The organism is Ureibacillus suwonensis (assembly GCF_042655065.1).
Taxonomy (GTDB): domain Bacteria; phylum Bacillota; class Bacilli; order Bacillales_A; family Planococcaceae; genus Ureibacillus; species Ureibacillus suwonensis.
In genome coordinates this window covers 1-48800 of the sequence record NZ_JBHSNQ010000080.1, presented here as the reverse complement: position 1 = coordinate 48800, position 48800 = coordinate 1, and the positions used below count along the sequence as shown (strand labels likewise).

At 41.8% G+C, this 48800-nt stretch carries 46 protein-coding genes, 1 rRNA gene and 1 riboswitch; of the genes, 30 read left to right on the top strand and 17 right to left on the bottom strand.

Annotated elements, in window-relative coordinates; all coding sequences use genetic code 11:
- Positions 1-236: 236 nt before the first annotated feature.
- A complete protein-coding gene (locus ACFPOH_RS09790; protein ID WP_342471247.1) occupies positions 237-458 on the bottom strand; it encodes a DUF1128 domain-containing protein in 222 nt (73 codons plus the stop codon).
- Between the two features lie 161 nt (positions 459-619).
- Between ACFPOH_RS09790 and ACFPOH_RS09785 the strand changes: the two genes are divergently transcribed.
- On the top strand, positions 620-952 hold the full coding sequence (locus tag ACFPOH_RS09785) for a YtxH domain-containing protein (RefSeq protein WP_342580406.1): 333 nt from the start codon (positions 620-622) through the stop codon (positions 950-952).
- 20 nt (positions 953-972) lie between these two features.
- Positions 973-1905, top strand: coding sequence for a YihY/virulence factor BrkB family protein (locus ACFPOH_RS09780; RefSeq protein WP_342468523.1), 933 nt, complete (start codon positions 973-975; stop codon positions 1903-1905).
- A 62-nt stretch (positions 1906-1967) separates the two neighbouring features.
- Here the strand turns inward: ACFPOH_RS09780 and ACFPOH_RS09775 are convergent, their stop codons facing one another.
- Complete coding sequence (locus ACFPOH_RS09775; protein WP_342580405.1) at positions 1968-3872, bottom strand: heavy metal translocating P-type ATPase; 1905 nt, start codon at positions 3870-3872, stop codon at positions 1968-1970.
- A 236-nt stretch (positions 3873-4108) separates the two neighbouring features.
- Between ACFPOH_RS09775 and ACFPOH_RS09770 the strand changes: the two genes are divergently transcribed.
- Positions 4109-5482 carry an L-cystine transporter gene (locus tag ACFPOH_RS09770; RefSeq protein WP_390309520.1) on the top strand — a complete coding sequence of 458 codons (1374 nt, stop codon included), beginning with the start codon at positions 4109-4111 and terminating at the stop codon, positions 5480-5482.
- 142 nt (positions 5483-5624) lie between these two features.
- Here ACFPOH_RS09770 and ACFPOH_RS09765 read toward each other — a convergent pair whose 3' ends face one another.
- The 5 genes from ACFPOH_RS09765 to ACFPOH_RS09745 form a co-directional block, all read right to left on the bottom strand.
- Positions 5625-7175, bottom strand: a complete 1551-nt coding sequence (locus tag ACFPOH_RS09765; protein ID WP_342468526.1) for a fumarate hydratase — start codon at positions 7173-7175, stop codon at positions 5625-5627.
- Between the two features lie 181 nt (positions 7176-7356).
- Complete coding sequence (locus ACFPOH_RS09760) at positions 7357-7803, bottom strand: pyridoxal-phosphate dependent enzyme (RefSeq protein ID WP_342468527.1); 447 nt, start codon at positions 7801-7803, stop codon at positions 7357-7359.
- Between the two features lie 279 nt (positions 7804-8082).
- Positions 8083-8271 carry an SE1561 family protein gene (locus tag ACFPOH_RS09755; protein WP_141601829.1) on the bottom strand — a complete coding sequence of 63 codons (189 nt, stop codon included), beginning with the start codon at positions 8269-8271 and terminating at the stop codon, positions 8083-8085.
- Between the two features lie 408 nt (positions 8272-8679).
- Positions 8680-9819 carry a carboxynorspermidine decarboxylase gene (nspC, locus tag ACFPOH_RS09750; RefSeq protein ID WP_342580404.1) on the bottom strand — a complete coding sequence of 380 codons (1140 nt, stop codon included), beginning with the start codon at positions 9817-9819 and terminating at the stop codon, positions 8680-8682.
- The gene (locus ACFPOH_RS09745; protein WP_342468529.1) at positions 9819-11045 is read right to left on the bottom strand and encodes a saccharopine dehydrogenase family protein; all 1227 of its coding nucleotides are present in this window, start codon (positions 11043-11045) and stop codon (positions 9819-9821) included. The genes nspC and ACFPOH_RS09745 overlap by 1 nt, the downstream gene beginning before the upstream one ends.
- Before the next feature lie 333 nt (positions 11046-11378).
- Between ACFPOH_RS09745 and ACFPOH_RS09740 the strand changes: the two genes are divergently transcribed.
- The 4 genes from ACFPOH_RS09740 to ACFPOH_RS09725 all read left to right on the top strand — a co-directional run bounded on the left by ACFPOH_RS09740 (position 11379) and on the right by ACFPOH_RS09725 (position 15850).
- A complete protein-coding gene (locus tag ACFPOH_RS09740) occupies positions 11379-11759 on the top strand; it encodes a GntR family transcriptional regulator (RefSeq protein ID WP_342580403.1) in 381 nt (126 codons plus the stop codon).
- A gap of 13 nt (positions 11760-11772) precedes the next feature.
- A complete protein-coding gene (locus ACFPOH_RS09735) occupies positions 11773-12876 on the top strand; it encodes a DUF1648 domain-containing protein (protein WP_342580402.1) in 1104 nt (367 codons plus the stop codon).
- A 158-nt stretch (positions 12877-13034) separates the two neighbouring features.
- Entirely contained in the window at positions 13035-14747 is a 1713-nt protein-coding gene (locus ACFPOH_RS09730) for a glycosyltransferase (RefSeq protein ID WP_390309519.1), read from the top strand.
- Positions 14744-15850, top strand: coding sequence for a glycosyltransferase (locus ACFPOH_RS09725; protein ID WP_390309518.1), 1107 nt, complete (start codon positions 14744-14746; stop codon positions 15848-15850). The genes ACFPOH_RS09730 and ACFPOH_RS09725 overlap by 4 nt, the downstream gene beginning before the upstream one ends.
- Before the next feature lie 82 nt (positions 15851-15932).
- Here the strand turns inward: ACFPOH_RS09725 and ACFPOH_RS09720 are convergent, their stop codons facing one another.
- A complete protein-coding gene (locus tag ACFPOH_RS09720; protein ID WP_390309517.1) occupies positions 15933-17210 on the bottom strand; it encodes a nucleotide sugar dehydrogenase in 1278 nt (425 codons plus the stop codon).
- Between the two features lie 190 nt (positions 17211-17400).
- On the opposite strand from ACFPOH_RS09720, the gene ACFPOH_RS09715 reads away from it, so the two are divergent.
- The 3 genes from ACFPOH_RS09715 to ACFPOH_RS09705 all read left to right on the top strand — a co-directional run bounded on the left by ACFPOH_RS09715 (position 17401) and on the right by ACFPOH_RS09705 (position 20506).
- Entirely contained in the window at positions 17401-18372 is a 972-nt protein-coding gene (locus tag ACFPOH_RS09715) for a glycosyltransferase family protein (RefSeq protein WP_390309515.1), read from the top strand.
- A 74-nt stretch (positions 18373-18446) separates the two neighbouring features.
- Positions 18447-19553, top strand: a complete 1107-nt coding sequence (locus tag ACFPOH_RS09710) for a DegT/DnrJ/EryC1/StrS family aminotransferase (protein WP_342468536.1) — start codon at positions 18447-18449, stop codon at positions 19551-19553.
- A complete protein-coding gene (locus tag ACFPOH_RS09705; RefSeq protein ID WP_390309514.1) occupies positions 19550-20506 on the top strand; it encodes a Gfo/Idh/MocA family oxidoreductase in 957 nt (318 codons plus the stop codon). Before ACFPOH_RS09710 ends, ACFPOH_RS09705 begins: the two co-directional genes overlap by 4 nt.
- 64 nt (positions 20507-20570) lie before the next feature.
- On the opposite strand, the gene ACFPOH_RS09700 is transcribed toward ACFPOH_RS09705, so the two are convergent.
- The 3 genes from ACFPOH_RS09700 to rlmD all read right to left on the bottom strand — a co-directional run bounded on the left by ACFPOH_RS09700 (position 20571) and on the right by rlmD (position 24003).
- Positions 20571-21257, bottom strand: a complete 687-nt coding sequence (locus tag ACFPOH_RS09700; protein ID WP_342468538.1) for a DapH/DapD/GlmU-related protein — start codon at positions 21255-21257, stop codon at positions 20571-20573.
- A 75-nt stretch (positions 21258-21332) separates the two neighbouring features.
- A complete protein-coding gene (locus tag ACFPOH_RS09695) occupies positions 21333-22436 on the bottom strand; it encodes a tetratricopeptide repeat-containing glycosyltransferase family 2 protein (RefSeq protein ID WP_342468539.1) in 1104 nt (367 codons plus the stop codon).
- A 181-nt stretch (positions 22437-22617) separates the two neighbouring features.
- Positions 22618-24003, bottom strand: a complete 1386-nt coding sequence (gene rlmD, locus ACFPOH_RS09690; RefSeq protein WP_390309513.1) for a 23S rRNA (uracil(1939)-C(5))-methyltransferase RlmD — start codon at positions 24001-24003, stop codon at positions 22618-22620.
- Positions 24004-24148: 145 nt separating this feature from the next.
- Positions 24149-24283, top strand: a riboswitch (FMN riboswitch).
- Positions 24284-24510: 227 nt separating this feature from the next.
- On the opposite strand from rlmD, the gene ribE reads away from it, so the two are divergent.
- Genes ribE through ribH form a run of 3 tightly spaced genes read left to right on the top strand, consistent with a single transcriptional unit; the run spans position 24511 to position 26866 of the window.
- On the top strand, positions 24511-25155 hold the full coding sequence (ribE, locus tag ACFPOH_RS09685) for a riboflavin synthase (protein WP_342468541.1): 645 nt from the start codon (positions 24511-24513) through the stop codon (positions 25153-25155).
- Between the two features lie 14 nt (positions 25156-25169).
- Complete coding sequence (locus ACFPOH_RS09680; RefSeq protein ID WP_342468542.1) at positions 25170-26357, top strand: bifunctional 3,4-dihydroxy-2-butanone-4-phosphate synthase/GTP cyclohydrolase II; 1188 nt, start codon at positions 25170-25172, stop codon at positions 26355-26357.
- A gap of 41 nt (positions 26358-26398) precedes the next feature.
- Entirely contained in the window at positions 26399-26866 is a 468-nt protein-coding gene (gene ribH / locus ACFPOH_RS09675) for a 6,7-dimethyl-8-ribityllumazine synthase (RefSeq protein WP_342468543.1), read from the top strand.
- A 582-nt stretch (positions 26867-27448) separates the two neighbouring features.
- Here ribH and ACFPOH_RS09670 read toward each other — a convergent pair.
- Complete coding sequence (locus ACFPOH_RS09670) at positions 27449-28219, bottom strand: polysaccharide deacetylase family protein (RefSeq protein WP_342471248.1); 771 nt, start codon at positions 28217-28219, stop codon at positions 27449-27451.
- Positions 28220-28379: 160 nt separating this feature from the next.
- On the opposite strand from ACFPOH_RS09670, the gene recX reads away from it, so the two are divergent.
- The 3 genes from recX to ACFPOH_RS09655 are packed head-to-tail and all read left to right on the top strand — an operon-like array spanning position 28380 to position 29768.
- Positions 28380-29180, top strand: a complete 801-nt coding sequence (recX, locus tag ACFPOH_RS09665) for a recombination regulator RecX (protein WP_390309512.1) — start codon at positions 28380-28382, stop codon at positions 29178-29180.
- On the top strand, positions 29177-29503 hold the full coding sequence (locus ACFPOH_RS09660) for a YfhH family protein (protein WP_342468545.1): 327 nt from the start codon (positions 29177-29179) through the stop codon (positions 29501-29503). The genes recX and ACFPOH_RS09660 overlap by 4 nt, the downstream gene beginning before the upstream one ends.
- Before the next feature lies 1 nt (position 29504).
- The gene (locus ACFPOH_RS09655; protein WP_342468546.1) at positions 29505-29768 is read left to right on the top strand and encodes a YfhJ family protein; all 264 of its coding nucleotides are present in this window, start codon (positions 29505-29507) and stop codon (positions 29766-29768) included.
- 80 nt (positions 29769-29848) lie between these two features.
- On the opposite strand, the gene ACFPOH_RS09650 is transcribed toward ACFPOH_RS09655, so the two are convergent.
- Positions 29849-30835 (bottom strand): metal-dependent hydrolase, encoded by a 987-nt coding sequence (locus tag ACFPOH_RS09650; protein ID WP_342580394.1) that lies wholly within the window; start codon positions 30833-30835, stop codon positions 29849-29851.
- Positions 30836-30959: 124 nt separating this feature from the next.
- Here ACFPOH_RS09650 and mutY point away from each other — a divergent pair, with 124 nt between their 5' ends.
- From mutY to ACFPOH_RS09605, 9 genes are all read left to right on the top strand, one after another.
- A complete protein-coding gene (gene mutY, locus ACFPOH_RS09645) occupies positions 30960-32039 on the top strand; it encodes an A/G-specific adenine glycosylase (RefSeq protein ID WP_342468548.1) in 1080 nt (359 codons plus the stop codon).
- 46 nt (positions 32040-32085) lie between these two features.
- Complete coding sequence (locus ACFPOH_RS09640; protein ID WP_342468549.1) at positions 32086-32220, top strand: hypothetical protein; 135 nt, start codon at positions 32086-32088, stop codon at positions 32218-32220.
- A 228-nt stretch (positions 32221-32448) separates the two neighbouring features.
- The gene (ntdP, locus tag ACFPOH_RS09635; protein WP_342468550.1) at positions 32449-32997 is read left to right on the top strand and encodes a nucleoside tri-diphosphate phosphatase; all 549 of its coding nucleotides are present in this window, start codon (positions 32449-32451) and stop codon (positions 32995-32997) included.
- Between the two features lie 127 nt (positions 32998-33124).
- On the top strand, positions 33125-34870 hold the full coding sequence (locus tag ACFPOH_RS09630; RefSeq protein ID WP_390309511.1) for an ABC transporter ATP-binding protein: 1746 nt from the start codon (positions 33125-33127) through the stop codon (positions 34868-34870).
- 441 nt (positions 34871-35311) lie between these two features.
- Positions 35312-36328 (top strand): ABC transporter ATP-binding protein, encoded by a 1017-nt coding sequence (locus tag ACFPOH_RS09625; RefSeq protein WP_342468552.1) that lies wholly within the window; start codon positions 35312-35314, stop codon positions 36326-36328.
- Positions 36303-37280, top strand: coding sequence for an ABC transporter ATP-binding protein (locus ACFPOH_RS09620; protein WP_390309510.1), 978 nt, complete (start codon positions 36303-36305; stop codon positions 37278-37280). The genes ACFPOH_RS09625 and ACFPOH_RS09620 overlap by 26 nt, the downstream gene beginning before the upstream one ends.
- 33 nt (positions 37281-37313) lie before the next feature.
- A complete protein-coding gene (locus ACFPOH_RS09615) occupies positions 37314-38903 on the top strand; it encodes an ABC transporter substrate-binding protein (RefSeq protein ID WP_342468554.1) in 1590 nt (529 codons plus the stop codon).
- Positions 38904-38975: 72 nt separating this feature from the next.
- Positions 38976-39980, top strand: coding sequence for an ABC transporter permease (locus ACFPOH_RS09610; RefSeq protein ID WP_342580390.1), 1005 nt, complete (start codon positions 38976-38978; stop codon positions 39978-39980).
- Between the two features lie 14 nt (positions 39981-39994).
- Positions 39995-40891, top strand: coding sequence for an ABC transporter permease (locus ACFPOH_RS09605; protein WP_342468556.1), 897 nt, complete (start codon positions 39995-39997; stop codon positions 40889-40891).
- A gap of 11 nt (positions 40892-40902) precedes the next feature.
- Here the strand turns inward: ACFPOH_RS09605 and cysK are convergent, their stop codons facing one another.
- From cysK to ACFPOH_RS09590, 3 genes are all read right to left on the bottom strand, one after another.
- On the bottom strand, positions 40903-41823 hold the full coding sequence (cysK, locus tag ACFPOH_RS09600; RefSeq protein WP_342468557.1) for a cysteine synthase A: 921 nt from the start codon (positions 41821-41823) through the stop codon (positions 40903-40905).
- 186 nt (positions 41824-42009) lie between these two features.
- A complete protein-coding gene (locus ACFPOH_RS09595) occupies positions 42010-43101 on the bottom strand; it encodes an FUSC family protein (RefSeq protein ID WP_342468558.1) in 1092 nt (363 codons plus the stop codon).
- A gap of 216 nt (positions 43102-43317) precedes the next feature.
- Entirely contained in the window at positions 43318-44607 is a 1290-nt protein-coding gene (locus tag ACFPOH_RS09590) for a glutamate-1-semialdehyde 2,1-aminomutase (RefSeq protein WP_342580389.1), read from the bottom strand.
- Positions 44608-44723: 116 nt separating this feature from the next.
- Here ACFPOH_RS09590 and bcp point away from each other — a divergent pair, with 116 nt between their 5' ends.
- The 3 genes from bcp to perR all read left to right on the top strand — a co-directional run bounded on the left by bcp (position 44724) and on the right by perR (position 46795).
- Entirely contained in the window at positions 44724-45200 is a 477-nt protein-coding gene (gene bcp / locus ACFPOH_RS09585) for a thioredoxin-dependent thiol peroxidase (protein WP_342468560.1), read from the top strand.
- Between the two features lie 5 nt (positions 45201-45205).
- Entirely contained in the window at positions 45206-46150 is a 945-nt protein-coding gene (locus tag ACFPOH_RS09580) for a D-2-hydroxyacid dehydrogenase (protein WP_390309509.1), read from the top strand.
- A gap of 192 nt (positions 46151-46342) precedes the next feature.
- A complete protein-coding gene (gene perR / locus ACFPOH_RS09575; RefSeq protein ID WP_390309508.1) occupies positions 46343-46795 on the top strand; it encodes a peroxide-responsive transcriptional repressor PerR in 453 nt (150 codons plus the stop codon).
- Between the two features lie 199 nt (positions 46796-46994).
- Here the strand turns inward: perR and ACFPOH_RS09570 are convergent, their stop codons facing one another.
- Positions 46995-47348, bottom strand: a complete 354-nt coding sequence (locus tag ACFPOH_RS09570; RefSeq protein ID WP_342468563.1) for a YgzB family protein — start codon at positions 47346-47348, stop codon at positions 46995-46997.
- 132 nt (positions 47349-47480) lie between these two features.
- On the opposite strand from ACFPOH_RS09570, the gene ACFPOH_RS09565 reads away from it, so the two are divergent.
- Complete coding sequence (locus tag ACFPOH_RS09565) at positions 47481-48356, top strand: nucleotidyltransferase-like protein (RefSeq protein ID WP_342468564.1); 876 nt, start codon at positions 47481-47483, stop codon at positions 48354-48356.
- 323 nt (positions 48357-48679) lie between these two features.
- Positions 48680-48800: ribosomal RNA gene (locus ACFPOH_RS09560) — 16S ribosomal RNA — on the top strand; the annotation flags it as partial.

The following is a 48800-nucleotide window of genomic DNA, read 5'->3' as shown; positions in this document are numbered from 1 at the left end:
ATTGGGCTCGAGCCGGGCCCGCGGAAAGCGTCCCCGGAACGGAAATCAATTTTCTTCAATTATCAAAAAAACACCATTTTTCTCCCGTGAGAAAATGGTGTTTTTTATCTTTTGTCCCAGCCTCTTTCATAATCCCTGTTTTTATGTGAAATTAAAAAAATCATTTGCGATATCATTGAATAATGATTTATAAAATGGGAAAAAGTATGCGGTAGTTATCCAATTGCATGAAAAATCTATTTGCGAAGTGAACCCAATTCGGAAACGATGGCCTGCATTTCGCTCGGGCTGAAGGTATCACGTTTCATAACCATTTCATATAAATCATATAAGTCTTCATAGTTGGCTTCTGTGAAGTCTTCTGAACGCAAAGCTTCAGAATTGACCATCTTCAACTTTTCTTTGATTTTTTCTACGATATACGCCACATTCTCTTTGGAAGGCGTTGTCAAATTCATTCTACTTAATCCACCTTTCATTAAGCTTTGTATCATCATTTCATGTCATTCTATTGTTGTCAAGTTTTTATCATGTATTCGCCCTTACTTTCAAAAGGTTAAAAGTTCTTATAGAATATGATTAGAAAATCTTTACAAGATTCGACAGGAGGAGAAGGGTCATGAGCGGAAATAAATTGTGCAAAGGTATCGTGATTGGAGCTTTGGTGGGAGCAGCAGTGAGCATGTTTGATGACGAAACGAGAGAACAGACGATCGCAAAGGTGAAAAAAGCCAAAAATACCGTCGTTTACTATGCGAAAAATCGTGATGAACTCCAGCGGCTTGTTCGGGAAAAAATTGATACAATGCAAAAGCTGTATGAAGATACGAAAGACAATGTGAATTTTATTATGGAAAAACTGGATGAAGTCAAAGAAATTCCAGGGGCTGTCCAAGAGATTGTCGAAGATACGAAGGAAGCTTTTTCTTCCAAAGAAGAAAGTCAAAGTTAAAGAGTGACGGATGAAGGGAAGTGAGCTGGCGCTTGAATAAACCGAAAATTTTGCAATCCAAGTGGGTCTTGTGGTTTCAATCCTTCATTAATCCAGTGGAATCGGAAATAAAAATAACCACATTCAAAGGATTTGTCCAAGAACTGATTGTTCGGATGAAGAAAGTGGACGTTTCCGGAAAAGGCGCGCAACTGGCTTACTTCTTTTTATTGTCCTTTTTCCCGCTTCTATTGGTGGTTGTATCTTTATTGCCGTTTTTTAACATTAATCAGGAACATGTCTTCCGTTTCCTCCAAACCATTGTGCCGACGGAAGTGTTTTTGCTGACCCAAGGTACGGTTGTGGAAGTCTTGACCACTTATGACGGCGGCGGGGCTCTATCCCTCGGGATTGTTGGTACGATTTGGGCTGCTTCAAGGGGAATGAATGCCATATTAAAAACAATAAACGAAGCTTATGAAACGGAACCGAAGATGGGCATCATCAATCGGGGCTGGTCATTGGTTTTTACGGTGTCCCTTATTTTAATCTTGCTGCTTGCTTTGGCTGTCCCGATTTTTGGCCAGAAATTCGTTTATCAATTGTTCGAATTTTTGGGGGTTGGGGCATCGTTCTATGTTTTCTGGAATTATGTTCAATGGACTTTGCCACCGCTTCTTATTTTTGGTGTATTGTTTTTTTTGTATTGGGTGATTCCATATACGGAACCTAAAGTGCCTCTATTTACCGTGTTGCCTGGAACGTTTTTTGCTTCGGTTTCCTGGGTTGTGTTGATTTACGGGTTTTCTTTCTATATAAAAAATTTCGGGAATTTCACATCTACATATGGAAGCATCGCAAGTGTCATTATTTTAATGCTATGGTTGTACTTTACCGGCATGATATTAATTTTTGGCGGATTGTTGAACGCAACCATGTATAAAAGATATTTGGCTAAGAAAATGAAAAAGTAGGTTTATAAAGGTAAAATAAAAAAACGGTTTAAGCGCGTTTGATGGCTTAAACCGTTTTCTCTTTATTTGATGGTTTTGAGCATTCTTAAACCGTTCAGGATGACCAGGATGGTGCTGCCTTCGTGGCCTACCACACCAAGAGGCAAATCGACTATTTGCAAAAAGTTTGAAATGATCAGTAAAGCGATGACGGATGTAGAGAAGATGACATTTTGTTTGACGATCCGCTGCATTTTTCTTCCGAGTTTAACGGCATATGCAATTTTTGATAAATTGTTTTTCATCAAAACGATATCCGCCGTTTCCAATGCGACATCCGTGCCGCCGCCCATGGCAATGCCGACCGTTGATTTTGCAAGGGCTGGGGCATCATTGATTCCGTCGCCGACCATTCCGACATATTGGTATTGTGCCAAGGCATTGCCGATAAATTCTGTTTTTGTCACCGGCGAACATTTTGCGATATATTGATTGACACCGGCTTCCCTTGCAATCACTTTCGCCGTTTTTTCATGGTCCCCCGTCAGCATGGCGATATGAATGCCAAGCTCTTTCAATGTTTGGACCGCTTCCTTCGCCTCATTACGTATCGTATCTTTCAAGGCAACCAAAGCGGCGATTCCTTGTTCATCCTTCATAAAGACTACGGTTTTTCCTTCATCTGAAAGGTGGGCCGCCTTGCAATCCGCAAATTGTTTCGCCTCTTCAACGCCAACAAAATCAGCGTTGCCGATGATATATGATTTCCCATTGATGACCGCTTTTAACCCGCATCCAGGAACGTCTTTAATATCAATGCCGGAAAGGATTTCGATTTGCTGTTCTTTGGCATGTTGAACGATGGATTGGGCAAGCGGATGGTTGGATTGAGCTTCGATGGATGCCATGATTTTCAGTGTTTCTTTTTCATCCAAACCATTTCGGACAATCACATCTGTAACGACTGGAGCGCCTTCTGTCAATGTTCCGGTTTTATCAACGGCAAGTAATCGGAGCACGCTCATATTTTCGAGATGGACTCCGCCTTTGAACAAAATGCCGTGCCGTGCCCCGTTTGAAATGGCCGATAATGTGGCAGGCATGATCGATGCAACAAGGGCACAAGGCGAGGCGACGACGAGCAGAACGATGGCTCTGTAAATGGTTGTGTTCCAATCCCAGCCAAGCAAAAAGTGCGGGAGAAACATCATGAGTCCTACAGCGATGAGCACCCCTTTGACATAGCGGCCTTCAAACTTTTCAATGAATTGCTGGGAAGGGGATTTTTCGCTTTGGGCTGATTGTACAAGCTCAATGATTTTTTGGAACAGTGTTTCGGAATTCGGTTTTGTCATGTGAATGGTGATGGTTCCATTTAAATTGATTGTTCCGGCAAAAACCTCGTCCCCGACATTTTTTGAAACAGGAATCGCTTCTCCGGTTATGGCGGATTCGTCAATGGATGAAGAACCTTTCAAAATTTTTCCGTCCACAGGAATCCGTTCCCCCGGTTTGACGAGAAGATGATCCCCCACCTGCAAAGAAGAAACCGGAACTTTCATTGGTTCAAAATCTCCCCGAACAAGCCATGCTTCTTCCGGCTGCAAATTCATTAAAGCGGAAATTTCACGATGGCTCCGGTTCATTGCATAAGTTTCAAGGGCACCGCTCAAGGAAAAAATGAAGATCAGTATGGCACCCTCTGTCCAGTAGCCGATCATCATTGAACCGATGGCTGCCAAAATCATCAATATCTCCACATTCAAAGTTTTGTTTTCTATTGTGTCAATGATTCCTTCCTTCGCTTTTGCGTAACCGCCAATAACAAAAGCGGTTATATATGAAAATACTGACGCTGTTGATAAACCTTCTTTTTCTAATTTCCATGCTACTAATATGATGATTCCGCTTATAATAGCTGCGATTAGTTCCTGATGTTGTTTCAAATTCTCAATTAGTGAGAACTTTTCTCGATTATTGTTATCCATACAATCCTCCTTGTGATAATGACTATCAGTTTCAAAACTTTATTTTTAAAGGGAATGAGAATCGATATCATTTATTTAAAATTAATTTTAATTTACAATTATTCTAATCTAATTCGGTTTTTTTGTAAAGAAGTAAACACCAAAAAGTATAGAAAATTTAAAATATATTAATCTTACTTGACTTATAGGAATAAAGATGTATTATAAAGTTTGTTCAGAAAAAAGGAGGTTATATGATGGGAATAATCATAAATATGGCGATTTTAATAGGCTTGTTGGCCTTTTTATATTTTCTAAAGAAAAAACATGTGAAATTTTCGAACAGGGTGTTCATAGCGCTCGCCATTGGGATCGTATTTGGCGTTGTTTTGCAATGGATTTATGGATATGGTTCCGAAACGATCGCAAAAACGATGCCATGGTTTAATATCATCGGAAATGGTTATGTAAAATTATTGCAAATGGTTGCCATGCCTTTAGTATTTATTTCCATTTTGGCGGCATTTACGAAAGTGACAATCGGAAAAAATTTAGGGAAAATTGCAAGCATTATTTTGGCGGTACTGATTGGTACAACGGCCATTGCCGCATCCTTTGGCATTTTGTCAACGGCCATTTTTGACTTGGATGCATCACAAATCGTGCAAGGGGAATCTGAAGCGGCACGCGGGGAGGAAATTGTGCAAAAAGCTGAAACGGTTAAAACTTTGCCGGAGCATATTTTGGAAATGTTCCCTGCTAATCCATTCCTTGATATGACAGGTGCCCGTTCCACTTCAACAATTGCGGTTGTCATTTTTGCGGCCTTTTTAGGGTTTGCCTATTTACAACTTCGACGAAAAGATGAGGAAACAGCAAACACAGTGAAAAAAGGCGTCGATGCCATCTATGGCCTCACAATGGGAGTTGTGCGCATCGTGTTGCAACTGACTCCATACGGGGTATTGGCGATTATGGCACGTACGGTTGCTACAAGCGACTTCGGGGCGATTGCTGATTTGGGCAAATTTGTCATTGCTTCTTATGCGGCGTTGATATCCATGTTTATTGTCCATTTAATTATTGTTTCATTGACAGGTCTAAATCCGGTTTTATATGTAAAAAAAGTGGCGGAAACTTTATTATTTGCCTTTTCTTCCCGCTCAAGTGCAGCGACATTGCCGTTAAATCTTCAAACCCAAACAAAACGTTTGGGTGTTCCTGAAGGGATTGCCAACTTTGCAGGTTCTTTTGGTTTATCCATTGGCCAAAATGGTTGTGCCGGTGTATATCCGTCTATGTTGGCAGTGATGATCGCGCCGACTGTGGGAATTGATCCGTTCACACCTGGGTTTATTGCAATGCTGATTTTGATCGTTGCGATCAGTTCATTTGGTGTTGCCGGTGTTGGCGGTGGTGCAACGTTTGCGGCAATCATTGTCTTATCTGCGATGGATTTGCCGATCGCTCTTGCGGGTATTTTGATTTCCGTGGAACCGTTGATTGATATGGGGCGCACTGCGCTGAACGTAAGTGGTTCCATGGTGTCCGGTATTGTATCAAGCCGTATCACAAAAGAACTGGATACAGAAATTTATAATGACACGTCAGAAAAGACATCTTTGGTTTAACCATTAAATAGTACTCAAATTCGCTAAAGGAAAATGGGCATTCATCACAAGTGAATGTCCATTTTTTAATAAAAAAGCTGTTCAAAGAATCAAATGTCCATCTGATTCTTTGAACAGCAAAACTTAGTTCATTCCGATTGGATTAGAATACTCTTTCCGCATATTGAGCCAATTTTTCAAGGGAAGATTTTTCAACATCTGCGTGTAAAGAGTTTCCATGGGAATCCATTGTGACAACCGCTGTAAAGTCTTCCACAGTCAAGTGCCACATTGCTTCAGGAATACCGAATTCAAGGAAGTCCACACCGTCTACGCTCTTAATGCAATCCGCATAATATTGGGCAGCTCCACCAATCGCGTTCAAGTAAACGCCGCCGTGTTCTTGCAACGCTTTCAACGTTTTTGCACCCATACCGCCTTTACCGATAACTGCGCGGATGCCGAATTTTTTCATGATGTCGCCTTGGTAAGGCTCCTCACGGATGGAAGTTGTAGGACCAGCCGCTTTTACTGTCCAGTTTCCATTTTCGTCTTTTGCCATTACCGGACCGCAGTGGTAAATAATTTGTCCATTTAAATCAACAGGTGCATCGTGTGTCATTAAGTGATGGTGGATTGCATCGCGGCCTGTGTACATGCGTCCGCTGATTTTTACAACGTCACCCACTTTTAATTCACGAATTTGTTCTTCTGTGATAGGCGCTCTTAATTCAATTACGCGGCTTTCGGATTTTGTTTCAGTTTTTTCTTCTTCATCGCGGAATGTGATTTTTTCGCCATCTTGGTAGTGCCAATTTGTGATTTCGCCTGTATTGGCATCAATGTCAACCGCCATGCGACGGAATGCCCAACAGTTATACGCGATGGATACAAAGAATGAAGCCGGGATACGGTGCATAACGCCAATTTTACAACCCAATAATGTTGTTTCACCGCCGAATCCCATTGTTCCGACACCGAGTGTGTTTGCTTTTTCTACAATATATTCTTCCAATTTGGCAAGTTCAGGAATTGGGTTTGTATCTTCCAAATGACGGAATAATTGTTCTTTGGCAAGATCGTAACTGCTGGAGCGGTCTCCACCGATACCAACACCGATAAATCCTGCTGAACAGCCTTGTCCTTGTGCTTTCCATACTGCGTGAAGGATACATTTGCGGATTCCGTCAAGGTCACGACCGGCACGGCCAAGTCCTTCCAATTCGCAAGGCAAGCTGTATTGGGCGTTTTTGTTTTCACAGCCGCCGCCTTTTAAGATGAGTTTCACTTCAATGTAATCTTTTTCCCATTGTTCGAATTTGATCACAGGAACGCCTTCACCAAGATTGTCGCCGCTGTTTTTGCCGGTTAATGAATCAACAGAGTTTGGACGGAGTTTCGCATCTTCTGTCGCTTTTTTAACCGCATTGCGGATGGCTTCTTTGATTTCTAATTGGTTTGCGCCAATAGGAGTTTTTACTTTAAATGTTGGAAGTCCTGTGTCTTGGCAAATTGGTGATACATTGTCTTCCGCCATTACGATATTTCTTGTGATGGTTGCCAAACTCATGGCAGCCCGAGTGCCTGCATTTTCAGCTTCTTTTGCTCTTTTGATGGCACGGCGAACATCTTTTGGCAAGTTTGTAGATGTTTCGCAAATCAAATCATAAAGGCTTTTCTCCAACGTTTGCAAATATGTAGTTGCGACTGACATATTATTTTCCCCCCAAAAAAAATTCAATTCTAGAATATTATACATTTTTAAAATTATTATTAAAAGTCTGTTATATAAAAGTAAATGGCAGATTACAATTATAATAGAAATTTTTTTGAACTGATAAATTATTTCAATTACGCTAACAAAAAATATAGTTGACAACTATGAATAATATGTTTTAATTTTCGATAAATGATAAAAAAAGAATGATTAGTAAATTTTCCATTGCTTTTGCAAGGGCAGGGACTTCCGAGAATGGGATGACTTCACCGCCAAAGGCACGTATGACTTTCGTCCGTTCAATGCTGACATTGTCCTGGATGTAGACGCGGAATTTATAACCTTTGGCAGCTGCAATGGCAGCAACGCCGATGCCGGTATTTCCGCTCGTTGTTTCCACAATGGTATCGCCCTTTTTTAACAAACCCTTTGCTTCTGCATCTTCAATCATGGATTTGGCAATGCGATCTTTTACACTGTTGACAGGGTTAAAATATTCTAGTTTTACGATGAGTTCCGCTTCCAATTGGTTTTGTTTTTCATAATTGACAAGTTGCAATAATGGGGTCCGACCGACCAACTCGGTAATGGACTTTTTAATTTTATTTGTAACTGCCTGACTCATCTAATCTCCTCCAATCCAAATCATTTTATAACCTACTATTACAATTGGGATTATTGGAATGTTAACATGCGAAATTGAGCATTGACAATATGTTGCCGGTAAAATCATCAATAGAAATATTTAATTAACGAAAAAAAATAATTTATTAAATAAATGGGGGATATGCAGGGGAAGAGAGGGGAAAGGGGACATGTAATCTTGAAAAAAAAGAGGTAATTAAATCCGCACATACAAAAAAATCAGTGAAGGAAAACCCTTCACTGATTATGTAAACAACCTTTATTCTTCTTCATACCGATGTTTAAACTGCTCCAATTTCTCTTCAATATCGTCAATCATTTGGATGAGGCGATCAATGTCTTCAAGATCGGCAGTTTCTTCATCAATCGCTTCCAAAACTTCAAGGAAAATCTCCAGGCGTTCTTTCAAATATTGCACCTGCTTATTTTTGTCATAAATCGCTTTCACATTTCCACCTCTTTCATCTAGGTCATCATAACGGAAAATCGCCAAATATGCAATCATGTAAAAAAGTATTTTTCTGTAAAAGTATAGGCATTTCATACCGATTTTATTTTTGATTATTCAGAATATTTACAATAATGAATCTTTGTGATATATTAATCTTAACTAAATCGCAAAGGAGTTGGTCGAAAAGTAAACGCTCACTCTATTGCAAAGGAGGGAGTCTAAACAATCTTTCGGCCCGGCTTGTAGCCGAAACTGTTTATGCAACGATAATGGTGGTTAGTAAGCGGTAAACCCCGGTGAGGTGCATCTTTTTGGATGCACAGGTCACCGGGGTTTTAAAGTTTCATAGATTTTTCTATAAAAAAGCGCCAATCGGAAACCGGTCCGAATTGGCGCTTTGACTGTTTAAGATAAGCGATTGCGATAATCTTCGTATTTAAATTGTCTTACGACTTTAATTCCTTCTTCATCGTTGTATAAACAGATGCTTGGCAAGTTGACACCGTTGAACATATGGTTTTTCACCATTGTGTAATGGGCCATGTCTGTAAATACAATTTTGTCCCCAGGTTTTAGCGGTTCATCGAAAGAATAGTCGCCGATCACATCTCCAGCAAGGCATGTCATTCCACCGAGACGGTATGTGTAAGGTTTATCATTAGGGGTACTTGCCCCGATAATTTGCGGACGATAAGGCATCTCAAGTACATCCGGCATATGACATGTGGCGGAAGTGTCGAGAATGGCGATCTCCATCCCGTTTTTGACAATATCCAGCACGGTTGCCACAAGGTAGCCTGTATTGAGAGCAATGGCTTCACCTGGTTCGAGAATGACTTGGACATCATATTTATTTTTAATATAGTTGATGAGATCGACCAGTTTGTCGATGTCATAATCCGGGCGGGTAATATGATGTCCGCCGCCGAAGTTGACCCATTTCATTTGATGCAAGTACTTGCCATACTTTTCTTCAAAATGAGGAAGGATCCGTTCAAGCACGTCGGAATTTTGTTCACACATCGCATGGAAGTGAAGACCCTCAACGCCGTCCAATTCATCCGGACGGAATTGATCGAAAGGAATTCCTAAACGGGAATTCAATGCACAAGGGTCATAAAGTGCCGTTTCCACTTCGGAATAACCAGGGTTCACTCTCAAACCGATGGAAACGTGCTTGTCCAGTTGTTGAATCTTTTGTTTATATTTATTTAATTGATTGAAAGAGTTGAATACGATATGGTCGATATATTTCAAATATTCATCGATTTCATGTTCAGCGTAGGCTGGTGAGTAGGCATGCACTTCTTTTCCAAATTCCTCGTATCCTAAGCGGGCTTCAAAAAGGGAACTTGCCGTAACCCCCTTCAAATATTTGCTCACTAAAGGAAATGTGGAAAACATGGAAAAACCTTTTAGCGCAAGCAATATATCGCAGCCTGTACGCTGTTGGACGGAATCCAATATCTCCAGATTCCGTTTTAGTAAGCGTTCATCGACAATATAACTTGGGGATGGTGCACTTTTCCAGTCAATCGCTTTCATTATTTTACCTCACGTTTTTCCAAATCTAATTCAAGCAATTCTGGATTGAAGCTTTCTTTCCATGGAAGTCCCCATTTATTTAATTCTTCCATGAATGGATCTGGATCGAATTCTTCTACGTTCCAAACACCCGGTTTTTTCCAAAGCCCTTTGATGACAAGGCTTGCACCAATCATGGCCGGTACGCCAGTTGTATAAGAAATCGCTTGGCTGCCCACTTCGCGATAGCATTCTTGATGGTCACATACATTATATAAATAGTATGTTTTTTCTTTACCGTCTTTTACGCCACGGAAAATACAACCGATATTTGTTTTCCCTTTTGTACGAGGTCCAAGGGATGCCGGATCAGGAAGAACCGCTTTCAAGAATTGAAGAGGCTGGATCATTTTGCCTTCAAATTCAATCGGTTCAATTGATGTCATTCCGACATTTTCGAGTACCCGTAAGTGTGTTAAGTATTTTTCAGAGAATGTCATCCAGAAGCGGATTTGTTTAAGCCCTTTCACGTTTTTCGCCAAAGATTCCAATTCTTCATGGTAAAGAAGGTAAATATCTTTTGGACCTACTTCTGGGAAGTCGTAAACTTGTTTGTATTCCAAAGGTTTTGTTTCAACCCATTTTCCTTCTTTCCAATAGCGGCCATTTGACGTGATTTCTCGGATGTTGATTTCCGGGTTGAAGTTTGTTGCGAATGGCAGGCCATGGTCGCCGCCATTGCAGTCCAAAATGTCGATGTAATGAATTTCATCGAAATGATGTTTTAATGCGTAAGCTGTGAATACTCCAGTTACACCTGGGTCGAATCCGCAGCCTAATACTGCAGTAAGACCTGCTTTTTCAAATTTTTCTTTATAAGCCCATTGCCATTTATATTCAAATTTAGCTGTTTCAGGCGGTTCATAGTTGGCAGTATCCAAGTAATGAACACCTGTAGCTAAACAAGCTTCCATAATACTCAAATCTTGATATGGTAATGCTACGTTGATCACCACATCCGGTTTAAAACCATTGATTAATTCGACGAGTTCGTCCACATTGTCCGCATCTACTTGAGCAGTGTGGATAATTGTTTTGCCACCGTCGAGTTTCTCTTTCAATGCATCACATTTCGACTTTGTTCGACTGGCAATCATAATTTCCTCGAACACGTCTGAATTTTGTACACATTTGTGTACCACAACACTAGCTACACCGCCAGCACCAATAATCAATGCTTTACCCAATTCATTATGACCCCCTTAGGAAAAATAATAGTATTAAGCAATGCAATAGATTATACATAATTATTTCTTAAGTAGCAATTGTTTTTAAAATGAAAATAAAAAAATTTGCAATAATGTAACATTGCCGGATTCGATGTTTACTTTTACCAATCGGTATTCTCTTATAAGTATCTATTTTTCTTGTATATTCAACAATTTTCTCTTATTAGGACGTAATGGATATTCTTGCATTCTTTTTATTTGCAATAAAATTCCCATCAATAACGGATTTTTGTTCTACACAAAATAGAACAGATTTGTTATAATAAGTGTAGAACAGATTGGGGTGAGGAAATGATAATCCGAATTGAGCCGGAATCAGAAATTCCTATCTATATTCAACTGACAAACCAGATTATCGAAGGAATAGCAAAGGGTGAATTAAAACCGGGAGAATCCCTGCCTTCCGTCCGCACCTTTGCAGCGGACTTAGGTGTGAATATGCACACGGTCAATAAAAGTTATCATGAATTGGAAAAAAAGGGGATCATCGAAATTGTTCCCAAGTCAGGTGCCGTCATCAAAAGTCATCCCCGTGTGGATCAAAACACTTATGACAGGCTTTATGAGAGCTTGAAGCCTCAAATCGCGGAAGGCCTTGTATTGGGATTGACCGGCGAAGAATTGGTGGAACTGGTTGGGAAAATTATTGGCGAGATGAAAAAAAGTCCTTAAAAGGAGGAATATAATGGCTTTATTTATAGCGGTTTTCGTACTTTTATTTTTAGCGGTCATTCAAGCGGCAGTGCCTTATTTTGTAAAAAGAACGGTTGTTTTTGGCGTGTCGATACCGGAGCAATCAGTTCGGGATGATCGGGTACGTTCCTATAAAAAACAATATTTAGCATGGGCCAGTACGGTATCTTTTTTGATGATTTTGATTTTCTGTATATGGGTGGCAGTGAAAAAGCCCTCTGATGAATTGATCATACTCATTAGCACAGCCATCGAGTTTGGCATCATTTTTGTAAGCCTTGCATTGTACTATTATTTCCGTGAGAAGATGAAGCAATATAAAAGCGGATTGCAATGGACAAACGAATTGAAGCAGGTGGCGGTTGCCGATTTATCTGTCCGGTCCGAAGATTATTTGCCTCCTTGGTATATTTATCTGTTTCCGATGATCATTACGGTGGGATTGATAGGGTATACGGTTTATCAGTATGACTTGCTGCCGGATCAAATCCCTACCCACTGGGGTCCAAGCGGGGAACCGGATGCCTTTACTGAAAAGACGCCTTTTACCGCAGTTCAAATGCTTCTAATTTTGCTGTTGCTCCAATTGATGTTTTTGGGAATCCAATTGGGAGTGAAATATTCGGGAATCAAGCTGAGCGCTGCAAATCTGGGGGCATCGAAAAATCGCCAACTGACATTGCGAAAGTCGACGAGCTGGTTTACTTTTTATACAGTTTTATTAATCACCATGATGTTTTCGTTCCTCCAATTGACGACCATTCATCCGGAACTGTTTAACGATTCATTGTTGAAAATCCTTCTTCCCTTTGGCACATTCATTTTGATATTGGCAGGAACAGTCTATCTTTTTGTGAAAGTCGGACGTTCCGATAAATCATCATCTGAATTGGAAGAAGAAAAGGAAATAATGGATGTGAATGATGACCGGTATTGGAAAGCGGGATTGTTTTATTTTAATAAAAATGACCCGTCGATTTTCGTAGAGAAACGGTTTGGCGTGGGGTGGACGATCAATTTTGCAAATCCGATCGGTTATATCATCCTCTTTGCTCCAATCATCCTCATTTTCCTGTTAACGTTTCTTCTCAACTAATAAGAAATCACCTTGTGTTGTAAATGACATGACAGCCATCCCATACACTGGGGGATGGCTGTTTTTTTGCCGACAAAACGGTATCAAATGATAATCACTAAAACATCAATTTTACATAAACTACTTTGGAACGAACGAATGTCTGAGGGTGAAAACGATTGATTCAAAAACTTAGAAGTATAGAGTTTCAATATCGGTTATCCCGTATTTCGCATGCCGAGAAGCAAAGGATATTAAAACGTAACGGGAAAAACGGGGAACTTCATATCGTTTATGTGATGACCCATGTCGGCGTTTCGGGCGGGGTGAAAGTCATCTTTGAACACGCGAACAGACTTCGGCAACTTGGAGCGAAAGTCACCATTGTTACCCATTATATAAAGCCGGAATGGTTTCCAATCGAAGCGGATTATATTCAAGTCCCCTTTGGATTGGAGTTGGCAAAAGGGATACCTGACTGTGATTTGATTGTAGCCACCTACTGGGATCACATCCAACCGTGCGTTGAAACCGGTATAGCGCCGGTTGTGTATTTTGAGCAAGGGGATTTTCATTTGTTTGATTATCAAAGCATGAACCAAACATTAAAGCAATTCATCGGGAAACAATTTGAATTGCCGCCGTTTATTTATACCGTTTCCCGGTCAGCGGCTGAGCTGATAAATAGTATTTATGGAAGAGAAGCAAAGGTTTTTCCGAACGCAATAGACGAATCCATCTTCACCGTTGAAGGGCCGAAAGAAATGGGAGAGCGCCCGTATATTTTGATGATGGGCGGCGAAAGCGCGTCTTTCAAAGGCATCACTTATATTGTTGATGCCTATGAAAAACTCAAAGACGATTTTGGTCTTGATTTATATTGGATCACCCCGGAAGCTCCATCGGAAAAAATGAAAAAACGCGTTACGAAGTATTTTGTGAGTCCTTCCCAACAAACGATTGCTTCCTTATATCGGGGGGCAAGTGCATACGTCAGCGGCTCCACCTATGAAAGCTTTTCCCTGCCTCCCCTTGAAGCGATGGCCTGCGGTTGTCCGGTTGTGACTACGGATAACAAAGGGGTGCTGGAATATGCCGAGCATCAAGTCAACGCCTTGATTTGCCGCATGAAAGATTCGGAGGATATGGTGGATAAAATAAAAGAATTGCTTTCCAGTCCCGGTTTGAAGGAAAAGTTGATTGAAAACGGATTGGAAACGGCAAACCGATATAACTGGACGGCCATTATGGAAAAGATTTTGGACTTTTATCAAGAAGCCGCATCCTATCAAGTGCAGCCGAAGAATCATTTGAGCGACTGGGAAATTCAAATTTGCCAAGAGGATTGTTTGAATCATGAAGATTTCATTAGGTTCGAAAAGTTTCTGCTTTCCACGAATGCGGATCTGGTGAAAGTGCCGGTGATTTATCAAGCGGATAAAATTCCTGTCATCGCCCGTTGGGAAACGGCGGCTGTCCGCAGAGATTGCTGGGATGGAATGGTGGAAACCTGCTTCTGCCCCGTATATCCGTCCAATCAATTCCAACTGTATAACATGAAAGGCTATCAATCTTTTCTGTTGAAACAATTTGAGCAAGCTTTGGAGGAATTTACGGAATTGCAGAATAAAGGGGATGAAAAGGAACAGGCCGTTTTTGGAAGATGGGTCATCCTGACATTAATGAGATTGCAAAGAAAAGAAGAGGCCAAGAGGAGATTGAAAGAATTGATGGATCAACATCCGTACAATGCCGATTTATATAAGTTGAATCAATTGCTGGAAGGGCAGCAAAAAGATGCCTATCCAATCAACATATTGGGCGATGCCGCCAATTATCCTGAATTTTTCTATAAGGTCGATTCTGAGGGGATAAAAGGGGTGAACAGATGATCAGTGTCATTATGTCAGTTTACAATGCCGGGGATTATCTTAAAGATTCAATCAATAGCCTATTACAGCAGACGGAAAAGGATTTTGAATTGATCATTATCAATGATGGATCAACCGACAATAGTGAAGAGGTCATCCTGTCATTCCATGATGAAAGGATCCGCTATATCAAGCATGAGGAAAACAAAGGGGTTGCCCATACCCGAAACGAAGGACTAAAACTTGCCAAAGGGGATTTTATTACATTCCACGATGCGGATGATTTGTCCCTTCCTCATCGTTTTGAGAGGTTATTGGCTGAATTTTGTTGTGAACACATCGGTTATGTCCATTCCGATATGCTGCTCATCAACGAGAATGATTCCCCTTTCAGCTATTGGCAGACAGGGAATATTTCACCGGATGATATTTACCCATTTTTCCTTAATGTAGGCACTCCTTTTAATAATGCCAGTATCCTGTTCAGAAAGGAAGCCGTGGAAAATCTTTATTATGATGAGAGCATCAAAGTCGGTTCCGATACGGATTTCGTATTAAAAGTGGCAAAAGGGGGATGGCGTTCTTCCCATGTCCCCGAACCGTTATATCTTTATAGAAGACATCAAATGAATTTGACGAAGAATAGAAGTTATGACGATTTGGCAAAGCATATCCAGCTGAATATCAAAGAGGAAAATTTGAAAACTCTTAAGGAAGTGGGAGAAGATGTAGAAAACCGGTTGCTTGCGGCCAAATTGATTGCAGGCCTCGCTTTATCTAGAAGATGGATGACAAGAGAGGGGTATGCCCTTTTTTATGAGGCGATACCATTGGTGAAAACGGAAAGGGATCGCCGCTTTTTTGAAGGCATGAAGGGGCTCGTTGAAAAAAATTACGCCCATGCCGTCCATCATTTCCAACAAATAGAGAACCGGAACCATCTCGAGGAAAATTATCTGGGGGAAGCGCTGCTTCATATGAGGAAATACAAAGAAGCTTATGATCAATTTTTGAGGGCGTTGCAGCTGTCGCCAAATTACCATACCCCAGTGAAGAATTTGAAAGTGATCGGGATTTTGAGGGGGTATAATTTGATTGATAAACATGCGGATCCTTTCAGATAGAAATTTGTGAAAGGGAGCATAGCCAAAAGGCTGATTGAAAGCCGGTGCCACCGGACTTTCAATCAGCCTTTTTTGTGTGCCATTATTGCACGCCGATGCCCCGATATTTCATTCCAAGCCCCTCGATTGTTTTTTTGTCGAGGACATTTCTTCCATCTAAAACGAATTGGCAGTTAGGGAAGTTTTTAAAGTCGAAATTTTTGTATTGGTCATGAAAGGCTTGAAGAATGATGGCATCCATTTTTTCACGGTCTTTCATGGAAAACGGTTCAACTTGGAAAGCCGCGATTTCTTCGTCAGAGTACAGAGGATCATCGACGTACACTACAGCGCCTTTTTGTTTTAATTCTTCCACCAGGAGCAAAGTGGAGGAATTTGTTGTTTCTTTCACATTTTCCCGGAAAGAAAGGCCTAAAATGAGAATGTTTTTATTGTTTAAAGTGGTGAAATGCTTTTCGATCTCATTCACTGCATATTTGGCCATTTTGTCATTGATTTCCCTTGAAAGCTGAACCAACCCGCGGCTTAATCCATTGTTGATAAAAAAGTAAGGATATACCGGGATGCAATGGCCTCCCACTCCGACACCAGGTGAGTGGAGATGTGAAAAAGGTTGGCTGTTTGCAGCGTGAATGACTTCTTTCATATTCACTCCCAATGAGTCGGCATAAATGGCCAATTCATTGACCAATGCGATATTGACATCACGGTAAACCGATTCGGCCACTTTCGTAAATTCCGCCGTTTCCAAATTGCTGACAGGGATGATATCGCAGTTCAATGCTTTTTTATAGAAGGATATGACCATTTGGAGACTTTTCCCGCTATCACCACTGACGATTTTCGGATAGTTGGAGAGGTCTTGTATGATCCGGTTGGAGTAAACCCTTTCCGGACTGTAGCCTAAATAAAAATCTGTTCCCAATGTCAGTCCTGAAAGTTCTTCGATCCTTTTTCCAAAACGGTTTCTCGTATCTCCGGCAGGCAGTGTCGTTTCGAAGATGACAAGTGTCCCTTTCCGGATCCCCTTTCCAATATCCTCTACCGCTGAGTCGATAAATTCATAGTTGATTTTTCCTTTATCATCCACCAACACCGGCACAATGACCACAACCACATCCGATTGGCTGACCGCTTTCGCCGTATCCACCGTGGCCCGGAAAGTACCCTTTTTCCAAGCCTGGTATAGCAGCTGATCCAGCCCCGGTTCATTTGAAATATGTGAAATTCCTTTATTCACTGTTTCCACGACTTTTTCGTTTTTATCGGCACCAATGACATTGAAATGGCCCGAGTTGGCGAAAACGGAGGCGAGAGGCAACCCGATTTTTCCTAAGCCGACAACAGTGACAGTTTCCATATATCCATCTCCTTTTCGTTACCTGAACAACAATGCGGTTTTCCTATAGGAAACCTCCACATAAATATATGTCGAAAACATTATGATCGTGTAAACGCAAATAATATTTTCAGAATTTGATTAGAACGTTTATACATTTGGAATCTATGAAACATATATTGGAAGTTGTGCAGGTTAGGAGGAGATATAAATGTCAAAAAAACTGAAGATATTGATCTTGATTCGTCCGTTTACCAAGAAATTTCCAAAACATAAAAATAAATTTGAAATAATCAGAGCAATCGAAAAATATGCAGAGGTCCAATATTGGTACAAGGACGGAAACATTCACGACATTCTGAAAGAAATCCCATTCAAACCTGATTTTATTTTCCATTATGATATCGGCTGGGGCTATGTATTGGCGCCGAGGATTTCGGGACTTGGCGAAGTCGATATTCCAAAGGGTTGCTATTTGTATGATGCCCATTATTCCCCTGGCGAGAGGAGAAAATATTTCGACCAAACCAAAATGGACCTCATCTTTTCCGCATCGAAGTCCACTTTTTTGAAAACCTATGGAAGATTTAAAGATAAATTCAGATTTTTCCCTTTTTCCATCGATCCGACCGTTTTCAAAGATTGGCAGTTGGAAAAGGATATTGATTTTTTATTGATGGGCCAATTGTATGACAGGACAAAAAAAACGGGCTATCAAACAATGACGCCAAAAGGGAGATACCCATTCAGGGAAGCGGTATTGGAGAAAATGAGGGGAATGGAAGGATTCGTCTTTCATCCGCATCCGGGCCATAACGCTCCTGAAAGTGCCTTGTTGAATGAGAAATATGCACAAGAACTGAATCGTTCAAAAATGTTCTTTACTTGCGGTTCCGTCTTGAAATATCCCGTTTTCAAATATTTTGAAGCCCCTGCTTGTAAAACCCTCCTTCTGGCAGAACCTGTTCCGGATATTTTGGAGCTGGGATTCAAAGACGGGGAAAATTTTGTTGCTTGCAGCCAGTCTGATTTCTATGAAAAGGCGATGTACTATTTGAAAAATGAAGAGGAGAGAAAGCGGATCACCGAAAACGGCTACCAATTCATCCATACGAGACATACGAATGATGTCAGGGCAAAAGAATTTGTCGATGAGGTGCAAAAGTTCATTCAAAAACTATAAAGGCACAATCAGATAGAAAACGAGTGCATAGTTTAATAATTAGCAAGTCTTATAAGGGATAAGGAGGGATTAAGTTGAATATTCCCTTGATCGACTTGAAAAAAGAGTATGGGTTATATGGAAAAAATATTGAAAAAGCTGTCATCGAAGTGCTGCAAAGCGGTTCATATATTCTGGGAAACAAAGTGGAGCAATTTGAAAAGGAGATTGCCAATTACTTGGGTGTCAAGTATGCGGCAGGCGTTGCCAACGGAACGGATGCATTGCTTCTCGCCCTTGCGGCATTGGGCATTGGAGAAGGCGATGAAGTGATCACTACGCCATTCACTTTTTTTGCCACGGCGGAAGTCATTGCGAAGGTTGGAGCTAAACCTGTATTTGTCGATATCGAGCCGGACACCTACAACATCGATGTCAATAAAATCGAAAAAGCGATCACGGATAAAACGAAAGCGATTATCGTTGTCCATCTGTTCGGCATGGCGGCGGAAATGGATAAAATAATGGAGATTGCTTCGGCGCATCAATTAAAAGTGATTGAGGATGCGTGCCAAGCGATTGGAACAGAATATAAAGGAAAACGGGTAGGCGGCATCGGCGATATCGGATGTTTCTCCTTCTTCCCGACAAAAAATTTGGGCGCATTTGGAGATGGCGGATTGGTTGTCACAAACGATCCGGATCTTTATAAGAAAATTTGCCAATTGCGAAATCATGGCAGTGAAGAGAGATATATCCATGATTTTATCGGGATGAATAGCCGGCTCGACGAAATCCAGGCCGCCATTTTGATCGAAAAACTTAAATTGTTGGATATGTTTCTATTTAAGAGAATCATCGTGGCCAACACATATACCCAGGAGCTTCCGAATATGAAGAAAAAACCGCCGCAATATACGGATCGAACCCATACGTATCATCAATATTGCATTGAAGTGGATGATAGGGAACAGCTTATCGGTTTTCTTAAGGAAAAAGGGATTGCAACAGGAATCTACTATCCGGTCCCATTGCATCTTCAAAAAGCTTTCGATTATCTCCAATACCGGCAGGGTGATTTTCCTGTTGCGGAAAATGCGGCAAAACATATTTTGGCACTGCCAATCAATCCTACGTTAACAGTCTCGGAACAGGAATATATCATTAAAACTATGAAAGATTTCGCAGGTGTTTCACCATGAGCGGAATCCGTGTCGGTGTCGCAGGTACCGGGAAAATGGGCTTTTTGCATTGTTCCAAATTGATCCAAATGAAAAATGTAAATTTTATCGGAGTTTATGATAAAGATTTCCAAAGAGCAGCTCAAATCAGTAAATCGTTCCATGTCAAAGCCTTTGATTCGTATTCCGAATTGCTGAAAAATATTGATGCGGTCATTATAGCGGCACCCACGACATTCCATTTTTCGTTGGCGGCGGAAGCGGTTATGAAAAACAAACATGTTTTTGTTGAAAAGCCGATGACAATGACGTGGGAAGAAGCCGATAAAATAAAAAAGTTGTTGAAAAATAAAAGACTGAAATTCCAAGTGGGCCACATTGAACGGTTCAATCCGGCCATCCAAAGAATCCACGAATATATTCAACCGGATCAAATTATCAATATTGACGCAAAAAGACTTGCTTACTCTGATCGTATAAAAGATACGGATGTTGTATTGGATGTCATGATTCATGATATCGACATTATTTTGAGTCTTATCAAAAGTCCGATCAAACGCGTATCAGCGGAAGGAATCCGATTGCGTGATTCCGATAAATTCGACACGGTTTCCGCATTGCTGCTGTTTGAAAACGGAATTGTGGCCAATTTGATGGCCAGCAATATTTCCCATGAAAAGGTGAGGGAATTTATTGTTTATGAAAAGGAAAAAGTGATTAAAACCAATTATTTGATGAGGCAGCAGCAATTGATCATGAAAGAATTGAATGATCATCATTTGACTTTTCTGGTCGGAACAGAAAATGTCATTGCCAATATTACTCTTCCATATTCCGATCCTCTGTTGGAAGAACTTCGCCATTTTGTTGACTGCATTGATTCGGATTCGGAGCCGCTTGTCGGCGTGGATGAAGGAAGGGCGGCCGTAGAAGTTGCATTGAAAATAAAACAATGTTTAATAGATTCAAAGTAAAAAAGAAATGTATAACTCTTTGCGGGTTGGTAAAAGAGTTATACATTTTTTGCAGTCAGCTCACTTATTTGGTTATTTTTTTCGCAGGGACGCCAACAACCGTCACGTTGGCCGGAACATCCTTTGTCACTACGGATCCAGCGCCGACAATGGCATTTTCGCCAATTGTGATATTTGGGAGAAGGGTGGCGTTATTGCCGATTTTCGCCCCCTTTTTTATATGGGCTCCCTTCAGTTGATACGGCTGTTTCCCCATGTATTTGTCATTGGACATGGACACGCACGGACCGATAAATACATCGTCTTCCAAAATGGTATCTCCGGTGATATAAGCCAGGGTTTGAACGGTGCATCTTTTTCCGATAGACGTATTCAACTCGACGATCGCCCCTCTGCCGATGACCGTTTGGCTGCCGATCGTCGAGTTTTCGCGGATGCTGGCGTGATCCGCAACAAAAACATGATCGGCAATTTCGGAACCGGCATAAATTGTCACGTTGTTGCCGATTTTTGTATTTTCTCCGATGATTAAATTCGGCTGTTTGACATCGGAAGCCCTCATTTTTTGGTTTCCGCTTTTTTTGACTCCCAAAACACAATTGGAGCCGATGATGACATTATCACCGATCACCGTGCCTTTCAGGATTACTGTATGGTGGCCGATCGTTACGTTTTCCCCGATTTTGACCCCTTCCTCTATTACCACATGTTGCCCAAGTTTCACACTTTCAGGGAGTTGGGATTGCCCCACTTTGTCATCCTTTCGTTTCTGTATTCATAAAACAGTACCGGTATTCCAAATGGCCGGCTTGATTATGCGGTTCCGCTATTGATTGGCGTTTTTGCTGTTCTTGTAGTTTTTAAAAAATTCCTCATTAAATAAAACTTTTGGATCGTTGGGGATATATTGTTTTGTCAATTCATGATGTTTGATGGACTCTTCGACATTTCCCAATTGCCAGTAAGAGACGCAAAGAGCAAGGTGCGGATACCAGGTCGAATAAGCGGCTTGATGGAAACCGCCTGTTTTTTTATCTTTCATTTTTATTGCCAATTCATACCAAAATACGGCGGTTTTGAAATTATTCTTTGATTTGAAGATATCACCGATACGGCAACAAGCTTCTGATCTCGGTTCATCATAGGCAAAGGTTTTTAGCAGTGATGTAAGTTCGTTATCCTGCTCCCCGAGCTGGGCATAGCAGTCGGCCATATAGATGCAAGCCCGGATATTATCTTCTATCCAGCCCTTTTTGCCATCCAAAAATTCCCGGTAATAGGTAATCGCCTTTTTATATTGTTTATGGTCTTTGAGCTCGTTGGCATAATAAAATAAGTCCCTTGGCGAAAATTCTTCCCCTTTTTTGATCCGGTTTTCATAAATTCTCAGATTTCTGCCGATAGACTGAGAATCCGCTTTCTTCTTCTTTTTTTTGTTATGAAGAATGGAAACGTCCGCTTCCAATATATTTCCGTAAACCTCGAGATATTCATGGACAGGTCCGATCCATTTGAATCCTTTGCTGCGTTTCACAAGCCGGTTTCTCCGATAATGGAAGGTCGGGTTTCCGTGATTGTCGGTTTGAACGATATAGTTCATGGAAACAGCATCGATATCGTCAGTGAGCGTTTTTTTCAATGCTTTGAATTTTTCCTGTTCTTCCGTGGGAATCACGTCATCCGCATCCAACCAGAGAATATAATCTTTTGTCGCCAGGCTGAAGGAATAGTTCCTTGCTGCCGCGAAATCGTCAATCCAGGTGAAGTCATAGATTTTATCCGTAAATTTTCGCGCCACTTCCTTTGTATTGTCAGTCGATCCGGTGTCGACAATGATGATTTCATCACATATCCCTGCCACGCTTGATAAACAATTCGCCAGAACCTCTTCTTCATTTTTCACAATCATGCAAAGACTGATCGTCGGCATCCTTACACTCCTTAAGCATTAATACATTTTATATATATATGTGGCGATTAGAGATTTCGAAACCGCCAGTTGATTAATAAAAGAAAAAGGTGATTACCGATGAAACGATAATCACCTTGTGTGAGCGCGCGGCGCAGGACGATGATTCTGGCATAGTAAATGGCACTGGCTGCCCCCGATCTCAAGTCAGGCATTTGTGTTTTAATGTTAATTTCGCGACCACTTCAACCCTGGCTGTTTGAGGGAACATGTCAACGGGCTGGATATACTCCACTTTGTACATTTTTATCAGTTCTTTTAAATCCCTGGCGAAAGTGGAAGGATTGCAGGAGGTATAGACAAACCGCTTTGGCTTAATGTTTAATACGGTATTGATAAAACTTGGCGCAAGGCCGGTGCGCGGCGGATCGACCGTGACAACATCCGGAACAAATCCTTCATTCGCCCACTTCTTGAGCCATTCTTCCGCTGTGCCGGTGAAGAATTTCGCGTGAGAAAATCCGTGTTTCCGGGCATTCTTTCTCGCATCTTCAACGGATTCCGGAACGACATCCATTCCCCGCACTTCTTTTGCGTCTTTCGCCAGCCACAGCCCAATCGTTCCAACGCCGCAGTAAGCATCGACCACGGTTTCGTTGCCGGAGAGTTGTGCCGCTTTTTTGATTTCATCATATAATACGACTGTTTGCTCAGGATTTAATTGAAAAAACGCACGGGAAGACAAATCAAAAGAAAGCCCGCCCAATTGTTCATGAATCGTTTCCTTGCCGTCAAGCACAATCGTCTCATCCCCAAAAATGAGGGAAGTTTTGGCCGGATTGATATTTTGGGTGATGGAAACGATACTGGAATCTAATTCTTTAATGCCTTGAACTAATTCCTTTTTACGAGGAATATCTTTTTTTGTTGTGACGAGGCAGACTTGCGTTTCTCCGGTTTGAATGCCTGTCCGGACAACGATGGTGCGAATGATTCCTTTTGATTTTCCATCATAGATCGGGATGCCGAGTTGTTCCAAAAGATTCCGGATGCCGACCGTGATCTTTGTTGTGGCAGGATGCTGCACAAGGCAGTCATCAAGATTTAAAAGTTTGTTTGTTCCTTCAATAAATAGCCCAGCCTTCACTTCATGTCCGATTTTACGGACTTGAAAAGCGCTCTTGTTTCGATAATGCCAAGGATTCTCCATCCCTATTGCAGGTCTTATCTCCACTTTTTCTGCAATATGCGGAACGAATTTTTCCAGCGATTGAATCACAATGTCGCGCTTTTCTTTCAGTTGTCCTTCATAAGACAAATGCTGCAATTGGCATCCGCCGCATTGCTCGTAGACCGCGCAAGGCGGATTGACACGGTGTTTTGAAGATTCTCTTATTCGTACAATTTCCGCCTCGGCATAATTGGGATGGATTTTCGATACTTTTGCTGTGATGACTTCACCGGGAAGGGCGCCTTTCACAAAAATGACATTCCGCTTAAAAAAACCGACCCCTTCTCCATTAATGCCAAGCCTTTTTATTGTTAAAGGGAATTTTTGACCGATTTCGATTTTTACTTTATCAGACATACTTTCACGTCCTTTATTTCATCTTCAAATATTATAGCAACCGAATAAGGGAAGGTAAAATTTCATAAGAATAAGTTAGCCATATGTATGGATTTTCTTCAGAATAAATGTTATTGTTATATAAAATATAAACTGAATATTCTTTCATATCCTTCGGGGTCGGGTGAAATTCCCAGCCGGCGGTGATGAAGCATTGCTTCTAAGCCCGCGAGCTCTTTTCGAGCAGGATTTGGTGCGAATCCAAAGCCGACAGTGAAAGTCTGGATGGGAGAAGGATGGTTTGTGAGAAAGTCCATTAGTCCGCTGATTAATGGCTTACTTTCGTATTCACTTTTTTGCAATCCGTTCTCCCGCAATTTGGCGGGAGTTTTTTATTTAGGTGTATTTTTAAAATGGGCCTGATTCAAGGCTTTTTTGTGCTGCCTAAAAATTTCATCGTTCTCCCAACCCCGTTAAGGCGACTTAGCGGGGTTTTTTACTTGTATATATTGGAAAAGGGGGATTTTCATGTTTACCGGAATTATTGAGGATAAAGGGATTGTCACTGGGATTGAAAAAGACGAGAAAAGTATGAAGATTGTGATCCGCTCGCCAAAAATCGTGTCTGATGCGTCTCTTGGAGATAGTATTGCTGTCAATGGCGTTTGTTTAACGGTGACACATTTAACGAAGGACGAGATGACGGTCGATGTCATGCCGGAAACGGTGAAGGCGACGACGATTCATCAGTTGAAAAAAGGAGACTATGTCAATTTGGAAAGGGCAATGGCAGCTGGCGGCCGTTTTGGAGGGCATATCGTTTCCGGACATGTGGATGGAGTGGGAACAATCCGCAGCAAGAAACCGGTATCCAATGCCGTGTATTACGAAATCGAAATCCCGAAAGAGCTGCTGGAACAATGCATTCCGAAAGGTTCCATCACCGTCGATGGAACAAGTTTGACCATTTTTGGAGTCAGTGACACGGCCATCACCATTTCGCTCATTCCGCATACGTATGCAGAAACGATTTTGGGAATGAAGGGAATCGGCGATCAGGTGAATATAGAAACGGATATGCTCGGAAAATATGTGTTGCATCATTTGAAGAGAATAAATACTAAAGAAGAATCAAACATTACATTGGAATTTTTGACTCAAAACGGATTTTAAGGATGGTGGTTGATATGTTAAATACAATTGAAGAAGCAATAGAAGACTTGAAAAAAGGGAAAACCATCATCGTGGTGGATGATGAGAACCGGGAAAATGAAGGGGATTTGGTCGCTTTGGCGGAACATGCCACACCGGAAGTCATCAATTTTATGGCGACATACGGCCGCGGGTTGATTTGTACCCCAATAACGGAAGAATTGGCGGAAAAGCTGGATTTGCATGCGATGGTCGCCCATAATACCGACAATCACCAAACGGCATTTACAGTAAGCATCGACCATGTGAGTACAACTACCGGTATCAGCGCCTACGAACGCTCGACAACGATTTTAAAAATGCTCGAAGCGGATGCGGAAAAATCCGATTTCAGAAGACCGGGCCACGTTTTCCCGCTCATCGCCAAGAAAAACGGCGTGTTGGAAAGACAAGGGCATACAGAGGCTGCGGTGGATTTGGCCCGCATTGCCGGCGCTTTTCCGGCAGGGGTGATTTGCGAAATCATGGGGGATGACGGCAGAATGTCCCGTCTTGACGATCTCTTGAAGTTCGCAGAAGTCCATGATTTAAAAATTATTTCCATTGAAGAATTGGTCCGCTATCGCTTTAGAAATGAAAAGGTTGTGAAACGGGCGGCCTCTGTCAAAATGCCAACGACTTATGGGGATTTCCAAATGATCGGTTATGAGAACGAAATTGACGGCTTGGAGCATGTGGCATTGGTGAAAGGAAACATCCGTGAAGATGAAGCGCCGCTTGTGCGCATCCATTCGGCTTGTTTGACGGGGGATGTCTTTCATTCAAAACGCTGCGATTGCGGTCCACAGTTGGAAAAATCTTTGGAAATGATTGAAAACGAAGGCAAAGGCGTTCTTTTATACATGCAACAGGAAGGGCGCGGCATCGGATTGATTAATAAACTAAAGGCATACGCATTGCAGGAGCAAGGTTTGGATACGGTGGAAGCGAACTTGAAGCTCGGTTTCCCGGCGGAATTGAGGGATTATGCATTAAGCGCGCAAATGCTGAAGGATTTGGGCATTACAAAAATCCGCCTGATGACGAACAATCCGGAAAAGATCGAAGGCATCGAAAAATACGGCATCAAAGTGGTTGAACGGGTGCCTATTATCATCCAACCAAATCAAATCAATGCCTATTATTTAAAAACAAAAAGGGAAAAAATGCATCATTTTATTTAAGTTTGACATTCTGAATCAATTTTAAGAGGGAGCAATGGAAAATGGGAAAAGTATTTGAAGCAAATTTAGTCGGAACAGGATTAAAAATCGGAATCGTGGTGGGACGATTCAATGAATTCATCACTTCCAAACTGTTGGATGGAGCTTTGGATGGATTAAAACGCCATGGGGTGGATGAGGCAAACATCGATGTGGCATGGGTGCCTGGCGCTTTTGAAATTCCGTTTATCGCAAAACAAATGGCTGAAACGGGAGAGTATGATGCGGTCATCGGCTTGGGAACGGTCATCCGGGGATCCACAACCCATTACGACTATGTCTGCAATGAGGCGGCAAAAGGCATCGCCCAAGTTTCTTTGCAAACGAATGTGCCGGTGATTTTCGGTGTTGTGACAACGGAAAATATTGAACAGGCCATTGAACGGGCCGGAACAAAAGCGGGCAACAAAGGATATGATGCCGCAGTTTCTGCCATCGAAATGGCGAATTTGAAAAAGATGTTTAAATAATCATGAAGTAAGATTCCTCAATTGGGGAATCTTTTTTATTTTTGGGGAAATGGATTCGCACAAGAAGTGGATATATCTGAGGGGGAAGGGAAACATTTGAGAGAAGAAGTCATCCGAGCAAGAGGGAGGGTTATCCGAGCAAGAGGGAGGGTTATCCGAGCAAGAGGGAGGGTTATCCGAGCAAGAGGGAGGGTTATCCGAGCAAGAGGGAGGGTTATCCGAGCAAGAGGGAGGGTTATCCGAGCAAGAGGGAGGGTTATCCGAGCAAGAGGGAGGGTTATCCGAGCAAGAGGGAGGGTTATCCGAGCAAGAGGGAGGGTTATCCGAGCAAGAGGAGGAGTTATCCGAGCAAGAGGGAGGGTTATCCGAGCAAGAGGAGGAGTTATCCGAGCAAGAGGGAGGGTTATCCGAGCAAGAGGAAGAGTCATCCGAGCGAGAGGGAGGATTATCCGAGCAAGAAAAGTTGCCATCCAAGCAAAAAGAACCGCCATCTGCGCAAAATAAAAAGCTAACCCCAAAAAACTTTATAAAAAAAGGAACCCATTCAACAATGGATTCCCAACGGCATATCAACCTGCCAAATCAAGAAGCTTCTCCCCAAAACATTTCATCCACCAAATAATCAAACACCAACTCATCCAAAGTTCCGAAAGTATATCCTTGCCGTTTCGCTTCTTTAATAAAATCCGGCAATGCATCCGCATTATGTTCAGCGACAGTGTGCATCAAAATAATGGCACCGGGATGCAGCTGTTTGACCAGCTCATTATATGCATATTCTGCACCTTTCTTTTGATCCGTATCCCAATCGCGAAATGCGATGGACCAGAAAATGTGGGTATAGCCATGTTCATTGCCAACCTCCAACAGCTCGGTGCTGAAAACGCCTTCCGGTGGACGAACGTAATAAGTCCGTTCAATCCCTGTGATTTCCTTTAATTTTTTATCGAAATTCTGCCATTCCTTCAACATGCCTTCACGGGTCAATCTCGCCATATTCGGATGTTTGTCGGAATGGTTGCCGATTGTATGCCCTTCCTTTACTATCCGTTTTACGATATCCGATGCGCTTGTCAAATAATGCCCCGTTAAGAAAAAAGTTGCTTTTACTTTTTCCTTTTTTAATGTATCAAGAATTTGCTCCGTATGACCCGCCTCAAATCCGTTATCGAAAGTCAAATAAATTACTTTTTTCTCCGGATTTCCCCGGTAAAATGCCCCGTACTCCCTCAATAATCGCTCAAATTCAGCACCTGCATCCGGCGGGTTTCCATCTTTGGCTTTTGTAAACCCCCAATGATATTCCTTAGCCAACGTTTGAGGTGCCGGAATCAACAAACCAAAAAGCAACATGATTGCGAATGCAAACTTTATTCCTTTCAACTTTCCGCCTCCTCTTCTTTTTGCTTTAGATTGTGCAAAAAGAAAACGATTATGCCGGCATGCTTTACAATGCCCCGGATATATGAACGAAACGTGATTTTGTGTATACTAAAAATCAAGGAGTGTTTTCATGCAAGTCATTACAAAAATCACCCGCCAAAAAAATCAGGAACGATATAATATTTATTTGAATGATGAATTTGCTTTTTCGGTGGACGAGTCCACCCTTATAAAGTTTGGCTTAACAAAAGGAAAAATACTCGATCCTTTTGAGATGGATGAAATCGCCTATGAAGATGAAATTGCCAAAGCCTTTAACCGCGCGCTCCATTTTTTGAGTTATCAAATGCGCAGCGAATTTGAAGTGAAAAAGAAACTGCTCGATGCCGGCTTCGGTGAATCGGTCGTGCTTGAGGCGATTCAGAAGCTGAAGAAATTGGGTTTTCTCAATGATGAAAGCTATTCCAAGGCATTGCTTGAGACGAAGAAAAAAACCGCCAAAAAAGGTCCAATGGCCATCAAGCAGGATTTAAAGAAAAAAGGCATCGACAAAAACACGATGGAAAAAGCTTTGGAATCGTACACCCATGAAGAGCAATTGCAGCTTGCCATGCAGCTCGCCGAAAAAACGGTGAAAATGAATCCGAAAAAAACGCCCGCTCAAATCAAGCAAAAAATTCAAGACACATTGATTCGAAAAGGCTATTCCTTTGAAATCGTGAATGAAATACTTGACCAAATCGAGCTGGAGCGAGATGATGATGAATGGTACGAATTGATTGCTGTTCAAGGTGAAAAAATTTGGAATAAATATGTCCGGAAATTTGAGGGCAAACAGCTGGAATTGAAAGTGAAACAAGCCCTTTATCAAAAAGGATTTCCAATAGAAATGATCGATCGATTTATCGATGAAAAGAGGGAGAATGGATGAAAAAAACATATGCGCAAATGACGCCTGAAGAATTAAGACAAGAGATAGCGAATCTGAAGGAAAAGGCGAGAAAAGCCGAACAATTGGGCATCGTCAATGAATTTGCCGTATACGAAAGAAAAGCGCTGATGGCACAAGCCTATTTGATGGACCCATCCTTCATCAAACCTGGTGAAATTTATAGAATAGAAGGGGCACCAGGGGAATATTTCAAAGTGGAATATTTGAAAGGGCGCTTTGCATGGGGCTTCCGACTACATGGAGAAAAATTTGAAGAAGCATTGCCAATTTCCATGCTCATTCCACTGAAAGAGGAGGAATAACATGGACGCAAGCACGATGATGATTGAGCGATTGACTGAAGAATTATTGGAAGTGAATCCATTTTTATCAGAAAACAAAGCCCGCACATGGATTGAATTATTATGGTCGGATTTTGAGGCGACCTATGCAAAGGCGGGCCGCCGCTATAAAGGGCCTGAATTTACGGAAAGAATCATCCGCCAGTGGATTGAAAGCTATGGCGATAAAATCCATGAATTTGCAGGCCGCAATCCGAAATATGCGCATTTATTGGATGAAGAGTAATGAAAAGGAGCACCCCTACTAAGAGGTTGCTCCTTTACACTTGAAGCCGATTATCATATGGTCAGCCGCTTGGGCGGAAACTAATCGCTCGCTCCGATTTGCAATTTCCGTTGAAGCTTGTCTTCGCTGAAAATCCAACCGGTATAGGAAGTGACGATGTTCAAGTCTTCATCCAAATGGGCGACCGCTACGAATGGATAGCGTTCATTGCTTCGGTACCTCAAATCGATCAATCTGACTTCCGTGAGCCCGTTTTCCAGTTCGGAAATGTCCCAATGATAAATTGGGGAGAAAGATAAAAAGGCGGATAAATTTGGATCGCTCAAGGCCTTTTCGACCAAAGGCGTTTTAGGCAAAGGGCGGATTTTGAATTTATCGTAAATATTGATTGTCCGTCCAAATGCCCGTCCCACATAATAATGGGTTTGGGATTTGGCTGCGACCCGCCAGATAAAGAAACGCATGGTCGGAGCGACAATGATGACCTCCGCATCCGGAATCGTTTTGCGCACGGCATTTTTTACCGATTGTTGAACGAGGTATCTTAAAATATAATAGCCAATGATGACCAAATACATAGTGGTAAATATCATAACCGGGTCCATCCTTAAAACCCATAGAATGATCCCGACACAATGGATTCCAAAAATGTATGGGTCAAAGGTGTTGATGACGCCGAGAGCCACCCATTTCCTTGAGAATGGCCTTAGTGCCTGCGTGCCGTAAGCATTGAAGATATCGACAAAAACATGCAAGAAAACGGCGAGAAACGTCCATAACCAAAGATGCAGCACATTGGCTTCCTGGAAAATGAGCGATGCGATGGCGGTAATTCCAATGGGCCAAAGAATGACGGCAGGAACAGAATGGGTAATGCCTCGATGATGTCTTATATAAACCGCATTATTGCGGAGTTTTAATATCGTGTCTACATCAGGAGCTTGGGAACCGACAATTGTTCCTGTTAAAACTGCTGCAAAAGTCACGCTATGATTTGCCACAACCGGATCAATCAAAGATAACCCTCCGAGGGCAATGCCCATGACGAGGTGAGTGCCAGTATCCATCCAAATCATCTCCTTAAAAACGGAGGACTACAGAATTTGTAAAAGCAAAATAAATACAACTTCTTTATAATTATATTATACCCTAATTACTAAAAATAAAATCGAAAACTGTCAGGAGGAACTAGTGAAATACCCATATTCGCAACAATTTCGACAAAGTCTTGTCGAATGGTTTCATGAAGAAAAACGTGATTTGCCTTGGAGACAAACAAACGATCCATATAAAATTTGGGTTTCGGAAGTGATGCTTCAACAAACCCGTGTGGACACGGTCATTCCATATTATCAACGGTTTATCGATAAATATCCCACAATCGAGTCGCTGGCAAACGCCGATGAAGAAGAGCTGCTCAAGATGTGGGAGGGGCTTGGATATTATTCAAGAGCCCGCAACCTGCAAGCCGGTGTAAAAGAAGTGGTTGAGAAATATGGCGGCACGGTGCCGAACAACCGCCATGACCTGCAACGATTAAAAGGCGTCGGCCCTTATACTGCCGGAGCCATTTTAAGCATTGCCTATAATCTCCCGGAACATGCAGTCGACGGCAATGTGATGCGTGTATTGAGCCGGGTGTTACATATCAAAGAGGACATTTCCCTTGTAAAAACCCGGAAAATCTTTGAAGAAGCGGTGGAACAATTGATCCATCCGGAATACCCTGGGGATTTCAATCAGGCATTGATGGATTTGGGGGCGATGATTTGTACGCCATCTTCTCCAAAGTGCCTGCTTTGTCCGGTGAGGGAATATTGTCTGGGATTTATGGAAGGCGATGCGGAACAGTTGCCGATCAAGACGAAGAAAACAAAAGAAAAACATGAATTTTATGATGTGTATATCGCAGTCAATGATGGGAAAGTCTTGTTCGAAAAGCGTCCGGAAGAAGGACTCCTTGCAAACATGTGGCAGTTTCCGATGATGCTGAAGGGCAAATCATCGGAAGATACAAAAAAACAATTTGAATTAAAATACAATGTGGAAATCAAAAATATCATCGAAGAAGATTTTTTCGAACAGAAGCATATTTTCTCCCATTTAATCTGGAATTTGCGTTGCCATTTGGTGGACATCACAGAAAACGGGGAACTGCCGGAGTTTGCGCATTATGTCACATTGAAGGAAATCGAAGGCTTGCCGCTTCCGGTGCCAATGATAAAAATTGTGAATATTCTGAATCAATATATTTTTCATTCCCCGGAATAATCCCGGGTTCACCTGTCCACAATAACTAGCGTGGAGGTGAACATTCATGGCAAAAAATCGCAACAAAAACAACCAGGCAGAGGAGTTTGCTCAAGAACAGGATTTTGAACAAACTCGTCAAGACCAACAAAACAACAAAAAACCACAAAACCAACAACAAAACAAAAACAACAACAAATAAGAAACAGCGATTGAGTGCTACTGGTATAGACATTTTTGTCTATACCTTTATTTTTTGCGCCAGTTCCTTATCAATGGATAACACATCAAGAATAATTATTGATTTTAATAGTAAAATGAGCCGTTCCTCAATATAATATATAAAGAGTGTGTTATTTCCTACAAGTTTTCAGAAACATTGATATAATAGACGTGAGTATATAGGAAAGTGAAAAGGTGGGGCTAAAAAATGACGGTACCGAAAGAAGGAGAAACCATACAAATACATAGTTATAAACATAATGGAAGCATCCACCGGGTTTGGCACGAAACGATGGTATTAAAAGGAACGAAAAATATTATTATCGGAGCAAATGACAGAACTCTTGTTACAGAAGCGGATGGTCGAACTTGGCTTACAAGAGAGCCTTCCATATGTTATTTTCATGCGGAACACTGGTTCAATATCATCTGCATGTTGCGGGAAGACGGGGTTTATTATTATTGTAATATGAGTTCCCCTTTTGTCTTTGACAATAACGCGATCAAATATATCGATTACGACCTGGATCTCAAAGTGTTCCCTGACAAGACCTATACATTGCTGGATGAAGATGAATATGAACAACATAAAGCGGAAATGGGCTATCCGGATGTGATCGATAAAATATTAAAGCGCAATGTCACTAAACTCCTGAGCTGGGTGAAGCAGAAAAAAGGTCCCTTTGCCCAGGACTTTATAGAAGTATGGACAAACCGGTATTTATTTTACAAAGACATGCAATCCAATAATAAATAGCTTTTCGGCGTCTCATGTGGGAAGAGACGTCTTTTTTATTGTGGTAAAATAGAATTCGTTATGTCAAACTTGGAAAAATAAAAGGAAAATTGACACTCCATGTGTAGCAGTAAGGATGTGATCGCTTTTGGACAGTATTCGAAGATATATGCGTTTTGTCAAGCCCTATTACTGGGAAATCATTTTGACCCTGATCATAGGGGTCATCAAATTTGCCATCCCGTTGTTCATTCCATTCTTAACGAAAATTGTCATCGATGATATTCTGTTAAATACTGAATTGACGGATGCCGAACGCATCAAGCAATTGACTTATTGGCTTGGCGGAGCCCTCGTCATCTTCTTCATCATCCGGCCACCGGTGGAATATTATCGGCAATATTTCGCCCAACATGTCAGCAATAAGGTGCTGTATGACATTCGGAAAGAACTTTATGTGCACTTGCAAAAGTTGAGTTTGAAATTTTATTCCAATCATCGGGCAGGGGATATCATTTCCCGCTTCATCAATGATGTTGAAGCGACGAAAAACTTTGTGATGATTGGGCTGATGAATTTATGGCTTGATATGACAACGATTTTGATCGTCATAGGAATCATGCTGACGATGGATTGGAAATTGACGATCGTTGCGGTGATTTCCCTTCCGTTATTCGCAATCAGTGTAAAGTATTTCTTTGGAAGACTGAGGGCGTTGACAAGAATCCGTTCCCAGGCGCTGGCGAATTTGCAAAGCTATTTGCATGAACGGGTGAGCGGCATCAGCATTGTAAAAAGCTTTGCTCTTGAGGAACACGAACAAAAGATTTTTGACAAGGAAAATGGCGAGTTTTTGGACAAATCTCTGGACCATACAAGATGGAATGCAAAATCCTTCGCGGTAGTCAACACGATTACGGATATCGCCCCTTTGTTGGTCATCGGCTTTGCCTCTTATCTGATCATTCAGGGGCAACTATCCGTCGGTGAAATGGCGGCATTTATGGGATATATCGAGAGGCTTTATTCACCGTTAAGAAGATTGATGAACTCTTCAACGACCCTTACCCAATCCATCGCTTCAATGGACAGGATGTTCAGTTTGATGGATGAAGAGTACGATGTCCAAAATAAACCGAATGCTCTTCCATTGCCGCCGGTTACAGGGAAAGTGGAATTCCAGAACGTCCAATTCAAATACGCAGAAGAGGGACAACCGGTATTAAAAAACATCAACTTTACCATCCAGCCTGGGGAAACCGCCGCATTTGTCGGAATGAGCGGTGGAGGGAAATCGACGATAGTCAGCCTCATACCGCGCTTTTATGATGTAACATCCGGTTCTGTAAAAATTGATGGCAAAGATGTGCGGGAGGTGGACATCAAGTCCCTCCGTTCGCAGATCGGCATTGTGTTGCAGGACAATATTTTATTCAGCGATTCCGTGAAGCAAAACATTTTAATGGGAAAACCGGATGCGACGGATGAAGAAGTCATTGCGGCGGCAAAAGCGGCGAATGCCCATGACTTTATCATGTCGCTTCCGAATGGATATGACACCAAAGTGGGAGAGCGGGGAGTCAAGCTGTCAGGCGGCCAGAAACAGCGTATCGCCATCGCAAGGGTGTTTTTGAAAAATCCTCCAATCTTGGTGCTGGATGAAGCAACCTCCGCCCTCGATTTGGAAAGCGAAGCGTTGATCCAGGAATCGTTGGAACGTTTGGCGAGTGACCGAACAACCATCATCATTGCCCATCGCCTATCGACCATTACTCATGCCGATAAAATTTTTGTCATTGACCATGGTGAAGTGGCAGAAGAAGGCAATCATGAGTCTTTGATGGCGAAAAAAGGAATATATCACGACCTATTTCAAATTCAAAATTTGGATTAAAAAGAGGAGCCAGGTGCAAAAAATTACCTGGCTCTTTTATTGTTATGTTCCAAAAATTTTTGTTTTTTCTATCTTTTCCATATATTTAATGTTAAAATAAAAATTTCTAAAGATTCTATAAAATGAATAATTCAAAATTTTCTGTATTAAAAACAGATATTGCTAGGTTAGAAAGAAATGTATAAAATATTTAGTAAAATGGAAAAATTTTTAGTTTAGAGAATTTTTTCTTATATCTTCCATTTGTTTATTACTATATATTATTTTTTGAAAATCTATGAATCTATTCATTGTATTTGAAGGTTAGAAAAATCAATAAATCAATAGAATCGCTTCCCACGTTTTACTGTTTTTTAAAATATTATTTCAGAAAATTCTAATTTCTAAAACGAAATCGGCAGATTCTTGCATATGAATCCGATAAATAGATGAGGTGAATACATGGAGAGAAAAGTGCTGCTAGAAGTGAAGGATTTGGAAACAACATTTTTTACAAATGACGGAAAAGTTCCCGCGGTTGATCATATAGATTTTAAAGTCTATGAAGGCGAAATATTGGCAATTGTAGGTGAATCCGGTTGCGGGAAGAGCGTTACCTCTTTATCGATCATGGGGCTGGTTCCAAACCCTCCCGGAAAAATAACATCAGGTGAAATATTGCTGGAAGGCAGGGATTTGACGAAGCTTCCGGAAAAGGAGATGCGGAAGATTCGCGGAAAGGATATCGCGATGATTTTCCAGGAGCCGATGACTTCTTTGAACCCTTTGTTCACAATTGGGAACCAATTGGTTGAGGCGATTCGGATCCATCATCGGGATTGGGGCAAAAAGAAAGCCGAAAGCCATGCCATCGAAATGATGAAACTTGTCGGACTTCCCCGCGCGGAAGAATTGATGAAGGAATATCCCCATCAATTATCCGGCGGTATGAGACAGAGGGTGATGATTGCGATGGCTTTGTCTTGCAATCCGAAATTACTGATTGCCGATGAACCGACAACCGCATTGGATGTAACGATTCAAGCGCAAATTATGAAACTGATGCAAGATTTGAATAAAAAATTCAATTCCGCTGTTCTTCTGATCACCCATGATTTAGGTGTCGTGGCGGAAATCTGCGAACGGGTGGTTGTCATGTACAGCGGGCAAATCGTGGAAGAAGCATCGGTGATGGAAATCTTTAAAAATCCAAGCCATCCATATACAAAAGGACTTATTCAATCCGTGCCGGATATGCGGGTGAAGAAGGAAACATTATATTCGATCCCGGGTTCCGTTCCAAAGCCTGGTTCCATCAAAACCGGATGCAGATTTGCCCCAAGATGTGAATTTGCAACGGATCGGTGCTTCAATGAAAATCCTCCGATATATGAAGTTTCAGCAGGTCATAAGGCAAGATGTTTCTTATTGGAGAAAGAGGAGGGGACTGTTCTTGAAGAACACACTGTTAAAAGTTGAACAATTAAAAAAACATTTTCCGAAACACAAAAAAGCGTTTTCCAAAACAACAGAAGTGGTAAAGGCCGTTGATGGCGTTTCTTTTGAAGTGTTTGAAGGAGAGACGCTCGGAATCGTTGGGGAATCAGGCTGCGGAAAGTCCACTACCGGAAGAATGATTATGCGCTTGCTTGAACCGACTGATGGAAAAATTTATTTTAACGGGATTGAACTGACATCCTTGTCAAAAAGTGAAATGCGGAAAGCCAGAAGGGATTTGCAAATGGTGTTTCAAGATCCGTACGCTTCATTGAATCCGAGGCATACGGTCGAAAAAATCCTGGAGGAACCATTGATTGTCCATGGAATTGGAAATTCAAAAGAAAGAAAAGAAATGGTGAAAGAGTTTCTCCAAATTGTCGGTTTAAATACTTACCACGCGAAAAGATATCCCCATCAATTCAGCGGAGGTCAAAGACAGCGCATCGGCATCGCAAGGGCGTTGATGACCAATCCCAAATTGATCATAGCGGATGAACCGGTATCGGCATTGGACGTATCGATTCAGGCGCAAGTCCTCAATCTGATGCAGCGGCTGCAGGAAGATTTGAAACTGACATACATCTTCATTGCCCATGATTTGGGGGTTGTACGGCACATCAGCGATCGGGTTGGAGTCATGTATTTGGGAAGATTGGTGGAATTGGCGGATTGCGATTCCCTCTATGAGGAACCGTTGCATCCATATACGAAAGTGCTGCTTTCTTCCGTTCCAGTTCCTGACCCTACATATAAAAAAGAGGAAGTCTTGATCAAAGGGGATATTTCCGAATCTGTACCGAAAAACGGTTGTTTATTCCATCCGCGATGTCCTTTTGCCACGGAAGTATGCAAAACAATCGTTCCGGAATTGAAAGAAGTGAAACCGGGTCATTCTGTTGCGTGCCATCTTTTTGATGAAGCGCAGCAATGACATAAATGAACATCAAAAAATAGGAGGGGTTTTATGTTGAAAAAACTTTGGCCTGCAGCATTGCTTTTATTGCTGCTTGTTCTGGCTGCCTGTGGCGGAAATGACGATCAGGCAGGCAACGACGAAGGGGATCAAAAGTCAAATGTTCCTCAAGTATTAGTGTTTGGCCGCGGCGGAGATTCAGTATCTCTTGACCCAGCCATCGTGACTGACGGGGAATCTGCAAAAGTAACAATCAACTTATTCGAAACATTGGTAAATTTCGGTGAGCAAGATACAACCATTCAACCGGGGCTTGCTGAAAGTTGGGAAGTAAGCGATGATGGTTTGACTTATACGTTTAAATTGCGCGAAGGCGTAAAATTCCATGATGGAACAGATTTCAATGCGGAAGCGGTAGTGAAGAACTTCGAGCGTTGGAAAGCCGGCGCATCCGAAAAGTTCTACTACTACCATTCCATGTTCAAAGCTGAAGGCGAAGATATCATCAGCGAAGTAATCGCCGAAGATGACCATACAGTGGTATTCAAATTATCAAGACCGCAAGCACCATTCTTGAAAAACTTGGCGATGTTCCCGTTTGGTATCGCTTCGCCGGCTGCGTTGGAAAAATATGGTGAAAGTTTTGGGGATAATCCGGTAGGTACAGGTCCGTTCAAATTTGTTGAGTGGAAACGCAATGATTCCATTACCCTTGAAAAATTCGCGGATTATTGGCAAGAAGGATTGCCAAAATTGGATAAAGTGATTTTCCGCGCGATTCCTGACAACTCGGCGCGCTTAAATGCATTAGTTGCCGGAGATATCGACTTGGCGGATGGCATCAACCCATCTGATGCAAAATCTGTTGAATCCAATGGAGATTTACAATTGATTGAACGTCCGTCCATGAACGTCGGTTACTTAGGTCTGACAGTGACGCGTCCGCCATTTGACAATAAATTGGTTCGTCAGGCTGTGAACCATGCGATTGATAAAAAAGCGATTGTCGATGCATTCTTCTTAGGAAGAGCCGAAGTGGCTGTAAACCCTATGCCGTCATCCATCAGCGGTTATAACGACGAAATCCAAGATTACGAATACAATCCGGAAAAAGCAAAAGAACTTCTTGCTCAAGCCGGATATGATGGCACACCAATTGAACTTTGGGCAATGCCGGTTCCACGTCCATATATGCCGGATGGCCGAAAAGTTGCGGAAGCCATTCAGAAAAACTTGCAAGATGTAGGTATTCCATCTGAAATCAAAACAGCGGAATGGGCTACTTACTTGGAAATGGCGAATAATGGTGAATTTGACGCCTTCTTGTTAGGTTGGACAGGCGACAACGGAGATGCGGACAACTTCTTATACACATTGCTTGATAAAGACACAATCGGAAGCAACAACTATACTTACTATTCCAACGAAGAAGTCCACAAATTGCTTGTACAAGCCCAATCTGAAGTGGACGAAGAAAAACGCAATGAATTATACAAAAAAGCGCAAGAGTTAATCAAAGAAGATGCGCCTTGGGTACCACTTGCACACTCAACTCCGCTGCTTGCCGCGAAGAAAGGTGTAACAAATTATAAACCTCATCCAACAGGTTCAGAAGTACTATCTAAAGTGGAAATGAAATAATTTCAAGCGAGGCACTCATGCGAGTTAGTATGAGTGCCAAGCATTTATACCATTCGTAGAGGGGGGAAGAAGATGCTTCATTACATAGGGCGAAGATTATTGCAGCTAATCCCTGTGCTTTTAGGAATGACCTTCATCGTATTTTTGATTATTCGTGCAATCCCTGGGGATCCGGCCCAAGTGATTTTAGGACAACAGGCAAACAAAGAAACAGTCGAAGCATTGAGAGAAAGTTTGGGGCTGAATAACCCGTGGTATGTTCAGTATTTTGATTATTTGAAAGGATTGCTTACAGGCGATTTGGGAGTATCCCTCCGAACAAACCAGCCAATCTCTTCCGAAATATGGCCTTATCTTGCCGCAACTTTTGAGTTGGCATTTTTTGCGATGTTTATCGCCGTTGTCATTGGAATGAATGCGGGCATTATTTCAGCCTGGTTCCAAAATACCTGGTTTGACTATTTAGCGATGGTTCTTGCGTTGATCGGTGTATCCATTCCGGTGTTTTGGCTTGGTTTGCTGGAACAATGGATGTTCAGTATCAATTTAGGATGGTTTCCGACTTCCGGACGGGAAGAAGTGCGTGATCCCATCACGGCGATTACCCATTTTTATTTGATTGATACATTGATTCAAGGCAGATTTGACCAATTCGGAACAGTCGTCAAGCATCTGTTCCTGCCGGGATTGGCCCTTGCCACAATTCCGATGGCGATTATTGCGCGTATGACCCGTTCTTCCATGCTTGAAGTGATGCGTTCAGACTATATCCGCACTGCCCGGGCAAAGGGGCAGAAAATGTTTGTTGTCGTTTATAAGCATGCTTTAAAAAATGCAATTATTCCAATTTTAACAGTCATCGGTTTGCAAACAGGTTTGCTTTTAGGAGGAGCGATCCTGACGGAGACAATCTTCAGCTGGCCGGGAATTGGTCGCTACATTTATGAAGCCATTGGATTCAGGGACTATCCGGTCATTCAATCGGGCATTTTGGTGGTGGCATTCTTATTCGTCATGATTAACTTCATTGTCGATATCCTATATTCAGTCATCGATAAGCGGATCAAGTACAGCTAGAAGGAGGGAAAATAATGGCAGAAGTAGCAACAAAACAAATGGAAGTAATTGAGGATAAAGTGTCGTCTCCTTGGAAAGAAGCTTTGCGCACTTTTCTGCGAAGCAAATCGGCTGTAGCGGGAACCATCATCGTTTTATTGTTCATACTGGTTGCCCTTTTTGCTCCCGTAATTGCGCCTGAAGGGATCAACGAGCAAAAATTGGGAGATCCAAGTACGCATTTAGTACCTCCTTCAAGTGAATTTTGGTTCGGAACAGATGAATTTGGAAGGGACATCTTTTCGCGGGTTGTATGGGGGGCGCAAATTTCTTTGACGGTCGGTTTCGGTGCGGTTGTTTTATCCGCGATTCTGGGAAGTTTCCTTGGAATCATAGCCGGTTATTATGGCCGTTGGGTGGATACGATCATTTCAAGATTCTTTGATATTTTGCTTGCATTCCCAAGCATCCTGCTTGCAATCGCGATTGTTTCCATTTTGGGAAGTTCATTGCAAAATGCATTAATTGCAATTGCAATCGTCAATGTGCCAAACTTTGGGAGATTGATCCGTTCCAAAGTGTTGAGTGTAAAAGAAGAGGAGTATATTACAGCAGCCAAAGCCATTGGAATGAAGGATTCCAGAATATTGCTTCGGCATGTGCTGCCCAACTCTTTTGCACCGGTCATCGTTCAAGGTACATTAGCGATTGCGACTGCAATTATTGAAGCGGCGGCCCTCAGCTTCCTGGGCTTAGGAGCGGAACCACCGCAACCGGAGTGGGGGAAAATGCTTGCCGATGCGCGAATTTATTTGATGAATGCACCTTGGACAATGATTTTCCCTGGACTTGCCATCATGTTGACCGTGCTCGGCTTTAACTTGATGGGAGACGGATTGAGGGATGCCCTCGATCCGAAAATGAAAAACTAAGGTTTGGATGTTTATTCAAACAAATCCGTAGACAAATACCGTTCACCAGTATCAGGTGCAAGACACAACACATTGGCCGTTTTCGGCAAGTCTTTGGCGATTTGAATGGCAAAGTAGGCGGAGCTTGCACCGGATGCACCTACCAGGATGCCTTCTTCACGGGCGAGGCGTCTTGCTGTGTTTTGGGCATCTTCATCTTTAATATGAAGTATTTTATCGTAAATGTCAGTGTTTAATATTTTTGGAATGAACCCTGGGCCTGTCCCGGGGATTTTATGTGGTCCTGGCTGGCCGCCTGCAAGCACCGGGGATCCGGCCGGTTCGACGACATAAATTTTCAAATCCGGCAACACCTTTTTCAGCTCTTCCCCTGTACCTGTAATCGTGCCACCTGTTCCCGCGGTTAAGACGAAAGCATCCAATTTGTCGCCAAATGCCTTCAAGATTTCAACAGCGGTTGTATTTCTGTGGGCATCTGAATTGGCTTCGTTTTCAAATTGCAAAGGTATAAAGGAATCGGGGATCTTTTCCGCGATCCGATAAGCTTCATCGATGGCCCCTTGCATCCGCAACCGACTCGGTGTCAAATGCACTTCCGCGCCATAAGCCCGCATCAGTTGAATACGTTCTTTCGTTGCGTTATCAGGCATTGTAATGATGCATCGGTAGCCTTTTACAGCACATACCATGGCAAGGCCGATGCCGGTATTCCCGGATGTCGGTTCAATGACGGTACTTTTCCCGGGAATTAATTTTCCTTCCTGTTCCGCGCGGAGAATCATGTTGTGGGCAGCGCGGTCTTTCACGCTTCCCCCGGGATTGAAGGATTCCAGCTTCATATATACGTTTGCCCCTTCAGGAGAAGGCAATCTATTTAATTTCACGATGGGTGTATTGCCTATAAGTTCTGCAACAGAATGATATAATTTCATGATAAACTTCCTTTCAAAGTGTTTTCATTGTTCATTTAAACGAAGGCGGGCAGCTTCCCCAAGCATCCGGTTTATAGGAGTCTTGGATAAGCGCCCGCAATTTTTTGTTTTCAACACTTCATTTCAGCAAGTCAGGTTTGCAAGTCCGGAGTTAATGGGTATTGCCGAATACCGGATGTGCAACAATCAATAAAACTGTTCTTCCAAGTCTTCGTTGAGGTCTTTGCCATGAAAGTTTTGGAATGAGACGATCAATGTGTCGAGATGCTCCAGATTTTCCTCATAATCAAGAATTCTCGAAAAAATATAGAACAAATGGTAGCTTGAAAATTCTTCTTCGCCTTCCCGCTGCTTCTCGATGGCGATTTGTTCGATTAACCGCTCCATCACTTCCGAGCGGTTTAAATGTTTTTTATCCACCGTCCATTTGGAATGTTCCGGCCGAAGTTTCCCCGTATATTTCAACAATAGCTGTTCATGATACGTGAGCAAAAAATCAAGCCTCTCTTGAAGCATCGTTCTAAAGGTCGCAGGCAGATGGGCGATTTCATTTTCATGTTTATGAAGCCTCACCAACAGCTCGAAGCTTTTTTTCGTTGTGGTGATCATTTGGCGATACACAACGAGTTTGCGCATCTGGCTATGGCGCTTCTTTTTGCTGTATTGCCTCTCTTCCTTATATAAAACATACATTGATTCAATCTCGGAAAGCCGCTTTTGAAATTTGTTCAAAGCGTTTTTCATCGATACATGCTCAGATGCTCCCCGAATGGCCAATCTCGTCCATCGGATAATATCATCCTGAAGCGATTGGATTTGCTTGAATAACTTAACCTCATACCGCGGCGGCAGGAAAACCATATTCACAATAAACGCCGCGAATACCCCGACCATGACCGTGGCAAATCGGATGACGCTGAATTCCAAAAAGTTGCCGCTTTCATATACCATGATGGCCACAAGGGTCACGAGGGCCAAAGAAAGGGATGAATTCAATTTCAATTTCAGCATGATTCCGATGACAATAATGGCTGCAATCCCGATGGCGACAATATGGTGGCCGAAAAATATCCCGAATAAAATGGCAATAACCGCTCCAATCAGGTTCCCCTGCACTTGTTCCACAATCGTCAAATAAGAACGATAGATGGAGGGCTGAATGGCAAAGATGGCAGCGATTCCGGCGAAAACGGGTGATGGAAGCTTCAAAAGCTCCGCCAAAAATAATGCAAAAACGATTGCGACTCCTGTTTTTAATACTCGGGCGCCTAACTGCATAACGAAGCCCCCACTTTACAATTTATTTGAAACTCAATATTCAGTGAGCCGTCCAAATGATTCAACAACACAATTCTCATCTATGAAAAAGTCCCCCAAGAAAAATGTATAGACAATATTGAAGCCTGGGAAAGGGTTGGCATGGAATTCCTTCATGCCTTCCTGAATCCCTCACAAGTTCAAATAGAAAGGAGTCCGGAATCCCACATGGTTATGTCATTTCAATTGTGAAAATGCGTAATCCACCGCATCGATTGTTTCAAGAATATCTTGTTCCTTGTGTTCCGTTGTCAAGAACCAGGCTTCGAATTTGGAAGGAGCCAAGTTGATTCCTCTTGAAAGCATCAATTTAAAGAAGCGGCCAAACATTTCGCCGTCGGATTGTTCCGCTTGTTTATAATTTTCCACTTTTTGATCGGTAAAGTACACAGTAAGGGCACCTTTGATGCGATTTACCGTGATTGTAATGCCATGTTTTTCTGCGGCATCCAAAATGCCTTTTTCAAGCATGGCACCTAACCGGTCCATTTCTTCATATACCCCCGGTGTTTGCAGCACTTCCAAGCAAGCAATACCCGCAAGCATGGATGCAGGGTTGCCGGCCATTGTTCCCGCTTGATAGGCTGGACCTAATGGTGCGACGGTATCCATGATTTCTTTGCGGCCGCCATAAGCGCCAATTGGAAGACCACCGCCGATAATTTTCCCCATTGCCGTCAAATCCGGTGTAAAACCAAGCATATTTTGCGCTCCACCATAATGGAAACGGAATCCGGTGATCACTTCATCATATATCACAAGGGCTCCGTATTCTTTGGCCACTTTATGAATATATTCCAAAAAGCCCGGTTTAGGCATGACCATACCGAAGTTTCCGACGATCGGCTCCACCAAGATGGCTGCCACTTCTTCCCCCCATTTGTCCATTGCGAGTTGCAAGTGTTCTGTGTCGTTGTAAGGAACCGTAATCACTTCTGTTGCCACGGTTTGAGGAACACCGGCTGAGTCAGGTGAACCGAGGGTGGCCGGACCGGATCCTGCTGCAACCAATACTTGGTCGAAATGTCCATGATAGCAGCCTTCAAATTTGATGATTTTTGTCCGTCCCGTATAGGCGCGGGCTACGCGGACCGTCGTCATCACCGCTTCTGTGCCTGAGTTGGTAAAACGCACTTTATCCAACGATGGAATCGCATCTTTCAACATTTTAGCAAATTTTACTTCGTGCTCGGTTGGAGTTCCGAAAAGCACGCCTGTGTCAGCCGCAAGTTTGATGGCTTCCGCAATGTGCGGATGGCCGAATCCTGTAATGATTGGTCCATATCCTGCCAAATAGTCGATGTAACGGTTGCCGTCCACATCCCAAAAATATGGGCCTTTTCCTTTTGCCATCACAACTGGTGCGCCACCGCCAACCGCTTTATAGGAGCGGGAAGGGCTGTTCACCCCACCCACGATATGTTTTAGCGCTTCTTGATAAATTTCTTCAGATTTTGTGTGAATCATTGTATTGCCTCCATTTTATAATTTCAATTTTATTTTAGCCTTCTTTGGCATATTACGCCAAAGAATTTGAAACATTTTCCCTGGTTCGGTAGGATAGACGAAAAGGAGGAATTTTCATGAGCGAATCTTTAGTGAATAAAAAAGCGCCGGAATTTACTCTTATGAATGAAAAAGGGGAACCGGTCAGCCTCAGTGATTTTATAGGAAAGAAAATTGTTCTTTACTTTTATCCAAAAGATATGACGCCAGGGTGCACAACGGAAGCCTGTGATTTCCGCGACCATTATGAGTCTTTCGCGGACCTGAACGCGGTCATTTTGGGGGTAAGTACAGATTCGGCGGAAAGGCACCAAAAATTTATTGAAAAATACGATTTGCCCTTCTCCTTATTGGTTGATGAGAATCATGAAGTATGCGAAAAATACGGCGTTTGGGTGTTGAAGAAAAATTATGGCAAAGAATACATGGGGATTGAACGTTCAACATTTCTGATTGATGAAAATGGGGTTGTCATCAAGGAATGGAGAAAAGTCCGCGTGAAAAATCATATTGAAGAAGTATTGAATTATTTGAGGGAAATCGAAGGGGAGTAAGAGATATGAGAGTTTATTTCACTTTTGATCCAAGACCGGATTTGAAAGATTCATTGGTAAAAGATTTTCCGGAAGTTGACTTCGTTTTTCATAAAAAAATTGATGAGGAAGAATTGGCGAAAGCGGAAGTGCTTGTGACTTACGGGGAAGATTTGGATGATGAAAAAATCAAGATTGCCCAAAAAATGGAATGGATTTTTGTCGCTTCCGCCGGGATTGAAAAAATGCCGCACCGGGCCATTGCCGAACGGGGCATTGTCGTTTCCAATGTGCGCGGCATACATAAAAAACCGATGGCGGAATCGATTCTTGCACATCTTCTTTCCATTAAAAGGGCGCTGCCATTCATTTATAAAAATCAGCAAGAAAGAATTTGGAGCCAGAAGACCAAATTGTACGAATTAAATGGTTCAACCGCCCTGATTTTAGGTCCGGGGGCTATTGGCGGAGAAGTGGGGCGCATGCTTCAGGCGTTTGATGTCAATACGATCGGACTCAACCGCAACGGGGAAAGTGCGCCTTATATGAACGAAACACATACAATCGATAAGTTGAAAGACCTGTTGCCGAAAGCGGATATCGTCATCTCCATTCTGCCAAGCACAAATGAAACAAGATATTTGTTGACTTATGAAGACTTCACATTAATGAAAGACAGTTGCATCTTTATGAATTTCGGCCGTGGAGATTTGGTCAGAACGGAAGATTTGATCAAAGCGTTGGAGGAAAAGCAAATTTTCCATGCGGTGTTGGATGTGTATGAAGAAGAGCCGCTACCAAGGGACAGCAAGCTTTGGGAAATGGATAACGTAACGATTTCTCCGCATATTTCAAGCCGTTCTTCCAGATATTTGGAGCGCAGTTTTGAAATATTCAAACCGAGCTTAAGAAAATGGATGAACGGCGAACGGGATATCGAAAACAAGATGGACATATTGAGGGGATATTAAATTTTTTATAGAAAAATTGTACGTTTTCATAGTGATTATTTTTTATCAGGAAGTATATTGAATATAGGACTATTTTTTGAGAAAATTATGTTATTGTATGTGATTTCAGCATGTTTAAAAGTTGACGATATCCAAATATTCAGTTACACTAATTATAACAATTATTAATTAATAATTCTTGAAAAGAGGTGCATGACGATGTCTGAATTGCAGTTGAAAAATGCTCTAGACACGTTAAAGGCAACGGGCGTAAGAATTACTCCACAACGTCATGCTATACTGGAATATTTGATCAATTCAATGACGCATCCAACTGCCGATGAGATATATAAATCATTAGAAGGTAAATTTCCAAACATGAGTGTTGCGACTGTATACAACAACTTGCGCGTATTCCGCGAGGCCGGTTTGGTCAAGGAATTGACATACGGCGATGCAGCAAGCCGTTTTGATTTCGTAACAAATGATCATTACCATATGATTTGTGAAAGCTGCGGGAAAATCACCGACTTCCACTATCCGGCGTTAAAAGAAGTCGAACAATTTGCATCTCATGTTACTGGATATAAAGTTAATTCTCACCGCCTTGAAGTTTATGGAACTTGCCCTGACTGTCTAGAACAAAAAAATAAGCAAGTGCTGTAAAAAGAATCCTAGTAACTTTGGTTGCTAGGTTTTTTAAATGTCTTGATTGAGGGGCCAATCTCATAGCCTTTGGTACTCGGGAAGATTACAAATCGAAACCTATTTGATATGGAATATGGGACTTTAAACTCTTGGGCATTCTTTTCAAACCCATAAAATAAAATGAGTAGGAATACATTTTCCTACTCATATTTTATGGTTATTTTTTCGATTTTCTATTGTATTCTTCGTTGAATTCTTTGCCTTCCAGTGCCGGATCCAAAGTCAACGGTTCATTGCAATGCATGCAAATATCCACGCGTCCCAGCATTTTCGTCTCTTTGCCGCAGCCTGGACAGACAACTTTCACTGCCCGGGTGGATAACATTCCTATCCAAAGGTATACGACTGTGCTGGCGATGATGCATAATAAACCCAAACACATAAAAATAAGCACTAACACGACGTTATTTTTGAAAAACACGGCACCGTACATGACGATAAATCCGACGAAAATGAGTGCAAGTGCGAAGGAACGTATTTTATTGATTTTGCTTGAATATCTTTTTTTCATCAGAGTGCCCTCCTAATCTTGATTCTAATATAACATAGCTGAGAACAATGTAGAAATAGAAAGAAAAAAAGAAGGATTCTTATTCTTGATGTCGAAAGAAATTAACGTAATCGCTATATAGGAGGACTATTCATGGACTATATTCTGCGTTCAATTTATCAAGAACGTGCCAGTCAACCTGAAACCTTGGGAGTAATTCTTGTCAATAAACGGGAAGATCAAATCAACTTGACAGATACATTTGATACGATCCTATTAATCATTGTTAAAGAGGCCCAGTTACCTATTTTTACAAAGCACTATTGCTATGAAAACCATAAAGTCGCTATGCATGTCATTACAGAACAATTGTTGAACAAGTGGATATATATAGGAAAAAACCGGCGAATTGTAGATTGGGTTTTTCATGGGAAAGTGATGTTTGAACGGAATGAATACTTGAGTAATTTAAAAATGGAATTGGAGGATTTTTCTTATTACGGGAGAAAGATCAAAGCCGGCATCCAATTTGCGAAATTATTGAGAAGCTACACTGAAGGGAAGGAATTTTTTCAGCGCGGTGACCATTTGGATGCGTATCATCATGTGGTGAAGTCCCTTCAATATTTGGCCAGATTATCAATTATCGAAAATGGCTTATATCCGGAAGTGACTGTCTGGTCACAGGTGAAAAAATTGGAACCTTCTGTTTATAAATTGTATGAAGAGCTGGTGACAAGCAGAGAATCGATTGAAAAGCGATTGGAGTTATTGTTTTTGGCAATCGAGTTTTCCATGAATTCCAAAGTTCAATCTTGCTCGGAACACATTATGGAAATCATGCAATCAAAGGAACTTTGGACAATTCAAGATTTGCATAATCATCAAGAACTTAAATTTTATTCGGTAGAATTGGAGCTTTTCATTGAATTTTTAATTGAAAAAGGATATATTATTGTTGAGAGAATTCATTCCAAAAATGAATCTATCGATCATCGCCTTTATAGAATCAATGATACTTTAAAATAATATTTTTTGATTGAAATAAGAAATTTTCGAGGTTAAATAGTTTTATTTTTCCTCGAAATTTTTTCGCTAAAAGTATTGACATTCTATAATCGATCGTTGTATTATAATTACCGTCGCTAAACGATAAAAGTTATAGTTAAATAGCAACTTGATAAAAAAGTTGTTGACACAAAAAAACAGATATGTTAAATTATAAAAGTCGCTGTTAAAAAAGCGATAAAGAACGAACCTTGAGAACTGAACAACAGACGCGCAAATTTTAGTTCGTAACCCTCGTTACAGAACTAAATTTGAACAATATTTTTGAGCTAATCAACTTTTCTTTTATGGAGAGTTTGATCCTGGCTCAGGACGAACGCTGGCGGCGTGCCTAATACATGCAAGTCGAGCGGACCAATTAGAAAGCTTGCTTTTTAATTGGTTAGCGGCGGACGGGTGAGTAAC

Excerpts from the sequence above, each read along its gene's own strand:
- ACFPOH_RS09790 (WP_342471247.1), bottom strand. The coding sequence starts at position 458 with ATGAATTTGACAACGCCTTCCAAAGAGAATGTGGCGTATATCGTAGAA.
- ACFPOH_RS09785 (WP_342580406.1), top strand. The coding sequence starts at position 620 with ATGAGCGGAAATAAATTGTGCAAAGGTATCGTGATTGGAGCTTTGGTG.
- ACFPOH_RS09775 (WP_342580405.1), bottom strand. The coding sequence starts at position 3,872 with ATGGATAACAATAATCGAGAAAAGTTCTCACTAATTGAGAATTTGAAA.
- ACFPOH_RS09770 (WP_390309520.1), top strand. The coding sequence starts at position 4,109 with ATGGGAATAATCATAAATATGGCGATTTTAATAGGCTTGTTGGCCTTT.
- ACFPOH_RS09765 (WP_342468526.1), bottom strand. The coding sequence starts at position 7,175 with ATGTCAGTCGCAACTACATATTTGCAAACGTTGGAGAAAAGCCTTTAT.
- ACFPOH_RS09760 (WP_342468527.1), bottom strand. The coding sequence starts at position 7,803 with ATGAGTCAGGCAGTTACAAATAAAATTAAAAAGTCCATTACCGAGTTG.
- nspC (WP_342580404.1), bottom strand. The coding sequence starts at position 9,819 with ATGAAAGCGATTGACTGGAAAAGTGCACCATCCCCAAGTTATATTGTC.
- ACFPOH_RS09740 (WP_342580403.1), top strand. The coding sequence starts at position 11,379 with ATGATAATCCGAATTGAGCCGGAATCAGAAATTCCTATCTATATTCAA.
- ACFPOH_RS09735 (WP_342580402.1), top strand. The coding sequence starts at position 11,773 with ATGGCTTTATTTATAGCGGTTTTCGTACTTTTATTTTTAGCGGTCATT.
- ACFPOH_RS09725 (WP_390309518.1), top strand. The coding sequence starts at position 14,744 with ATGATCAGTGTCATTATGTCAGTTTACAATGCCGGGGATTATCTTAAA.
- ACFPOH_RS09720 (WP_390309517.1), bottom strand. The coding sequence starts at position 17,210 with ATGGAAACTGTCACTGTTGTCGGCTTAGGAAAAATCGGGTTGCCTCTC.
- ACFPOH_RS09715 (WP_390309515.1), top strand. The coding sequence starts at position 17,401 with ATGTCAAAAAAACTGAAGATATTGATCTTGATTCGTCCGTTTACCAAG.
- ACFPOH_RS09705 (WP_390309514.1), top strand. The coding sequence starts at position 19,550 with ATGAGCGGAATCCGTGTCGGTGTCGCAGGTACCGGGAAAATGGGCTTT.
- ACFPOH_RS09695 (WP_342468539.1), bottom strand. The coding sequence starts at position 22,436 with ATGCCGACGATCAGTCTTTGCATGATTGTGAAAAATGAAGAAGAGGTT.
- rlmD (WP_390309513.1), bottom strand. The coding sequence starts at position 24,003 with ATGTCTGATAAAGTAAAAATCGAAATCGGTCAAAAATTCCCTTTAACA.
- ribE (WP_342468541.1), top strand. The coding sequence starts at position 24,511 with ATGTTTACCGGAATTATTGAGGATAAAGGGATTGTCACTGGGATTGAA.
- ACFPOH_RS09680 (WP_342468542.1), top strand. The coding sequence starts at position 25,170 with ATGTTAAATACAATTGAAGAAGCAATAGAAGACTTGAAAAAAGGGAAA.
- ribH (WP_342468543.1), top strand. The coding sequence starts at position 26,399 with ATGGGAAAAGTATTTGAAGCAAATTTAGTCGGAACAGGATTAAAAATC.
- ACFPOH_RS09670 (WP_342471248.1), bottom strand. The coding sequence starts at position 28,219 with ATGTTGCTTTTTGGTTTGTTGATTCCGGCACCTCAAACGTTGGCTAAG.
- recX (WP_390309512.1), top strand. The coding sequence starts at position 28,380 with ATGCAAGTCATTACAAAAATCACCCGCCAAAAAAATCAGGAACGATAT.
- ACFPOH_RS09660 (WP_342468545.1), top strand. The coding sequence starts at position 29,177 with ATGAAAAAAACATATGCGCAAATGACGCCTGAAGAATTAAGACAAGAG.
- ACFPOH_RS09655 (WP_342468546.1), top strand. The coding sequence starts at position 29,505 with ATGGACGCAAGCACGATGATGATTGAGCGATTGACTGAAGAATTATTG.
- ACFPOH_RS09650 (WP_342580394.1), bottom strand. The coding sequence starts at position 30,835 with ATGGATACTGGCACTCACCTCGTCATGGGCATTGCCCTCGGAGGGTTA.
- ACFPOH_RS09640 (WP_342468549.1), top strand. The coding sequence starts at position 32,086 with ATGGCAAAAAATCGCAACAAAAACAACCAGGCAGAGGAGTTTGCTCAA.
- ntdP (WP_342468550.1), top strand. The coding sequence starts at position 32,449 with ATGACGGTACCGAAAGAAGGAGAAACCATACAAATACATAGTTATAAA.
- ACFPOH_RS09625 (WP_342468552.1), top strand. The coding sequence starts at position 35,312 with ATGGAGAGAAAAGTGCTGCTAGAAGTGAAGGATTTGGAAACAACATTT.
- ACFPOH_RS09615 (WP_342468554.1), top strand. The coding sequence starts at position 37,314 with ATGTTGAAAAAACTTTGGCCTGCAGCATTGCTTTTATTGCTGCTTGTT.
- ACFPOH_RS09610 (WP_342580390.1), top strand. The coding sequence starts at position 38,976 with ATGCTTCATTACATAGGGCGAAGATTATTGCAGCTAATCCCTGTGCTT.
- ACFPOH_RS09605 (WP_342468556.1), top strand. The coding sequence starts at position 39,995 with ATGGCAGAAGTAGCAACAAAACAAATGGAAGTAATTGAGGATAAAGTG.
- cysK (WP_342468557.1), bottom strand. The coding sequence starts at position 41,823 with ATGAAATTATATCATTCTGTTGCAGAACTTATAGGCAATACACCCATC.
- ACFPOH_RS09595 (WP_342468558.1), bottom strand. The coding sequence starts at position 43,101 with ATGCAGTTAGGCGCCCGAGTATTAAAAACAGGAGTCGCAATCGTTTTT.
- ACFPOH_RS09590 (WP_342580389.1), bottom strand. The coding sequence starts at position 44,607 with ATGATTCACACAAAATCTGAAGAAATTTATCAAGAAGCGCTAAAACAT.
- bcp (WP_342468560.1), top strand. The coding sequence starts at position 44,724 with ATGAGCGAATCTTTAGTGAATAAAAAAGCGCCGGAATTTACTCTTATG.
- ACFPOH_RS09580 (WP_390309509.1), top strand. The coding sequence starts at position 45,206 with ATGAGAGTTTATTTCACTTTTGATCCAAGACCGGATTTGAAAGATTCA.
- perR (WP_390309508.1), top strand. The coding sequence starts at position 46,343 with ATGACGATGTCTGAATTGCAGTTGAAAAATGCTCTAGACACGTTAAAG.
- ACFPOH_RS09570 (WP_342468563.1), bottom strand. The coding sequence starts at position 47,348 with ATGAAAAAAAGATATTCAAGCAAAATCAATAAAATACGTTCCTTCGCA.
- ACFPOH_RS09565 (WP_342468564.1), top strand. The coding sequence starts at position 47,481 with ATGGACTATATTCTGCGTTCAATTTATCAAGAACGTGCCAGTCAACCT.